Here is a 50,220-nt window from a genome sequence, read left to right on the forward strand (position 1 = left end):
CGGGGCGGGGTCGTGGCTACGGAGACGAGTTGCCGCTCAGCCGCCGGGCGCGGGACCGGCGAGAGCGAGCGGGGGCCGGGTGCGGGCGGAGGCGGGCCCGGCGGGAGCGGGCGCGGTCCCGGTGGGACACCCAGGCCACTGAGCGAGCTCACGCCGAGCCGACCGGCGAGCACCGGCACCTGATCCGGCTCGACCACGAAGATGATCTCGCGGGGGCGGATCGGGCGGAGCAGGACCAGCGCGGCGAGGGTGAGCAGCAGTATCCCGCCGGCCAGCGAGCCCCAGGTGAGCGGGGCGATCCACCCGGCCCGCAATTCGGCGCGCAGGTCCAGGCCCAGGTCGGGCCCGCCGTCGGGCCGCATCAGCACCAGGCTCAATCGGCGGCCGGCCAGGTCGGCGGGGCTCCACTCCAGCACGCCGGTGCCGGCGAGTACCCAGAAGGTCTGTGCGGCGGGGGCGGCCGGGACTGCCGGCGGCACGCCGGCCGCCGGGTTGACCTGCTCCAGCCGGACCGGCAGCGAGCCCCGGGCCAGCGCCATCCGCTGGACCACGGCGTACGGCGCCGCCGCCAACCATCGCTGCGCCTCGTCGGCCGGGGCCAGCCCGACAAAGGCCGGCCCGTCCGGCGTACGGGCGTCGAGCCGGAATCGGGCGGATCCGCCGCCGGCGAAGGGCACCTCCCGGCGTACCAGCGCGTCGAGATCGGTCACCACGACGGCGTGCCCTGGCGTCCGCATGCTCTCGATCCGCGCGGTGAACACCCCGTCGGGGGCGGCGCGGCCGGTCGTCAGGCCGAGCGCGGCAGCACCGACCAGCGCGGTCGTGCCGATGGCCAGCAGCACCATTCCGACCAGTGCCCACACGAAACGCATCCGCCCTGTCTCCCTCCGTAGCCAGATACCCGGCCGACCTTACCTACGACCCGGCGCTGAACTGCGGATATCCACGTCGAGAACAGGAAAAGCGGACGGGCCCGCCGGGGTGTCCCGGCGGGCCCGCGTGGCGGTGACTTCTCAGGCCGTCGTCGGCGCGGGATCGTCCCGGACCGCGGCGGCGCTGCGGTGACTTCTCAGGCCGTCGTCGGCGCGGGGTCGTCGTCGCGGACCGCGACGGCGCCTTCGCGGCGGGTACGCGCGAACGCGAGCCCGCCCAGCACCAGCCCGCCGAGCCCGGCGACCAGACCGGCGACGCCGAGCCCGATGGCCAGCCCGCTGTCGCCGTCGTCGCCTTCCTTGGCCGCATCGGCCTGCGCGGCCGGCGACTCGGCCGGCGCCGCCTCAGGCGCGGCGGCGGCGAGGGTGAGCACCGGCGCCGGGGTGGCCGGCTCCTCCTCGCCCGGCGCCGACGGTTCGTCGATCCAGCGCACCACGGCGCCGTCGGAGTAGGTCTGCAATGCCTTGAAGACCATCTGGTCCACCTCGGGCAGTGGGCCGAGGGAGACCGGGAACTCCTGGAAGGTGCCCGGGGCGATCGCCGCGTCCGCACCGGCCGTCCAGGTGATCTTGGATACCACCTCGGAGATCTCGGTGCCGTGCACCTTCACCGGCGGATCGCTCTTGCGCTTCTCCACCGCCACCGTCCAGCCCGGCACCGGCATCGTCGACACCGAGCCGACCGGGGCGTTCTCGGGCAGGAAGATCTCCACTTTGGTGGTCGACGCCGTGTCGCTCTCGTTGGGCACCCGGAACGCGAACCGGCCGTAGCCGCCCTGGGTCGCCTCTTTCGGGTTGACCGTGACGTGCGCGGACGCGGGCGCCACGAAGCCGAACACGGCCATGGCGACGGCGCCGAGCGTCAGGGCGGCAGCAGCGCCTGCGGTACGCCGGTGACGGATCATCGATGGGACCTCTCTATCGGATCGGCACGGTGGCGGTCACCGTGTCTTGGTCGATCTCGGTGGTGCGGGCGGTGATGTGCAGCTGCCACTCCCCCGCCGAGGGCAGGTTGATCTCCCCGGTGGCGTGGTTGTCGGTGAGCGCCAGCACCGGGACGTCGATCGGTTCGATCCCGGCTGACGGCAGCGCCACGGTTGCCTTCCACTCCAGCACCGGCTGCGGTCGGTTATCCGGCGTGTACGCGTAGAAGTGCAACGAGTTGTTGCCCCGCTCGGCCGGCGCCACTTCGACCTGGAGCGAGAACAGGGGGCTGGTGAGCGTGGTGGCGAAGTAGTCGGCCTCGGCGCCGGCCACGTTGGACGAGGCGGTGCGGGCGGGGGTGGTCTGCACCAGGGTCGCCGACACGCCGAGCACGATCGCGGTGATCGCCAACTCCACCCAGACCGCCCGGCGTAGCGACGCGGGACGGCTGGCCGCGAGCCGCTTGCGCACCAGGTGACGGGAGTACGCGGCCACCCCGATCACCAGCGCGAACAGCCCGATCTTGGCCAGCACCAGTTGCCCGTAGCGGGTGCCGAACAGGGCCGCCGGGGTGGCCACCTCGATCAGCGCCTGGACGATGCCGGCCAGCAGCAGCGCCGACACCGCCAGGGCGGCCCACCGCGACCAGATCGGCAGGATGGCGCCCAGTTCCCGCTCGTCCGCCCGAGGCAGCAGGAACACGGCGAGCATCACCAGCCCGCCCAGCCAGACCGCCATCCCGCCCAGGTGCACCGCGTCGACGAGCACCGACACGGCCGGGGCGGGCGAGGCCGCCGGGTGCCCGGACAACGGCCAGGTGAGCAGCGCGCCCGCGCCGAGCGCCCCGAGAACCACCAGGTCGGTGCGGCCCACCGGCCCGGCCAGCAGGGGCCGGAGCAGGACCGCCGCGGCGGCCAGGAGCCCCAGCCGGACCAGGTGCACGGCGCCGAAGACGCTGCCGAACACCAGGCTCAGCCCCGCACCGGTGATGTCGAACAATCCGCCACCGTTGGTGTACGGCACCTGCCACAGCATCATCGCGACCGTGGCGAGCGCCACCAGCCCGAGGCCGGCCCAGGCCAGCCGGGCCGGGCCGCGCCGGGAGAGCCGGCGCGGCCAGAGCAGGGCGAGCACCAGGGAGGAGCCGACCAGCAGCAGCAGCCCGGCGTAGCCGACGAACTTGGCGGCCTTGATCGCGTTGCTGACCGTCGGGTCGGCCCGGCCGTCGTCGCCGCTGTCCACCGGCGGCTCGGAGGGCGCGCCGACGGAGTAGGTGAACGCACCGGAGACCGGGTGGCTGTCGGCGGAGATCACCCGGTAGGTGACCAGGTAGGTGCCGTTGGGGCCGGACGGGTCGACCGGGATGTTGACCACGCTGTCGGCGAAGGTGGGCTCGCCCCGGTCCGCGCGGGAGCCGTCCGGCGCGATGACCCGGATCTTGTCCGGCACCTTGCGTACCGATTCGCTGAAGGTGAGCACCACCTCGGCGGGGGCGGTGGACACCACGGACGAGGCGGCGGGACTGCTGCTGTTCAGCACGGCGTGGGCGGTGGCCGGGCTGGCCGGGGCGAGCAGCAGGGCGGCGACGGTGACCAGTAAACCGGCGGCGGCAGCCAGCCGGGCGAAGCGGCGGCGAGGGGCGGCAGTCATGTCCGCCATGCTCTCCGAAAACCCACCCGCAAGGCGAGCCATCGGCGGCTGCGAATAAGAAAGATCGCCTCGACCGCGCGCGGACACGCGCGCAAGCACCTGGCGGGGGATCACGAGCGACTAGTCGGTCGGCACGGCGGAAAAGTTCCCGACGTGGCGCAGACCATGGAAGGGCCGAAGGACTCTGCTGCTCGGCGCGCTGCCGCGTAACCTGGCTTGTCGTGATCCCCGTGCCGCGCGACACCGCCGCCACCGCCGATCCCATGGACGGCGGCGGAGGCGTGCCGGAGTGCGCGAAGCCGGCCGGCAACGACGCCACCAGGTGGGCGTTGGCCGCCCGCGACGGCGATCCGACCGCACAGGCCGCGTTCGTCCGGGCCACCCAGGTCGAGGTGTGGCGGTTCGCGGCGGCCCTGGTCGATCCGGACAGCGCCGACGATCTCACCCAGGAGACGTACCTGCGGGCGTTCCGCGCGCTGCCCGCCTTCGAGGGGCGCTCCAGCGCGCGTACGTGGCTGCTCGGCATCGCCCGGCGGACCTGCGCCGACCACCTGCGTACGGTGGTTCGGCGACGGCGCCTCGACCAGCGGCTCACCGCCCAGGCGCACACCGACGTGCCGCACCCCGACCCGGCCGCGTCGCTCGGCGCGGCCGACCTGGTCCGCCGGCTGCCCGCCGAGCGGCGCGGGGCGTTCGTGCTGACCCAACTGCTGGGCCTGTCCTACGCCGAGGCCGCTGCCGTGGAGAAGGTGCCGGTGGGCACGATCCGATCCCGGGTGGCCCGTGCCCGCGCCGAACTGGTCGACTCGATCGGTGAGGCGCGAGCGGGGTGAACGGCAGGTGGCGCCGCTGGCTCGGGCTCGCCGTCCGGCTCGGACTGGCAGCCGTCTGGCTCTACGCCGGCGCCACCAAGGTCGGCGACCTGGCCGCTTCCGGCCGCTCCGTGCACGCGTACCAAATCATGCCGTACGACGTGGCGATGGTGGTCGGCGCGGCGCTGCCCTTCGTCGAGCTGGCGCTGGGCGTACTGCTGCTGCTCGGGCTGGCCACCCAGCTGGTCGCCGGGATCTCCGCGGCGCTGCTGCTGGTCTTCATCGCCGGCATCGTCTCGGCCTGGGCGCGCGGGTTGGCGATCGACTGCGGCTGTTTCGGCACGGGCGGCGAGCTGCCGGCCGGGCAGGACGCCAGCTATCTCCCGGAGATCCTCCGGGACCTGGGCTTCCTGGCGCTGGCCGGGTTCCTGCTGATCTGGCCCCGGACGGCCGTCTCGGTGGACGGCGCGCTGACGAGCGAACTGGTGGAGGACGAAAATGAGTAGTCGCAAGGGGCGCAAGGACGCGGCCCGCGTGGTCCGGGAACAGCTGGCCCGGGAGCGCCGCCGCAAGCGGATGCTGTGGATCTCGCTCGGCGCGGTGGTGGTGCTGGTCATCGCCGGTCTGATCGGCTGGAGCGTCTTTTCGGGCCAGCGCGGCGGAAAGTTCATCGCACCGCCGGGGGCCAACGACACCGGCACCGGCATCGTGGTCGGCTCCGGGCCGGTCACCGTCGACATCTACGAGGATTACCTCTGCCCCGCCTGCAAGCGGTTCGAGCAGACCAGCGGCGCCACCATCGACCAGCTGATCAGCGAGGGCAAGATCCGGGCGGTGTACCACCCGGTGGCCTACCTGAACCGCTTCTCCAGCACCGATTACTCGACCCGGTCCTCGGCCGCGTCCGGCTGCGCCGCCGAGGGCGGCAAGTTCACCGAGTTCGGCAAGGCGCTGTTCGAACGGCAGCCAGCCGAGAACGGTGCCGGGCTCAGCAACGACCAGTTGATCGACATCGGCGCCGAGGTCGGGTTGGACCGGGAGGCCTTCGGCGGCTGCGTCCGCGACGGGAAGTACCGGTCGTGGAGCGCCCACGTCACCGACGCGGCGAGCCGCGCCAACGTCACCGGCACGCCGACGGTCCGGGTCAACGGCGAGCCGGTGCGGGACTGGTCGCCGGCGAACATCATCGCGGCGGTGGAGGCGGCCGGGCGGTGACCCTGCTGACCCGGGTCGCGCTGCTGCTCGCCGGTGTGGTCGCGGCCCTGCTCGCCACCGCCGGCCCGGCCACGGCCCACGGCGCGGACGCGCCGAACGGCAGCGACTACCGCGCCGAGGTCACCGCCGTGACCCCGGCGCGGCCGGAGCTTCGGGTCCGGGTGGTCGAGGCGGGGGCTCGACTGGAGCTGACCAACACCGGCGGCGAACCGGTCGAGGTGATCGGCTACTCGGGCGAGCCGTACCTGCGGGTGGGCCCGGACGGCGTGTTCGAGAACATCCGCTCGCCCGCGACCTACCTGAACCGGACCATCGCCGGCGACACGGTACTGCCGGCCGAGGTCGACCCGGCCGCCGCGCCGGCCTGGCAGCGGGTCGACGACGGGCCGACCGTGCGCTGGCACGACCAGCGGGCGCTGTGGCGCGAGCCGGGACCGCCCGCCCAGGTCCGCGCCGCGCCCGACCGGGAGCATCGGGTACGCGACTGGGTGGTGCCGCTGCGCGCCACCGACGGGCCGTTGGAGATCCGGGGCACCCTGGACTGGGTGCCGCCGCCGGACGCGTACACCTGGTGGGTGCTGGTCACGCTCGGCGCGCTCGCGGTCGGCGCGGTCGGGTTGCTGCCGGCCGCCTCGGCGCCGGGTCGACGGGCGCTGGCCGGGCTCGGCGGGCTGCTGGTCTGCGGCGGGCTGGCCGCCGTGCTGCTCACTGTCGGGCGGGTACGCGACGACGGGGCCGAGGGGATCGGTGGGGTGCTGGGCGGCCTGCTGACCGGCCAGGTGTGGGCGCTGCTGGTCGGGCTCGGGGCGATCGTCGCCGGCTGGCGGGCGTTGATCGCCGGCTCGCCGGCGTCGGTGGCCGACGGTAACCGTCGGTCGAACGTCGACTTCGTGGTGGCCCTGGCCGGGGCGTGTCTGGCGTTGTTCGCCGGGGTGACCAACGCCGCCGTGTTCGCCCGGTCCGTGCCGCCGGTGCCGTGGCCGGCTACGGCGGCCCGGGTGCTGGTCGTGCTGGTCGTCGTCGCCGGGGCCGGGGCCCTGGCCGCCGCCGTCCTGCGCCTGCACGCCACCGGCCGCTCGGCGGTCACCGGCGTGGAGGCAGCGAAGCGCTGAACGGGTAGGGAAGTTCGAGGCGGTGCCGGGCGAGCAGGTCCTCGTCGCCGAGGAGCTCGGCGGTCGGCCCGTCGGCCACGATCCGGCCACCGTCGAGGATCACCGAACGGTCGCAGAGTTCGAAGGCGTACGGCAGGTCGTGGGTGACCATCAGCAGGGTCACCGGCAGGGACCGCAGGATGGCGGCGAGTTCCCGGCGGGCCGCCGGGTCGAGGTTCGACGAGGGTTCGTCGAGCACCAGGATCTCCGGGCGCATGGCGAGCACGGTGGCCACCGCCACCCGGCGGCGCTGCCCGAAGGACAGGTGGTGCGGTGCCCGGACCCGGTGCTCGGACATGCCCACCGCGACCAGTGCCTCGTCCACCCGGGCGGCGAGTTCCGCCCCGCGTAGCCCGAGGTTGGCCGGTCCGAACGCCACGTCCTCGGCGACGGTGGGCAGGAAGAGCTGGTCGTCGGGATCCTGGAAGACGATGCCCACCCGTCGGCGGATCTCCGCCAGGGTGGCCCGGTCGGGGCTGACCGGCAGGCCACCGACGGCGATGCTGCCCTCGGTGGCGGTGAGGATGCCGTTGAGGTGCAACACCAGGGTGGTCTTGCCGGCGCCGTTCGGGCCGAGCAGGGCCACCCGCTCGCCCCGGGCCACCGTCAGGTCGACCCCGTGCAGCGCGAGGTGACCGTCCGGATAGGCGTATCGGACGCCACGGACATCCAGGCTGGGGGCCATCGGCGGCACACCGGGAATCATGTCAGCACGGCGGCGGTGGCGGCGACGGCACCCGCCAGGACCGGCACGGTGGCGCCGACCAGCCACTGCCCGGCCGTCGCCGCGCCCGCGCCCGGCCACACCGCGGGCATCCGGCCGGTGTAGCCGCGCGACAGCATCGCCAGGTAGACCCGCTCGCCGCGCTCGAAGGCGCGCAGGAACAGCGACCCGACGCCGGCGGCGAAGCCGCGCAGCTGCCACAGGAACCGCGGGTCGTCGCCCCGGGACAATCGGGCGATCCGCATCCGGCGGGCTTCGCCGACCAGCACGTCCAGATATCGCAGCATGAAGATGGCGATCTGGGTGAGGATCTGCGGGCAGCGCAGCCGGTCCAGCCCGACGATCAGATCCCGGGTGGTGGTGGTCGCGGCCAGCAGCAGCGACGCCCAGACGCCCAGGGTGCCCTTGGCGAGGATGTTCCACGCGCCGTAGAGGCCCTCGGCGGAGAGGCTCAAGCCGAGCAGGTCCACCCGCTCGCCCGCGCCGAGGAACGGCAACGCGAAGGCGAAGAGCACGAACGGCAGCTCGATCGTCGACCGGACCAGCAGCCAGCGGGCACTCACCCGGGCCAGCCCCGCCACGACTGCGACCAGCAGGGCGTACGCGCCGAAGGCCCAGAGCGCCTCGCGCGCGGTGGCGACCACGGCGACGGTGAACGCCACCATCGCGACGATCTTCACCTCGGGCGGCAGCCGGTGGACCGGCGAGTCGGACTCCCGGTACAGCACGTGCGCGTGGCCGGCCCCCACCGGTGCTATCCCTGGCTCGTGGCGGACGTGCCCGGCTGATCCGCGTCCCGCGGCCCGCCCGCCTTCGGCGCGTACCCGGCCTCACGGCGGCGGACCAGCCAGAACGCACCGCCGGCCACGGCGAAGGTCAGCAGTACGCCCAACACGCCGGCAAGCCCGGTGGAGAGGAACTCGTTGTCCAGACCCGCGATGCCGTAGTCGGTCAGCGGACCACCGATCTCGTGCTCCTGCTCCTGCTGGGCGGGGCAACTGCCGCCGGTGATCTCGCCGCGGGTGTCGAGGGTGCAGCCCTCCAACAGCGACGAGTCCAGCCCGTCGGGGTGCGGCGAGGCGAAGTTGCTCACCACGCCGGCCAGCAGCACGGCGACGAGCAGACCACCGACGATGAAGCTCCACTTCCTCATCGGACACCTCCGACGGTCGCGATGGTCGCCGATGCAGCCGGCTTGCGCAGCGCGTACACCAGGTCGGGTCGGACCTTCGCCACGGTGACCACCGTGGTGGCGGTGATCAGGCCCTCGCCGATGCCGATGAACAGGTGGGACGCGGCCATCGTCCCGGCCAGCCCGGCCAGGTTGCCGCCGAGGTCGGCGGTGCCGCCGAGCCAGTACTGCACCACGAAGCCCATCGCCGCGACGACCACGCTGACCGACGCGGCGACGAAGGCCGTCACGGCCAACCCGGTGGTGGTACGCGGCAGCACCCGCAGCAGCAGGGCGATCAGCAAATACGCCACCGCGACGGCGATCACGGCCATGTTGGTGATGCTCAGCCCGAGCATCGCCACGCCCCCGTCGCCGAAGACGAGCGCCTGCACGACCAGCACCACCGCGATGCAGAGCGCGCCGACCCAGGGGCCGACCAGCATGGCGGCGAGCGCACCGCCGAGCAGGTGACCGCTGACCCCGGCAGTGAAGATCGGAAAGTTGAGCATCTGCACCGCGAAGATGAACGCCGCGACCAGGCCGGCCATCGGTGCCAGCCGATCGTCCAGGTCCAGCCGGCCGCGCCGGACGCAGACCGTCAGCGCCGCCAGTGCGATCACCCCGAAGGCTGCGGCGACGGGACCGTTGATGATCCCGTTCGAGATGTGCATGGCCAGAGTTTCCACGTGACCTCCCACGTGACGGCGGGCCCGCGCTCGCCGGCAAGGGTGAGCCTATTTCCAATCATGTGCTGTTGCCAATACCTTGCAACAGCCAAGTGTTCGTCGCCGCCACCGCGCCCGTGGTCAAGTGGTGCGGCGACACGAGCCGGACCGGCACGGCGGCGCGGCGGGCCACCCCGGCACGACGGTAGGGTCGTGCCATGACCGCACCCGTTCGCCTCTCCCCCGGTGATCCGGCGCCCGAGTTCACCCTGCCCACCGACACCGGCGGGCAGCTCACCCTGGCCGACCTGCGCGGCCGCAAGGTCGTCCTGTACGCCTACCCGGCCGCGATGACTCCCGGCTGCACCAAGCAGGCCTGCGACTTCCGCGACTCGCTCGCCTCTCTGCAGGCCGCAGGCTACGAAGTGGTCGGCATCTCGCCGGACATGCCGGAGAAGCTGGCGAAATTCCGCGAGCGCGACGCGATCACCTTCCCGCTCGTCGCCGACACCGACAAGGCGGTGCTGACCGCCTACGGGGCATACGGCGAGAAGCAGTCCTACGGCCGTACGGTCACCGGAGTGATCCGCTCGACGTTCGTGATCGACGAGAACGGCAAGATCGAGCGGGCGCTCTACAACGTCAAGGCCACCGGCCACGTCGCCAAACTCCGTCGCGACCTCGGGTTGGACTAGGCCCGGTCGCAGGCGCAGTCGATCCTGACCATCGATGGTGCAGTGAGGGACGTGCCGGGCTTAACACGGTTACGAACCGACACTCTAGAATCATCGAGGTCGGCGGGAGTGGCGTAACGGCAGCCGCGGTAGGTTTAGGTCCTATTGTCCGAAAGGACGTGGGGGTTCGAATCCCCCCTCCCGCACCACAGCACCCTGTCGGGAGCATCACGATCACGGGCGGTCGGCTCAGCCTCCGGTAAGGATGAGCGCCGTGAGTCTGCGATTCATCCTCGATCCTGAGCTGACCCCGGAGCTGCGTACGGCGATCGTCGCGCTCTGGGTCGACGTCACCAACGCCGGCGGCGCGGTCGGCTTCGTGGCACCGGTCACCGCCGAGCAGGTACACACGATCGCCGACCCGACGCTGGCGGGCATCGCGGACGGCCCGGACCGGCTACTGCTCGGCTACGACGGCGACCGGCTCGTCGCCATGGCGATCTTCACCGACCCGCGCTTCCATCTGAAGCCGCACCTGCGGGTGCTCACCCGGGTCATGGTCCACCCCGACACGCAGGGGCGCGGCTTCGGCGAGGCGCTCATGCGCGAGGCCGAGCGGATCGCCCGCGACCTGGGGTTGGCGGCGTTGCACGTGACCGTACGGGACGGGCTGGGGCTGGACCGGTTCTACCGCCGCCTGGGCTACCGGGAGGTGGGGCGGTGGCCCGCTGCCCTGCGGGTCGCCCCCGGCGACGATCGCGACGAGATCCTCATGTGGCTCGACCTGACCGACGCCCGCCCCGACGCCGTCGGGGTGGCGCAGCACCGCGAAAGCTAAGAGTCGGTCAACTCCACCGGATCACCGAGCCGCACCCGGCCGTGCTCCGGCGGCAGCAGGTACAGCCCGAACAGGAGCTTGCGGCCGATGTTGCGGTGCCGCGCGAGGGCGCGCAGCGGCTCCCGTTCGCGTACGCCAGTCTCCTGGTCGATGGTGATGACCAGGCAGCGGGCCGACGGGCCGGCGGCGCGAAAGGCCAGGTCGCCGATCCGCAACGGCCGCCCCACCCAGTCGTCCTCGGCCCATGCGGGGGCGCCGTCCACCACCAGGTTGGGCCGGAAGCGGGCCATCGGCACCGGCCACCCGCCCGCGTCGCAGAGCGCGGCCAGCGAGGCGGTGCTGGTCAGCAGCACCGGGTACGCGTCGGCGAAGCTGACCTGGTCGCCGGGGTCGTGCTCCCGGTCGCCGCGCCTGATGTGCCGGGCCGGCCGGGCCAGCCGGACCAGTCGCACCGGCCGGCCCAGTACCGCGCCGAGCCAGGCGTCGGCGGCCGGGCCGGCGGGCAACGCCTCGACCCGCAGCGGGCGGCGGCGGAAGGTGCGCACCCGCACCGGGGCGACCCCGTCCGGTTCGGGCACCAGCAGGTCGCGGTGGCCGTCGGCCCGCAGCAGCAGACCGCCGGCAACCGGACGGGCATGCACCTTGACCAACGTGCCGGCCTCACGCTGGGTGACGCCGACCCCGTCGGCGTCGACCACCATCCAACGTCGGTCCCCGTCCAGCCCCCACGGCGCCACCGTGGCCGCGTCGTGGTCGAGCCCCCGACAACCCTTGATCGGGTACGTGTGGATCGCGCTCAGCCGCACCCGGCTACCATGCCACGCCGATGCCGTCGCCCGGGTACCAGTGGTTGGCCGGCGTCTCCCGGTAGGCGAGGAATCGGCGGCCGGTGCGCTCGGCGTGGTTGGCCAGCACGTTGGTGTGCATGACATTGTCGGTGAGGAGCATCGCCCCCCGGGCCAGCTTGGGCTCCACGGCCTCGAACTCGCGCCGCTCGTGGCCCCGGCTGTGGTCGCTGTCGTGCAGGAACAGGTCGACCGGTCGGTCCAGCACGCCGATCGACTCGACCGAGTCACCGATGATCAGATCGATCACCTCCGACCAGGGCGCGGTACGGGCCAGGTAGCCGGCCTCCGGGTTGATGTCGATGGAGCTGAGCCGGCCCGGGTGCCCCTCCGCGGCGTTGCGCAGCAGGGCGGCGGCCAGCACGCAGCTGCCCAGTCCCTTGTCCACACCGGTCTCCACGATGTGCCTCGGCCTGCGGGCGCGCACGATCGCGTACCAGCCGATGCGGCGGGCGTACCGGACCTGCTTGTCGGCCAGCCCGCGGCGCACCGCTGCCGCGGTGGCCGAGGCGATGTGCCGGCGCAGCTCGTCGTCCGACTCGATTTCGGTCAGGTATTCACGCACCTGTTTCACGGGCAGGTCGCAGACCACACTGACGAACCAGGCGAGGTGGCTGCGGCTGAGTTTGGTCAACTCGTACGTGTAGTTGTGATGTTCCCGCGAAGCGACCAACCATCGCGCCGAGACCCTCAGCACCTTGGCGTCGTGACGGGCGACGGTGGCCAGGCGTTTCGGAAAGGCGGCAACCCGGGCGAGGCGCGTACGGGCCAGCGCCCGACGCAGCTTGACGGCGTCCACGGCGAGGTTCTACCAGACCGAGGAGAACATGCGGGCAACAAGCGCGAGTTGTCCGATTTCCTCATTATCACAATTGTGCCTCGCGCCGTGCTCCGGCTCGGCGACGAAACGCAGTTGACGCCAAAGGGGAATGCGAACCGCGTGTCCAAATCAGTAGCATCCTCCACATGCGCCAACACCACGGGGACGGCGATCCCGACACCCTGCTCTTCGACAGACCTCCGGCAGAGCAGAAGGGCATCGACAAGCAGCCGACGGCAGAGTCGAGCACCGGGAGTCCACGACGGCGACGCCGGTGGAAGCGGATCGCCCTGATCAGTGCCCTGGTGCTGGTGCTCCTGGCCGGTGGTGGCGTACTTGCCGGCGGCCTCTACTACCGCTCGGTCGAGTCCAGCATCGAACGCGTCGACGCCTTCGAGGGGGTCCCCGAGGAGACCCGCCCGCAGGCCGTCGCGACGGGTGCCATGAACATCATGATCCTGGGCAGCGACACCCGCGATCCGGACAACACCTCCGGCTCCCGCACCGACACCATTATCCTGGCGCACCTGCCGAAGGACCGGTCGAGCGCCCAACTCATCTCCATCCCCCGGGACACCTGGGTGAGCGTGCCGAAGTCCCGCGAGGGCCGAGGCGGCCGGGACGCGAAAATCAACGCCGCGTACGCCTGGGGCGGCGTCCCGCTGATGGTGCAGACGGTGGAGAAGTTCACCGGCGTCCGCATCGACCACGTGACGATGGTCGACTTCTCCGGCTTCAAGGAGATCGTCGACGCCCTCGGCGGCATCGAAATCACCGTCGACAAGGGCTTCACCTCGCGGCACTCGCTGAATCCGGACGGCCGGCGTGAGTTCGTCGCGGGCAAGCAAACCATGGACGGGGCCGCCGCGCTGGACTACGCCCGTGAGCGGTACGCCTTCGCCGACGGCGACTTCACCCGCATCAAGCACCAGCAGCAGGTCATCAAGTCGATTCTGGACACCGCTGCTTCCGGCGGCACGTTGACCAGCCCCACCAAGCTGAACTCCTTCGTCCGGGCCACCGCCGACGCGGTGGCGGTCGACGAGTCGATGTCCCTGCTGGACCTCGGGATGGAGCTGCGTCACCTGCGTGGCGGCAACCTGACCTTTCTCACCTGCCCGACCAAGGGCACCGGCATGATCGGCAACGAAAGCGTGGTGCTGGCCGACAAGGCGAAAGCGGACGAGCTCTTCGACGCGGTCCGTCGGGACGCGGTGCCAGAAATTCTGGCTGCTGCGAAGTAGGAACTCGAACAGGCATGCTGACCAATGATGTCGGCTCCCGCCCGGCCGTGTCACGCGGTCGCCCTCAGTCATGTAGCGCGGCCGGGGGACTCACGGGGAGAGCGCCGACCATGCCGGCCCAACCGGCAGCCGGTCATACCGGAGCGCACCTCGGTGGGCTGGCACAGCAGGTGATTCCGCAACAGGAGGCCCGCACCGCGGTCGAGACGACCGCGGTTCTGCCGTACGCGAGATCCCGGGCCTCGTCGCGCACCCGCTGGGTCCGTGCCTGGATGATGACGCTCCCCATCGACGTCGCCGCGCTGACCACCCCGTTGCTGCTGACCCAGACGTACTGGCGCGGGATGCTGGCCTACGCCACGCTGGCGGTAGCCATCCTCTGGTCCGGCGGACACTACCGGCCACGCCGGCACGTGAGCATCCTCGACGAGCTGCCGAGCCTCGGGGGCCGGCTACTGGCCTCCGCGGCGGTGGTCGCCATCATCGCGGCACAGCGGCACTCCTCCGTGGAATACGTCAGCGAGTTCATGCGCGACGTCGCACTCTCGGCGGGGCTGATCATCGTCGGTCGCACGGTCAGTCGTACGCTCATCGTCTTCGTGCGCAAGCATCGATGGGTGGAGCACAACGCCGTCATCATCGGCAGCGGGCCGACCGGTCTCGAGTTGGCCCGGCTGTTGCGCCGTCATCCCCGGTACGGTCTGCGGTTCGTCGGTTGCGTGGACGCAGCGTCACGGCAGGAGACCGGGGCCCTGCCGCTGAGCGGTGGCCTCAACGACCTCGAACATCTCGTGCGACTCCTGGAGTGCGAGGTACTGATCATCGCCGATCCGGACTGCTCGGAGTCCGTCCTCATGGAGACGCTGCTGCGGCCCGGTAGCTCCCGATGCGACCTCTGGGCGGTGCCCGGCCTGTGGGGCTCACGTTCGCAGGGCGGCTATCCCGACCACATCGGGGCGATCCCGATCGTCAAGATCGACGATGTCACGTTTTCCGGGCCGAGGTGGGCCATCAAACGGGCCTCGGACATAGTCTTCGCCGCGGTCGCGCTGGTGGTGCTGAGTCCGGTGCTGCTGCTCTGCGCCATCGCCACCTTCCTCGACGGCGGCCGGGGCGTTTTGTTCCAGCAGGAGCGGGTCGGCCGGTACGGCAAGCCGTTCAAGGTCATCAAGTTCCGCTCGATGCGTCCACTCGACGAGCAGGAGTCACAGACCAGGTGGTCCATCGCGGACGACGAGCGGGTGAGCCCGATCGGCCGCTTCATGCGCCGCACCTCCCTGGACGAACTGCCCCAGTTGTGGAACATCCTGCGCGGTGACATGAGCGTGGTCGGTCCCCGGCCGGAGCGGCCACACTTCGTCGAGCAGTTCTCGGCGCGGTACCCGAACTACGCGGCACGGCATCGGGTGCCCGTCGGGCTCACCGGGCTCGCGCAGGTCAGCGGCCTACGCGGCGACACCCCGATCTCCGATCGGGCGCGGTTCGACAACTACTACATCGAGAACTGGTCGCTCTGGCTCGACATCAAGGTCATACTGCGGACTGTTGCGGAGGTGCTGCGGGCCGGTGGTCGCTGACGGCCGCCCCGGTAACCTCAGCCGGTGCTCAGCGGCAGCAGTCGCGGCTCGTACCCTTCGAAGTAGCGGCTCGGATCGGCCTGCAGCACCGATCCCACGATGCTGCCGAGGACGTCTCGGAAGTCGGTTGTGGCCTTGAGATCGCCGTGGTCCAGGTCCGTCAGGCTCGGCTGCTCGCCGTAGAAGCCACCCACTACCCGCTGACCCAGAACCAGGACCGGGCCGGCCGTACCGTGATCCGTGCCGTCCGACGCGTTGGCCCGCACCCGGCGACCGAACTCGCTGTAGACGACGACAGTGACCCGGCGGCCGGCTACGGACTGCGCCATCCGGTCCGCGAACGACGACAGTGCCGTATCGAGCTGACGCAGCAGTAATTCCTGTGTGGGCAGCTCATCGGCATGGGTGTCGAAACCACCCAGGCTGACCGAGTAGACCCGGGTCGGCACACCGACCTCCACGCAGCGAGCGACCAGGGCAAGCTGGGCAGAGAGGGCGCTCTCGCCACCGGTGCCGGTCGCCGGGACCGCCGGCTCCGCGACGGCCTTCGGCGAACCGGTCGCCTCGTCGACGCCTCCGATGACCCGCTGCAACTCGATCAGGTCGGTGTACGCCGAGGCAGCCCGGGCCGACATTTCCGGCTCTCCCGGCTCGGTACGACCGAGTTCCGCGACCAGCCCCGGATCGACCCAGGGCGGCATGTCCAGTCCTTGATAACTGATGCAGGAGCCGATGCGTCGGCGTCCCACCAGCAGCGGCGGAATGACCGGCTCGAAGCTGACCGCGGTGCCCACGGGTGCCTCGGTGTCATCCAGCCAGCGGCCGATCCAGCCGGTGGTTGCCGGGACATCGGGCACACCGGTCTGCCAGATGTCCATGGAGCGGAAGTGGCTCCGGTCGGGCCGGGGGTATCCGACGCCCAGGATGATTGCCAGTCGCTTGCCGTCCCACAGCCGCTTCAACCCCGTCAGCACCGGGTTCAGGCCAAGCTCGTCGTCCAGTGGCAGAACCCTCTCGCCCGGGTACGCGAGCTCCGGCCGGTTGGCGTGGTAGGCCGGGTCGGCGTAGGGGATGACCGTGTTGAGCCCGTCGTTACCGCCGTACAGGGTGACCAGGACGAGCGTGTCGGCGGGTGGTTCGGCTTCGCTAGCGGCGCCGCCCAACAGCCGAGAGAAGGCCAAAGCACCCCCGCCGGCGGCCAGCGTGGCCGCACCGGTCACGCCAGAGGCGAGCAGGAATCGACGTCGGGTAAGAGCATCCATCTACGTCACCGTGTACTCGGGGCTGACCAGGCCCAGGGTCAACAGCATGCGGGGATTGTCCACCTTCCGCAGGACCGCGTACGTCCGGTTGGTCCACCGATCCACGCAAAGGATGGCCGCCACGTTTTCCGGGGTGAGGCGGCCGGGTTCAAGCTGACTCGCCAGTTTGCCGGCCAGGCTGAGCTTCAGCCGCGCCGCAGCTGACGTGAGCCAGGCGGCTCCGGCCGGCCAGCCACCGACGCTCGGAGGCGCGAAGGGGCGCTGCCCCAGCCCGCCCAGCCCGTCGCAGAGTTGGGTCAGCGTGTCACGGGGAATGTTCGCCGGGCGAACGCCCAACTGGCGCATCGCACCGACCATCCACTCGATCGGCTGTTTGACCAACGTGCCGGCGGTGGCCTGGAAGGCGTCATCGGCGAAGAGCGCCCGCAGCATCGCCATCGGAGCGGGAAACGCCGCGACCATTCGATCCCGGGTCGCCGGCGGAATCGGCTCGGTGGACGAGGCGTAGCGGAACCAGAGCCGCCCGGCGATGAACTCGGCGCAGGCGGGCTGGCGGAGCAACAGATCGACCAGGCTCCGGGCGGTGAACTCGGCCTGTGCACCGAGGACCGTCTTGCTTCCGGTGTCGCGCGCGCTCGGGTCGAGAACAACACGCTCCGCCTTCAGGTCGAGCCGCCAACCGGTCAATGCCCGCCCAGCCTCCTTGACGTCAGTCTCGGTGTAATGCCCGTGACCAAGCATGAAGAGCTCGCAGAGCTCCCGAGCGAGGTTCTCGTTGGGAGCCTTTCGGGTGTTGAACTGCCCGTCGAGCCAGTGCACGAGTGCCGGGTCCACCACCATGCGACGGGCCATATCGGCGAAGTTCGGGGCAGAGCGAAGGGTGCGGTGCTGGGCCAGCATCAGCTGAGGGCTCTTGACCTTACGAATGGACGTAGCCCAATGCCCGTGCCAGAAGAAAATCAGCTTTTCCAACGCCTGGTGGTCGGCGACGGTCATCCGGTCCAGCCACCACCGCGTCAGTTGCTCGGCCTGCTCCTCTCGGGCCTTGTCAGCGGCAGCTCGTTGCTCAGTGCTCGGGTTCGGATTGGCCGCGTAGGCATCGGGCCCGAGTTGTGGGAGGGGAGCGCTGGTGGCACCGATGTCAGGCCCCGCCGGCGCGGTCACCGTCATGAGCGTGGCGGCGTAGCCGATCTTTGTCGCTGCCGCCAGCTCCGCCGCGGTCGGACCGAAGCCAGCGCGGCGGAGCAGCAGCGCGACGTCCCCGGTCATACGCCAACCATAGGCGACGTGAACGCGGTGACCGCCGCCGTCCTGTATGGATCCTGCGCGCCTTGCACACGCCGAGGTTGGCCGACGAGCCTCGGCGTCTTGTCCGTCCAGCTGGCGGCTCAGGCCCCAACCGGCCGCCGTACAGCCACCAGGTAGCCGTCGATCTCAGTCAACTCGAAGTGCTCTGAAGTGACCAAGCGGCTCGGGATCATGATCGTCCTGGCCTTCGTACCGAACGGAAAATCGTCGTCGTAGGTGCGATAGACCAAATTGTCCCCGTCCACCCGGAGCACGATGGCGTCGATCCGGTCGTGAGAGTTGTCGCCGGTCTTCGCGGCGAACTCAACCGGCGACACCGAACCCGCTGTCTCCTCGAGGAACTCCAGCCGGCGGTGGTACTGGGCGGTGGGGTGTGAGTAGTTGGCGTTCCACTGCACGAATCCGTAGTAGGGCTGGTAGGCGAAGAGGTGGGTTCGGTCCGAGAGGACCACCGGGTGACCGGCTCCCCGATAGGTGGCCTGGATCAGGGCGTCCACCCTGGTCGCCGCGGGGAGAGTGGGTTGCTTGTCGGTGTCGTGGAAGGGTGGCAGCGTGCCGTCCGGCAGTGTCTCGTTGTGCGCCGCGTGAATCCGCGGGTCATCGACCACCCGGTTGACGAATCCGTCGCCAACCAGGAGGGCGAGCAGGCCCGCGCCGACGGCGACGACCGGCCACATCGCGGGCACCGAGATCCGGCCGAGGATCCATCGCACACCCCGCACCAGCCCCAGCGCTGCCGCGCTCAGCAGCACCAACGGCACCAGCGCCTTCATCCGGAATGACATCAGCGGCACGTCCAGCGCGAGGAAGACGAAGCCCAGGGCGTGCCAGAGGTACAGCGCGACGAGCACGACCAGCAGCGACCGGGACAGCGCCTCCCGGGCGGTGAGGATGAGGTAACCAAGGCCGAGGAGGCAGAGCGCGCCGACCACGCTTGGCTCGAGCATGGGTAGCGCCAGATCACCGGAGTTCAGCGTGATCCACCGGTTGTTTAGCGACTCGAAATGTGGTGCCGTGAGAAAGTTCCAGGCCAGCGGCGCCCAGAAGACCGCCGAGCCCAGGGCGGCGATGCCGAGGACGAGCAGGCCTCGGCCCGCAGCCCGCCGATCCAACTCACCGCGCCGCCACTGCATGGCCAGAAACAGGGGGAAGACCAACACGAAAAGGAAAAAATAGTAGTAATAAACGCAGAACAGCACCGCCCCGATCAGTCCCAGCACGATGGGGTGCCGGCGACGCAGGCCCGACCGGGTCAATCCGTGGACGGCTTCCAGCCACCAGGGGATCACGGCCAACTGGACCAGCCAGCCATAGCTCTCGTACAGGTCCGGCACGATCAGTGGTATGGCCGAGATGAGCGCGGCGTGCCGCGGTGCCACGAGGCGCCGCCAGAACAGATAGGACACCGACGGTACGGCGAAGGCGACGGCGATCGCGCCGAACTTGAGGATGTGCCAAGGAGCCACGCCGGTCAGGTATGCGGCCCTGCCGAGCAGCCAGAAGTACCCCGGGGCGTAGTAGCCCGGCAGGTCGCGGTAGGTGTAGTCGACGAGCTGCCAGGTGTCCGCGAAACGGGTGACCATCGCGGTGCGGAAGGACTGGTCGCCCTGCACGCCGTAAGCGTCGAACGGAGTGCCGTGCAGCGCGGTGAGCATTGTCAGCCCGGCGAGCCCGGCAAACAGGGCAGGAAGCAGGTCGCTGTCCCACGTCCGACCGGTCCGCCGAGCCCACCACACCGCGCCAACTGCCAGCGCAGCGACGACCATGGCAGCGGTGTGCAGACCGTACTCCGTCCGCCCGGACCTCGGGTGCGCGCCGGCTCTGAGCGCGAGAACGTGGATCCCCAACACGACGAGACCCACCAGGCCGGCGAAGAAGAGCGGCCGGGCCGCCCCGAGCCACTGCCGGATCCCGGACCGGGGATGCACCTCGTGCGGTGTCTTATCGTCGGCTCGTCCCGGCGGTGGCAGTGCGACCCCCGCTTGGCGTGCGCTCGTCAGCACGGCATCCGATCCCTCGGCAGTGTCCTGCATGTACCCCTCGCCCCCGCCGCTCGGGCAGCAGCGTAGCGGATCCCCCGAGTGCCAGCGGTCCCGCGCACGGCGCCGACGTGCGCAGTTGCGGACCCCGGTGAGGACGGGAATCCGGTAGCATCACCGGCCGTCGGAATGCCGGTCGTGCGGGGATGGGTGGATCGTGCTGGTCGGTCGCTCGGTGGCACTCGTGCATGAGTGGTTCGGCGCCACCGGCGGATCGGAGCAGGTCTTCCGACAGATCGCCGACCTGGTCCCGCACGGCGAGCGTTTCGTGTTATGGAGGGACCGGGACGCCACCGAGCCCGGGCTCCGAGAATCGTGGCTGGCACGAACGCCGTTGCGGCACAGCAAGGCGGTTGCGCTGCCACTGATGCCGCTGGTCTGGCGGACACTCAGCCGTCAACGCTTCGACGTGGTCATCTCGTCGAGCCACGCCTTCGCGCACACCGTCAAGCTCGGTCCGCCTGAAACGACCACCCATCTCAGCTACGTACACGCCCCGGCTCGGTACATCTGGAGCCCGGCCTTCGACGGCCGCGGATCAAACCCGCTGCTGAGGGTGCCCCGGCGTGCGCTACAGAGCATCGACGTTCGCCTCAGCAAACACGTGCACGGGTATGCGGCGAACTCGCGGGAGGTGCAGGCCCGGATCCGGCAGTACTGGCAACGCGATGCAGTCGTCATCAACCCGCCGGTGGACGTCGACTGGTTCGCCTCTGCGCCGGCCAGCGATCGGGCACAGGCCCGTGACTATCTGCTCGGGGTGGGGCGCTGGATCCCGTACAAGAATTTCGACCTCATCATGGCGATCGCGGAAAAGGCTGGGTTACCCCTCGTGCTCGCGGGTTCCGGCCCTCAGGAGGCTCAGCTGCGTCGACTCGCGGCGCGGGCTACTGTGCCGATCACCTTCGAGGTTCGGCCCGACCGGGAGCGGCTGCGGCGACTCTACTGGGGCGCGCGGGCCCTGCTCTTCCCCGTCCACGAAGACTTCGGCATCATCCCGGTCGAGGCCCAGGCGTGCGGCACGCCAGTGATCGGGCTGCGCCGTGGCGGCCTCCTGGAAACAGTCATCGACGGCGAGACCGGGTTTCTGGTGGATTCCACGGAGCCGGCGGACCACGCGTGGTTCGTGCAACGGCTCAACGAGCTGTCCACCCAGCGGATCGCCGCCCATGCCACCGCCTTCTCCCCGATCCGCTTCGCGGCGGAGATGACGGCGTGGATCGACGATGAGTGCCGCTGATCAGGCCGACGGTGGCGCACCGCCGATGCGGGTACTGCACGTCAGTCACACCGGGCACGGAGGTGGGGCCGAACTGGCGCTGGCCCGGCTCCTCACCACCGATCCGCCCTGGACGGCCATGCTCTGCTGCCCACCAGGCGGCGATGCGTTCGGCGGGCTGGCCGGGCGCGGGGTCACCGTTGAACAGCGGCTGCCGAGGCTTCCGGTCGGTGGCACGCGCAGCCGCAGCCCGATGCTCGCGGCGCGGTACCTGGCGTCGCTGCGCGCTGCGGCCAGCACGCTTCGGCGCAGTCCGCTGTTCGGCGCGGCCGACCTGGTCCACGCCAACACCGCCGCCGCCGCGATCATCTGCGCTTTTGCCAGCAGGGGACGGCAAGTTCCTCTCGTAGTCCATCTCCGAGACCTGGTCACGCCCGAGAGCATGGGTCGATTCGGGTACGCAGCCTTCACCCGGCTGGCACTCCCGCGCGTCGACGGAGTGATCGCCAACTCGCGGACAACCCTTGCCTCAGCCGCCGACCGGCTGCCCACCCGCGTACGGCGGGCGGTACTGCAGAGCCCGAGCGGCCTGCGCCACCGGGTCACCGCGCCGCAGGTACGGTCCGAGGTCCGGGCGGTCGGCATGCTCGGTCGCCTGCAACGGTGGAAGGGTCAGCACGTCTTCCTGCGCGCCTTCGCCGACGCATTCCGCGGCACCGGCGTCCGGGCGTACCTGGCCGGTGCGCCGTTGTTCGAAGAGGCCGCGTACGAGCAGGAGCTGCGGGCGCTCGCCGTCGAGTTGGCCATCGCCGACCAGGTCACCTTCCTCGGGCACATTGACGATGTGCCCGCCTTCATCGACTCGATGGACGTGCTGGTACACGCGTCAGTGCGGCCGGAGCCGCTCGGCCAGACCGTGCTTCAGGCCATGGCTCGGGCCAAGCCGCTCATCGCGACGGAGGGCGGCGGACCGAGCGAGTGGATCCGCAGCGGATCCAACGGGCTGCTCGTGCAGCCCGACCGGCCGGAGGATCTCGCCACAGCGCTGCGCAAACTCGCCGGTTCGCCGGAGATGCGGCTGGCACTCGCCGCCGGCGCGGCCGGAACGCCTGGCATTCTCTCCGACGCCGAATGCACGACCGCCCATGCCGCCTTCTTCCAGGAATTCTCGTCGGCAGCCGGCTCGACCGAGAAGGGCAGGCGGTAGGCATGAGTCCTCCCGGCCATCCGCTACGCGTGGCGTACGTCCTCCTACGCGAACCGAGCTACAGCGAAACCTTCATCACCTCCGAGATCGACGCCGTCCGGTCGGCCGGTGCCGACGTCGAGGTCTTCGTGGCCAGCGACGGCGACCGGTTGGCCGAGCTTCGCCAGGTTGTCCGCACGGCGTTGGGGCACCCGCTGCGCACGCTGGCGGACGTGCGCGCGCTGGGGATGTCGTACCTGCCGCGGGCTGTCCTCGCGGCCGCCCACGCGGCCCGGCTGGCCGGCCCGATCGCGGCTTTCGGTCCGGACGTGGTGCACACGCACTTCGTCAACCTGCCGACCGCGATCGCCACGCTGGTCGGCCGGCGTAGCGGGATCCCGGTAACCGCGATGGCGCACGCAGCGGATTTCCTACTCGACCGCAACGGGGGTGCGCTGGATCGCCGGCTGCGGCTGCTCAGCCACCTCTTTGTCATCTCGAAGGCCGCCGCTGGGCAGTTGACCGAACGGGGCGTGTCCCTGTCGGCGATTCCCCACGGAGTGGTTCGGGCCGCGTTCGACGGCGAGATGGTGGAACCGCAGCCGCGACCGCCCGACGGGGTCACCCGTCTGGTCACGGTGGCGCGACTGGTCGAGAAGAAGGGCGTGGACACTGCGCTCGACGCGGTCGCCCGACTCATCCAGATCGGCGTATCGGTACGTTACGACGTGTACGGCGACGGGCCGCTCCGGGCGACACTGGAGGAACGGACCAGGGCATTGCGTCTGACCGACGTGGTCACCTTCCACGGCTCCGTGAGCCACCGGGCCGCCACGGCAGGGCTGGTCGGCGCAGACGCCGCGGTGCTGCCCTGCCGTCGCGCCGCCGACGGCGACCTCGACGGCATTCCCGTCTTCCTGATGGAAGCCGCCAGCAGAGGGGTGCCTGTCGTGACCACCATGGTGTCCGGCATCCCCGAGCTGATCGGCCCGTTCGGCGGCTGGCAGGTGCCACCGGACGATCCGGACGCACTGGCCGATGCAGTACATCAGCTGATCCACAGCCCAGGCGAGGGGCAGCGGCGGGCGCACAGGCTCGCCGCCCGGCTGCGCGACGAATTCTCTCCCGCGTTGCAGGCCCGGCGGCTGCTCGCTGAATGGAGTCGACTCGCCAGGGGTGGGGCATGGACCTGACAGTCGTCGTCACGTTCTTTCCACTCCCGCAGGATCGCGGGGACCCGATCCGCGTTCTGATGATGTTGCGTGCGTTGGCCCGGGTGCGCCCGTACACGCTGCTCGTGGTCCGCCGCTCGGAGACCACCGACGCCCAGGTGGCAGAGCTGCGCGCCCTACTTCCCGGTGTCACCGTGCGCGACTTCGCCGCGACGCCCTACCGGCTCAACCGGCTGGGCCCGCTGGGTCGTTACCAGGAATCGCTGCTCGACGGCATGCCGCCGTGGGTACGGACCCGGTACAGCCAGGAACTGCACGACGCGCTGCGCGCCCGGACGGGAGCGGGGCTGGCCATCGGCGAGGCGGCCGGGGCGTACATCCGGGACGTCCCGCTTCGATGGCACTGGGACAAAGCCAACGTGCTGGTCGCGAGCAGCCGACAGGACGTCGACGAGGCGCATGGCGTGGCGCACCGGCTTCGGGCCCAGTACCTCGCCAGAATTTCCGCAAGGTTCGAGGAGCGGGCACTGGCGAATTGCGCAACCGTCTCGGTGACCAGTGCCGAGGAGGCGACCCGCCTGGCCCGGGCGTACGGCCGCACTGCCGACTTCACCCTGCCCAGCTGTGTACCGCTGCCGGAGGGACACACACCCCGACCGCTCGCGCGCCGGCTGATCTGGCTCGGCAGCTTCTCCTACCGGTCCAACCTGCTCGGCCTGCACCGGTTCCTCGCGGAAGCCTGGCCGAAGCTGCACCGGGCCGGCTACGTCCTCGAACTCGTCGGATCAGGTCTCACGGTGCCGATCCGCAACGGGCTCGCCGGATACGACGGTCTGGCGGTGACCGGCTGGGCGCCGGATCTGCGTCCCGTCCTCGCCCGGGCCCGGGCCGCAGTGGTGCCCCTGTGGAGCGGCGCGGGGGTCAAGTTGAAGACCATGACACTGCTCGCGCACTCGGTTCCGGTGTTCAGCACACCGGTGGGCCTGGAGGGAGTCCCGCCGACGGAAGGAGCCTGCTCGGCCGACACCCCGGCGGGCCTCGCCGCAGCGATCCTGGCTGCCACACCGGATCAGCTCGATCGCATGGCAACGGAGGCGCTGCGCCTGGTCCGTGAGCGCTTCTCCGAAACGCATTTCGCTGACCGGCTGGTGGGCTCACTCGGCCGGCACGCGCTGTTGGGCGAGGCCGCACCACGAGAGGAACCGTGATGTCGACGCGGAAGCTGGTGTCGGCCTCCTTCGCGAATCTCCTGATTCCGATCAGCGGTCTGCTCGTCAGCCCGTTTCTCTCACGCGAATTGGGCCCCGAAGGACGCGGCGTGTACGCGGCACTGACCCTGCCCATCGTGGTGTGGGGTTGGATCGGCACGTACGGGTTGCAGGACGCGCTGAGCTACCACGTCAGGCAGGGGCGTCTATCGAGCAGGGCAGCGGCACGCTTCAGCCTGGTGGCCATGCTGCCGCTCAGCGTGCTCACGGTCGGCGCGTTGGCGGCGCTCGGTTTCTTTCTTTTCCCAGACACCGCCCAGTACCGCCAGTTCCTTATCCTGGTGGTGTTCGCGCCCTTGCACGTCCTGTCCAACCTGCTCATCGGCGCCCTGACCGGCAACGGGGACATCCGCGGGCTGAACCTGGTCAAGGTCGTGCCGGCGCTGGTCCGCACCGGTGTGGTGATCTTCGCCTGCCTGGCGTTCGACCTCAACGCGTATCAGGCCGGCCTGCTCTTCGTTGCCTCGGTGCTGGCGGGGCTGGCCTTCGGGCTGGTCCGGCTCTGGACCACGCCCGACCCGGCGGCACAGGATGCGACGCCGCCGGCACCGGGTACGGCGCCGGCGGCAGTCCCGACCGGCTCGCTCATCCGTTACGCCCTGGCCTGTCTGCCCGGCGTGCTGGCTGCCGTCTCCAGCGCCCGCCTGGCTCAGGTCATTGGTCTGCCGCTGATCGGTCCCCGAGAACTCGGCTACTACGCGGTGGCGGTGAGCGTCGCGGAGATTCCCATGGTGATTGCCACGGCGGCCAGATCGGTGTTGCTGGGACGCCAGGGCAGCGGTGACCCCCGAGCAGCAACCCAGGTTGCCCGGCTGGCGGTGCTGGCGTCGGTGATCGCGTGCGGCCTGCTGGCGCTCTCGGCCGGGTACGCCGTGCCATTGGTCTTCGGTGCCGATTTCGCGCCGGCCGTCATACCAACCATGATTCTCTGCGCTGCCACAGTTCTCTACGCGTGCATGATCATCTACACTGCGGCGCTACTCGCGCACAACCGTCCAGGGTGGTCATCGGGAGCGCTGGTGATCGGCTCCGTCGTCGGCGTCGTGGCACTACTGGTGTGCGCGCCGCTCGGCGCCATCGGTGCGGCCATCGCGAGCTTGGCCGGCTACGCCGCCACCATGACCATTGCGGCGGTCGGCGTCGGTCGGGTGCCCGCCCTACGGTCGGTGCGCATGCTGACCGTGCCGTACGGCGAGGACCTGGGTCTCATTCGCGACCGGACAGCTCGGATCGCGGCCATTCTCCGGAGGTCGGTGGTCCCGGTTGCCGCTCAGCACGAGAAGCCCGAGACGACGGGGACGAAGGAGAATGCTCCGATGCCGGCTTCCTTGATGGCCGATGTCGTGGCCGCCTGCCGCCGACTGGGTCCAGGCACCGTCGGCGTGGCCGCGCTGATCATCCTGGCATGGCTTCGGGTCGTGCCGTCCCAGGCGGTGCAGTTCCTCACCGTCGGGCGGCCCGTGTTCAACTCTCGCGAGGTCACCGGTTCGCACGTCGGCGACCTGATCGGGGACGGAATCACGCTGCTGTTCCTGCTGCTGGCCGTCGGGCTCACCGGGCACGGCCTCTGGCGACGGCGGCCCCCCGGGCGCCGGTGGGTTGCCGTCGCCCTCGCCGCGCTGCTGGCCATCGAACTCGCGGGGCTGCTGCGAGGACAGATGCCCGGCGCGGTCGCGGCGGCCTTCCCTCTGGCGGCGCTGGCAATCTGGGCGCAGCGTCCCCGGATGGAGGTGCTGGGCGTCATCGGAGTCCTGGGGGCGCTGACCGCTTCCGGCTCGATGCTCTTCGCCGCGATACGCCCCGAATTGGCGCTGCTCTCCGGGGCGGACGCCGGAGAGAAACAGGTTCTGCTCGGCGGCCTGCTCGCCGGGCCTTTCCTGCATTCGAATGCGCTCGGCCTGGCGCTGGCCCTCAGCCTCGCGTTCGTCTTCTATCTACGGCCCCCGGCCGTACGGTGGGCCTGCCTCGTGCTGATCCTCGGTGCGCTGGTCTGGACTGGTGCGCGCACCAGTCAACTCGCTGCCGGCGCCGTCCTGCTGGCGTACCTCCTTCTGCGTCTGTTCCGGAGTCGGAGTTGGCCAGCCTCCGCGGTCGCTGCGGCCGGCGGGTTGCTGGTGATCGTGATGCCGTTGATCACGACTGATCCGGAAAGTTTCAGCAAACGCGGCCAGATCTGGACGGCGCTGCTCGATCGGTGGTCCGACCGCCCGCTGTCCGGTTGGGGCCCGAAGATCTTCCAGGAGCCGGCCGTCGCTGCCGAGCTCGGCGGCCAGTTCAGCCACGGGCACAACATCATGGTTCAGCTGCTCGTCGTCGGCGGCCTGATGGCCATCGTGCCGTTCGCGCTGCTGTGTTTCGTGGCTTGGCGGCGCTCGGTCGCGCTCGCGACCGACGGTCACCCGGCGGCGCTGCTCTTCCTCGTCGCGTTCATGCATGTGTCGTGGCTTGAGGCGTCCCACCTGTCGGCGACCCTGACCGGCTACCTGGCCTGGTTGCCGTTGGTGGCGGTCGCCTTGGCCGCACCGGCGTCGCCACCCGCACGATCGGCACGCCCGCCCAGTCCATCGGCTCCGCCGGCTCCGCCAACGGAGTCGGCGCCCAAGCCCGCGCCCGTCGAGCAGCGCGCGTTCCTGCCTTAGCCGCGTTCGTCTGGCTTCACCCGCCCTCCGCGGTGGGCGGGTGAAGCCGGAGTCACCCTCAGAAGAGGAGCACGTCGCGGAGGTAGTTGGCGACCCGGCGCAGTCGACCGGCGCCGTCGACCGGCGCGGTCATGCGGAAGACCATCTGATGGTCGATCTCGCCGCTGCTTCCACCGCGCCAGTAGGCGACGAAGACCAGGCCGTACCGCTGTTCTCCGTCGATCTGCAGTTGGCTCGATTCGGCATAGGCGACGTGCTGCCCTGTCCGTGTCCACTGCAGGCCCCAGGCGTCCTCAGCCTGGCGCATGATGGTCTGCTGTCGCTCATCACAGGGCTGCGAGCAGTCCCGCACGATCAACTCGCCGCCCATCGCCTGGCTGCCCGACGCGGGCGTACCGCAGTTGTACCTGACGAACCCTTCAGCGCGGCCGGCCAGCGTGCACTCCCATTCGAGCGGAACCTTGACTGGAAAGTTCAGACCCTCGAGACCGGCGAGTGTGCTGACCTTGTCCAGGTCGGTGAAGCGCGGCCATTCGCCCGGCCACTCGCCCTGCTTGGGCGGCTCGATGCCGGGCGACTGCGGCGGTGACGTCGGCGCGGGCGGAGGCAGGACGGTGGCGCTGGCAAGCGGTGGCTGCGGCTCGTTCTCACCGTCTGATCCAGCCCAGACGACGACCGCACCAGCACCGGCGAGCATCACCAGAGCCAGTGCGGCCACCCCCACCCAGAGCCTGGTCCGGCGCCGCGGCGGCGCGGACGGTGCGATGCGCCGGACGGACGAGCCGAACGGGTCATCGGACGGGGTGTCGGTCGCGGGGTATGCGGCCGGCAGGTACGGGGAGGACGACAGTTGGGCGCCCGGTGCCGACGGCGAGGCCGGAGTGCCCGAGATCGGCTGCGCGTGCCCGGGAGTCGGTGCGCCGGAGGCGGGCGAGGCGGAGACGGGCGGACCGGAAGCCGGCGCCCCGGAGACAGGCACGCCCGAAGCCGGCGACCCGGAGACGGGTACGCCGGAGTCCGGGGCGGGGGTGTACTCCACTCCCAGCGCCTGGAAGAGCTTCTCGGCCGCCCGGCCCGCCTCGGCCGGGTACGCCACCCAGGGCTCGGCGGCGGAGAAGTCCGCGTACACGAAGGAAGGGCCCTCGGGCGTCTGCGAGAGGGAGTTCACGATCCCGGCGAACGCCTCCCGCCAGCCTTCGGTGGCCGCCACAGTGGCGTCCAGGACAGCCACCGTCACAAATCGGCCCTGCTGGTCGAGCGCCGCCCACGCTTTGCCGACCGGTGACCCGCCCAGCAGGTGGGTGTACCGGTAGGGGCCGTCCGGCTGCATGGCAAGACTCCTCTGCTCGACCGCCGTGCGGATCCTACCGAGCCACCGCACGTCACCCTGACCACCGACCCCCACACTTCGGCGAGCAGCCACGAATCCGCAGCTCGACAACGTTCCACTATGGATTCGCCTGACCTCTTGCCTGATGAAAGTTTTCATGCATAGAGTCAGAGGGTGAATGACGGAGCTGCGACCGAGCGGGTCATCGGCCTGTTCGACGGCGTGCGGCTCACCCCGACGCAGCGCCGCATCGCGCACTGCCTGGTGCAGCACGCCCCCGCCGTCGGCTACCTCTCCGCCGCCGAGGTCGCCGAGCTGGCCGGGGTCAGCCAGCCGTCGGTCACCCGGTTCGCGGTGGCGCTGGGCCACGACGGCTATCCCGCACTGCGTCGACGGCTGCGCGAGCTGACCGCCGCCGCACCGAACCCGGCCACCGTCGGCAACGAACTCCAGCAGGCGGTACGCGCCGAGATCGGCAACCTGGACCGACTGGCCGAGCAGCTCGCCGACCGGGACCGGATCGCCACCACCGGCCGGCTGCTGGCCGCCAGTCGCCCGCTGCCGGTGCTCGGCCTACGCGCCGCCGCGCCACTGGCCGGCTATTTCGCCTACTTCGCCGCCAAGGTGCACCCGGACGTACGGGTGCTCGACGACGGGGGGAGCCTGCTCACCGACCGCCTGGAGCAGGCCGCCGCGGCCGGGGCGCGGGCGCTGCTCGCCTTCGTGCTGCCCCGCTACCCACGGGAAACCCTGGACGCGTTGCGCGAGGCCCGCGACGCCGGGCTGACCGTGGTCGCGATCACCGACTCACCGGTCAGCCCGGCTACCGAGTACGCCGACCTGGTGCTGCCCGCCGCCGTCGGCGCGCAGCTCGTCTTCGACCTGCACACCGCCCCGATGACCCTGGCCATGGTGCTGCTCCAGGCGATCTGCGACGCCGCGCCGGCCGCGACCCAGCGACGGCTGGAGGCCTTCGAAGCCTCGGCCGCCCGTCGTCAGTTGTTCCTCGGTTAGGAGGAGACCCACCTTGACGCACACCGACCAGGCAGGCAGCGGCGCCGGGCCGATTCGGGCCCCGCGCGGCCCGCAACGCAGCGCCCGCGGCTGGCCGCAGGAGGCCGCGCTGCGGATGCTGATGAACAACCTCGACCCGGAGGTGGCCGAGCGCCCCGACGACCTGGTCGTCTACGGCGGCACCGGGAAGGCGGCCCGGGACTGGCCGTCGTACCACGCACTGGTGCGGACGCTGACCGACCTGCGCGACGACGAGACGTTGCTGGTGCAGTCGGGCCGACCGGTCGGGGTGATGCGCACCCACGAGTGGGCACCCCGGGTGCTGCTGGCCAACTCCAACCTGGTGGGCGACTGGGCGACCTGGCCGGAGTTCCGCCGCCTGGAGCAGCTCGGCCTGACCATGTACGGGCAGATGACCGCCGGTTCGTGGATCTACATCGGCACCCAGGGCATCCTCCAGGGCACCTACGAGACGTTCGCCGCGGTGGCCGCCAAGTGCTTCAACGACACCCTCGCCGGCACGCTGACGCTGACCGCCGGCTGTGGCGGGATGGGTGGGGCGCAACCCCTCGCGGTGACCATGAACGGCGGCGCCTGCCTGATCGTGGACGTGGACCGGTCCCGGCTGGAACGCCGGGTGCGCGACCGCTACCTGGACGAGATCGCCGACAGCCTGGACGACGCGGTCGAGCGGGTGCTCGCGGCGAAACGGGATCGTCGGGCGCTCAGCGTCGGCGTGGTGGGCAACGCCGCCACCGTCTTCCCCGAGCTGCTGCGTCGCGGCGTGCCGATCGACATCGTCACCGACCAGACCAGCGCCCACGACCCGCTGTCGTACCTGCCCGAGGGGGTGGAGCTGGCCGACGCCCGGGACTACGCGGCAGCCAAGCCGGCCGAGTTCACCGACCGGGCCCGGACGTCGATGGCGAAGCACGTCGAGGCGATGGTCGGATTCCTGGACGCCGGCGCGGAGGTCTTCGACTACGGCAACTCGATCCGGGGCGAGGCCCGCCTCGGCGGGTACCAGCGTGCTTTCGATTTTCCCGGTTTCGTGCCGGCGTACATCCGGCCGCTGTTCTGCGAGGGCAAGGGCCCGTTCCGGTGGGCGGCGCTCTCCGGCGACCCGGCCGACATCGCCGCCACCGACCGGGCGATCCTCGACCTGTTCCCGGAGAACGGGTCCCTGGCTCGCTGGATCCGGCTGGCCGGCGAGCGGGTCGCTTTCCAGGGCCTGCCGGCCCGCATCTGCTGGCTCGGCTACGGCGAGCGCGACAAGGCGGGCGTACGGTTCAACGAGATGGTCGCCTCTGGTGAGCTGAGCGCGCCGGTGGTGATCGGCCGGGACCATCTGGACTGCGGCAGCGTGGCCAGCCCCTACCGGGAGACCGAGGCGATGGCCGACGGCTCCGACGCGATCGCCGACTGGCCGCTGCTCAACGCGCTGGTCAACACCGCCAGCGGGGCATCCTGGGTGTCCATCCACCACGGCGGCGGGGTGGGCATCGGCCGGTCCATCCACGCCGGCCAGGTCTGCGTCGCCGACGGCACCCCGCTGGCCGGGCAGAAAATCGAGCGGGTGCTCACCAACGACCCGGCGATGGGCGTGATCCGGCACGTCGACGCCGGCTACGACGCGGCCGGCAAGGTCGCCGCCCGCACCGGCGTCCGCGTCCCCATGACCGAAGGAAGGGCCCCTTGTTAACGCATACGGTAGAGGAAGGGCCCCTTTTTAACAGGTTCCGCCAGCTCTGGGACGAGATCGCGCCGATCGGCCGCGACGAGCACAGCGGCGGCTACCTGCGGTACGCGTTGACCGAGCCGGAGCTGCGCCTGCGGGAGTGGTTCCGGGAGCAGGCCGACGCGCGGGGCATGCCGGTCACCGAGGACGGCAACGGCAACCTGTTCGCCTGGTGGGGCGACCCGGAGGCCGGCGGCGCGGTGCTGACCGGCAGCCACTTCGACTCGGTGCCGCACGGCGGGGCGTACGACGGGCCGCTGGGCATCGTCAGCGCCTGGCTGGCCGTCGACGAGCTGCGCGCCGCCGACGTGTCGCCGACCCGCCCGCTGGTCGTCGGCGCGTTCGTCGAGGAGGAGGGGGCCCGGTTCGGCGTACCGTGTCTGGGGTCGCGGCTGCTCACCGGGCAGCTCGACGCCACCCGCGCGGGCGCGCTGCGCGACGCGGCCGGGGTCAGCTTCGCCGAGGCGCTGGGCGCCCGGCCGGCGGGGGCGGACCCGGCGCTGATCGGCCGGATCGCCGCCTTCGTGGAGCTGCACGTGGAGCAGGGCCGCGCGCTGGTCGACCAGGCCGTGCCGGTCGGGGTGGCGAGCGCGATCTGGCCGCACGGACGTTGGCGCCTCGACTTCACCGGCGAGGGCAACCACGCCGGTACGACCCGGATGTCCGACCGCCGCGACCCCATGCTGACGTACGCGTTCACCGTGCTCGCCGCGAACAAGGAGGCCCGGCTGCGCGACGCCCACGCCACCGTCGGCCGGGTGGCCGTGGAACCGAACGCCACCAACGCGATCCCGTCGCGGGTGACCGGCTGGCTGGACGCCCGGGCCGCCGATCCGGAGACGCTGGCCGGGCTGGTCGAGGCGGTACGCGCCAAGGTCGTCGAGCGGGCCCGCCGCGACGGCACGCGGGTCACGCTGACCGAGGAGTCGGCGAGCCCGCTGGTGGCGTTCGACGGCGGGCTGGCCGACCGGCTGACGAGACTGCTGGAGGCACCGGTGCTGCCCACCGGGGCGGGGCACGACGCGGGGGTGCTCGCGGCACACGTACCCACGGCGATGCTCTTCGTCCGCAACCCGACCGGGGTGTCGCACTCCCCCGCCGAGTCGGCCACCGACGCCGACTGCGTCGCCGGGGTGACCGCTCTGGCGAAGGTGCTGGAGGAGCTGGCATGCCGCTGAGCGGGCCTGCCGGGCCGGGCGATGATCGGCTGATAGCGCAGACGGTTCAGCTCGACAGGGGACAGGTCCGATGACAACGACCCGCTGGCTCGCGGAGTACGCGTGGCTGCCCGAGCAGGCCGAGCCGACTCCGGACGTGCTGATCGAGACGGCCGAGGGCCGGATCAGCGCGGTCACCCCGCTGACGCCGTCCGGCCGTCCCGACGTCGGCGTCGACGTGCTCACCGACGCGGTCCGGTTGCCGGGGCTGACCCTGCCCGGACTGGCCAACGCCCATTCGCACGCTTTCCACCGGGCGCTGCGCGGGCGTACCCACGGCGGGCGCGGTGACTTCTGGAGCTGGCGAGAGCAGATGTACGCCGTCACCGCCCGGCTCGACCCGGACTCCTACCTGGCACTGGCGCGGGCGGTCTACGCCGAGATGGCCCTGGCCGGGATCACCTGCGTAGGGGAGTTCCACTACCTGCACCACGGCCCCGGCGGCACCCCGTACGACGACCCGAACGCGATGAGCGCAGCGCTGGTCGAGGCGGCGGCGCACGCCGGCATCCGGCTGACCCTGCTGGACACCTGCTACCTGACCGCCTCGGTGGACGGCCAGCCGTTGGCCGGGCCGCAGCGGCGCTTCGGCGACGGTGACGCGCTGCGCTGGGCCGATCGGGTCACCGCGTTCACCCCGGACGGCACGCACGCCCGCCTCGGCGCGGCGATCCACTCGGTGCGCGCGGTGCCCGCCGAGCAACTCGCCACGGTGGCCGGCTGGGCGGACCGACGACACGCCCCGCTGCACGTACACCTGTCGGAGCAGCCCGCCGAGAACGACGCCTGCCGGGCGGTGCACGGCCGCACCCCGACCGGCCTGCTCGCCGACCACGGGGTGCTGGGCCGGTCCACCACGGCGGTGCACGCCACCCACCCGACCAGCGCCGACCTGAACCTGCTCGGGGAGAGCCGGACGGGGGTCTGTCTCTGCCCCACCACTGAGCGGGACCTCGCCGACGGGATCGGACCGGCCCGGCGGATGGCCGACGCCGGCGTCCCGCTCAGCCTGGGCAGCGACAGCCACGCCGTGATCGACCCGTTCGAGGAGGCCCGCGCGGTCGAGCTGGACGAGCGGCTGCGGACCCGGCGGCGGGGCCACTTCACCCCGGCCGAGCTGTTCACGGCGGCGAGCACGACCGGGCACGCCGCGCTGGGCTGGGCCGACGCCGGCCGGATCGCGGCCGGTGACCGCGCCGACCTGGTCACGGTGCGGCTGGACAGCGTACGCACGGCCGGGGTGACCCCGGCGGGCGCCTGGTTCGCGGCGAGCGCGGCCGACGTCGTCCAGGTGCTGGTGGACGGCCGGATGGTGGTACGCGACGGCCGTCACCTGACCGTTGACGTACCGCAGGAACTTGCCACGTCGATCGCGGAGGTGACCGGTGTCTAGTCTGCTGGTGGACAACATCGGTGAGCTGGTCACCAATGTGCCCGGCACGGGTGAGGGCGGGCCGCTGGGCATCCGCCGGCGGGCCGCGCTGCTCGTCGAGGAGGGCGAGGTGGTCTGGGTCGGTCCGGCCGCCGACGCGCCGGCCGCCGACCGGCGGATCGACGCCGACGGCGCGGCGGTGCTCCCCGGGTTCGTGGACAGCCACGCCCACCTGGTATTCGCCGGGGACCGCGCCGCCGAGTTCGCCGCCCGGATGGCCGGGCAGCCATACACCGGCGGCGGCATCCGGACCACGGTCGGCGCCACCCGCGCCGCCTCCGATGAGGAACTGCGCGCCACCGTGCGCCGGCTGCGTGTCGAGGCGTTGCGGCAGGGCACCACCACGATCGAGATCAAGAGTGGGTACGGCCTCACCGTCGCCGACGAGGCCCGCTCGCTGCGGATCGCCGCCGAGGTCAGCGAGGAGACCACCTTCCTCGGCGCGCACGTGGTGCCGGCCGAGTACGCCGACCGCCCCGACGACTACGTCTCGCTGGTCTGCGGACCGATGCTGGCCGCCGCCGCGCCGCACGCCCGGTGGATCGACGTGTTCTGCGAGCGGGGCGCCTTCGACGCCGACCACGCCCGGGCGATCCTGGCCTGCGGGCAGGCCGTGGGCCTGGGCGTGCGGGTGCACGCCAACCAGCTCGGCCCCGGCCCGGGGGTGCGACTCGGGGTGGAGCTGGGTGCGGCCAGTGTGGACCACTGCACCCACCTGACCGACGCCGACATCGACGCGCTGGCTTCGACCGTCGTCGACGCACCGTCGGGTCCACAGACGAGCACCGTCGCGACCCTGCTGCCCGGCGCCGAGTTCTCCACCCGGTCGCCCTACCCGGACGCCCGCCGGCTACTCGACGCCGGAGTCACCGTGGCGCTGGCCACCGACTGCAACCCCGGCTCGTCGTACACCTCGTCGATGCCGTTCTGCGTCGCACTCGCCGTACGCGAGATGCGGATGACCCCGGCGGAGGCGGTGTGGGCCGCGACCGCCGGTGGTGCGCGGGCGTTGCGCCGCACCGACATCGGGGTGCTGCGGCCGGGTGCCCGGGCCGACCTGGTCATCCTCGACGCACCGTCCCATCTGCACCTGGCCTACCGGCCCGGGGTGCCCCTGATTCGCCAGGTCCTGCAGAACGGAGTACCGCGATGACCGTGACCATTCTGCCCACCGGGGTCTCCCCCGCCGACGTGCTCGCCGTGGCGCGCGGCACCGCCAAGATCGTCCTCGACCCGGCCGCCGTCGACGCCATGGCGACCAGCCGGTCCATCGTGGACGACATCGAGGCCGCCGGCCGCCCGGTGTACGGCGTCTCCACCGGTTTCGGTGCCCTCGCCAACACCTTCGTCGCCCCCGAGCGGCGGGCGGAACTCCAGCACGCGCTGATCCGCTCGCACGCCGCCGGAGTCGGTGCGCCGATGCCGCGGGAGGTGGTCCGCGCGATGATGCTGCTGCGGGTCCGTTCGCTGGCCCTCGGCCGTTCCGGGGTGCGTCCGCTGGTCGCCGAGGCTCTGGTGGATCTGCTCAACCGCGACGTCACCCCGTGGGTGCCGGAACACGGCTCGCTGGGCGCCTCCGGTGACCTGGCGCCGCTGGCGCACTGCGCGCTGGTGCTGCTCGGCGAAGGCTGGGTGCTCGGCCCCGACGGCGAGCGGGTGCCGGCCGCCGACGCGCTGCGCCGGGCCGGTCTGCCCCCGATCGAGCTGGCCGCCAAGGAAGGGCTGGCGCTGATCAACGGCACCGACGGCATGCTCGCCATGCTGCTGCTGGCCATCCACGACGCGGCGCATCTGTTCACCATGGCCGACGTGACCGCCGCGCTGGCCATCGAGGCGATGCTCGGCTCGGAGCGACCGTTCCTGCCGGAGCTGCACGCCATCCGCCCGCACCCCGGGCAGGGTGTCTCGGCGGCGAACATCCACCGGCTGTTGCAGGACTCCCGCGTGATGGACTCGCACCGCGACGACCTGGCGCACGCGGTGCAGGACGCCTACTCGATGCGCTGCGCGCCGCAGGTGGCCGGCGCGGCCCGGGACACCCTGGACTTCGTCCGCACGGTGGCCGGGCGGGAGCTGGTGTCGGTGGTGGACAACCCGGTGGTGCTGCCCGACGGCCGGGTCGAGTCCACCGGCAACTTCCACGGCGCGCCGTTGGGCTTCGCCGCCGACTTCCTGGCCATCGCCGCCGCCGAGGTGGGCGCGATCGCCGAGCGCCGGGTCGACCGGTTGCTCGACGTCACCCGCTCCCGGGACCTGCCGGCCTTCCTCTCCCCGGACGCGGGAGTCAACTCGGGGCTGATGATCGCCCAGTACACGGCGGCCGGCATCGTGGCGGAGAACCGCCGGCTGGCCGCGCCCGCCTCCGTGGACTCGCTGCCCACCAGCGGCATGCAGGAGGACCACGTCTCGATGGGCTGGGCCTCCACAAAGAAGCTGCGCAGCGTCCTGGACAACCTGACCAGCCTGCTCGCGGTGGAGCTGCTGGCGGGCGTACGTGGTCTGCAGCTGCGGGCCCCGCTGACCCCGTCCCCGGCCGGCCGGGCGGCGATCGCGGCGCTCGGCGGAGTCGCCGGCGAGCCCGGTCCCGACGTCTTCCTCGCTCCGGTGATGGAGGCCGCCCGAGCGGTGGTGGGCGGGCCGGAGCTGCGCGCCGCCATCGAACAGGAGATCGGCCCGCTCGGCTAGCGCGCGTTGGCGGTGCCGCGGCGGGTGGCTCAGGACCCGGCAGGACCCGGTCAGGTCGTGGCGGGGAGGACCTTGGCGACCAGGGCGGCCAGTTCGCGCAGGGCCTTGCCGCGGTGGCTGATCGCGTCCTTCTCCTGCGGGGTCAGCTCCGCGTTGGTGCGGTCCTGGCCGTCGCCGAGGAAGATCGGATCGTAGCCGAAGCCGCCGTCGCCGCGTGGGGCGCGCAGCAGCCGGCCCGCCTGCCTGCCGTCGACCAGGTGTTCCTTGCCACCGGGCAGCACCAGCGCGATGGTGCAGACGAAGGAGGCACCCCGGTGCTCGTCCGGCACGTCGGCGACCTGGTCGAGCACCAGCTGGAGGTTGGCGTGGTCGTCGCCGTGCCGGCCGGCCCAGCGGGCGCTGAACACCCCCGGCATCCCGTTGAGCGCGTCGACAGCCAGCCCGGAGTCGTCGGCGATCGTCGGCAGCCCGGTGCGCCGGCAGCCCTCCCGCGCCTTGATCAGCGCGTTCTCGCCGAAGGTCAGCCCGGTCTCCGGCAGCTCCGGGTACGCCTCGACGTCGTCCAGCCCGATCAGGGCGATCCGGTGCGCGCCGAGCACCCCGTCGAGGATGCGCTGCAACTCGATGAGCTTCTTGCGGTTCCGGGTGGCGAGCAGCACCTTGTTCATACTGAGTAACCTTTCGTTCGCGTCTGCGGGCTCACCCGGAGAGAGCCTTCCGCTGGGCTTCGGCCAGGTCCAGACAACCGACGACGGCCAGGTCGAGCAGGGCGTCCAACTGCTCGCGGGCGAACACCCCGGCCTCGCCGGTGCCCTGCACCTCGACGAAGTCGCCGGTGCCGGTGCAGACCACGTTCATGTCGACCTCGGCAGCCACGTCTTCGTCGTAGCACAGGTCCAGGCGCGGCTCGCCGTTGATCACGCCAACGCTGACCGCGGCCACCGACCGGTGCATCACGTTCTCCGGCTTGCCGGCCAGGGCCTTGCGCGCGGCGAGCCAGGTCACCGCGTCGTGCAGGGCGACGTACGCGCCGGTGATCGCCGCGGTCCGGGTGCCGCCGTCGGCCTGAAGGACGTCGCAGTCGAGCACGATCGAGTTCTCGCCGAGCGCCTTGAGGTCGATCGCGGCACGCAGGCTCCGGCCGATCAGCCGGGAGATCTCATGGGTACGCCCACCCACCCGGCCCTTGACGCTCTCCCGGTCCGATCGGGTGTTGGTGGCCCGGGGCAGCATCGCGTACTCGGCGGTGACCCAGCCCAGCCCGGAGCCCCGGCGCCAGCGGGGCACGCCCTCGGTGACGCTCGCCGTGCAGAGCACCCGGGTGCCGCCGAACTCCACCAGCACCGAGCCCTCCGGATGGGTGCTCCAGCCTCGGGTCAGGGTCACCGGTCGGAGTTGGTCGGGCCGCCGCCCGTCAGGTCGCGCCATGCCCTGCACCCTATGTGGTGCCGTGATCGCACCGTCCCCCGGTGCCCCGGCCGGTGGAACGCCACGCCGGCCGCCGGGCGGGTCAGATGTCGTAGCTGGCGCCGGGCCGGACCACTTCCAGCGGGCCGGCGTACGCGGCGGCGGCGGAGGCCACGGTCTGCGCCTCGCTGCCCCAGGCGTCCACCAGATGGGTCAGCAGGAGCCGCCCGACGTGGGCCTTGGCCGCCGCCTCGCCGGCCTCGCGGCCGGTGAGATGCAGGTCCGGCGGATTGTCCACCCCGTCGAGGTAGCTGGCCTCGCAGAGGAAGACGTCGGCGTTCTGGGCCAGCCGCAGCAGCGCCTCGCAGGGGGCGGTGTCCGAGGAGTAGCAGAGCACCCGGCCGCCGTGCTCCAGCCGGACGCCGTACGTCTCCACCGGGTGCAGCACCCGGTCGACGGTCACGGTGAACGGGCCGATCGGGAAGGTGCCGGGTTGCAGCGCGTAGAACTGGTACACGTCCTCGACGGTGCTGTCCTCCTGCCCGTAAACCGCGGCGATCCGGTCCGGTGCGCCCGCCGGCGCGTAGACCGGCAGCGGCGGATAGGGGCCGTCGGGGGCGTACCGCCGGACCACGACGTACGACGCGGCGTCGAGGAAATGGTCGCAGTGCAGATGGGTCAGGAGGATCGCGTCCGGGGCGTGCAGCCCGGCGTAACGCTGGAGGGTGCTCAGCGAGCCCGGTCCGAAGTCGACCAGGAGCCGGAAGTCCTCGGCCTCGACCAGGTACGCCGAGCAGGGGGACTCGGGTCCGGGAAAGCTGCCCGCACAGCCCAGGACAGTCAGTCGCATCGAGTTGTCTCGCTGTCACGGTAGGTGGTGGTCTTGCCGGCCGCCGCTCCGGCGATGATCACTACCGACGCGTACGCCACGCTGGGAGCCTACGCCCGCCCGCGCAAGGGCAAGAATGATCTGCTGGAAGTTGTCATCAACGTGACACCGGCTCCGCCCGTCCGATCGACGCCGTGCTGGCTGAGTGGCCACTCAGGGCGGCCCGACGTGACAAGGGCCACCGGCCGATCGCCGATGGCCCTTGCGAATGTCACTCTCCCCAGGTCAGGCCCAGAGCTGCCCCTCCAGGGCCTCCTCAGCCTCGGCGAGGGTCCCGCCGTACGCGCCGGTGCTGAGGTACTTCCAGCCGCCGTCGCTGACCACGAAGGCCACGTCGGCGCGGCGGCCGTCGCGGACCGCCTCGTGCGCCACCGCCAGCGCCGCGTGCAGCACCGCCCCGGTGGAGAAGCCGACGAACAGCCCCTCCACCTCCACCAGTTGCCGGGTACGCAGCACCGCGTCCCGGGTGCCCACCGAGAACCGCCGGCTGAGCACGGTGGCGTCGTACAGCTCCGGGACGTACCCCTCGTCGATGTTGCGCAGGCCGTAGACCAGCTCGCCGTACCGCGGCTCGGCGGCGACGATCTGGATGCCCTCGACCTTCTCGCGCAGGTACCGCCCGGTGCCCATCAGAGTGCCGGTGGTGCCCAGCCCTGCCACGAAGTGGGTGATCGTCGGCAGGTCGTGCAGCAGCTCGGGGCCGGTCGTCTCGTAGTGCGCCCGGGCGTTCGCCTCGTTGCCGTACTGGAAGAGCATCACCCAGTCCGGATGTTCGGTGGCGATCTGCTTGGCGGTGGCGACGGCCTGGTTGGAGCCGCCGGCCGCCGGCGAAAAAATGATTTCCGCGCCGTACATCCGGAGCAGTTGCACCCGCTCGGTCGAGACGTTCTCCGGCATCACGCAGACCAGCCGGTAGCCACGCAGCTTGGCCACCATGGCCAGGGAAATGCCGGTGTTGCCGCTGGTCGGCTCCAGGATCGTGTCCCCCGGCCGCAGTCTGCCGGCCGCCTCGGCAGCCCGGACCATGAACAGGGCCGCCCGGTCCTTGATGCTGCCGGTCGGGTTACGGTCCTCGAGCTTCGCCCAGAGCCGCACCGGCGGCGCCCCGTCGGGCACCGTCGGCGACAGTCGGGGCAGCCCCACCAGGGGCGTGCCGCCGCAGGCGTCCAGCAGGCTGTCGTACCGCGCCATCGCGGCCGCCTCAGCCGGCGGTGGCCGGCGACCGACGCCCGGCGTTGTGCTGCGCGATCGCCCCTGCGGCGGCGCTGTGCCGGCTGATCGCCGCAGCGGCCGCGAAGCCGAGCGCGCCGCCGGCCACCGCGGGCAGGATGGTGACGCTGTCACCGTCGGAGAGCTTGGCGTCCAGCGCGCCGAGGAAACGCACGTCCTCGTCGTTGACGTAGACGTTGACGAAGCGGTGCAGCGCGCCGGCCTCGGTGACCAGCCGCGCACGCAGCCCGCCGTGCCGGGAGTCAAGGTCGGTGAGCAGGTCGTTCAGCGTGTCGCCGCTGCCCTCGACGACCTTCGCGCCGCCGGTGTAGCTGCGCAGAATGGTGGGGATACGAACCTCGATAGCCATGTGTACTCCTCGATCGGGTGTGCTCGGTGACGGAAAAGGTGTGCCGGGGCTGAGCAGTCAGCTGCCCGAACACTCGTAGTCGACCGTCGCCGGGCTCTGCCCGAACATGTAGGACTGCACGGCGTGCGGATCCACCCCGGCGTCGAGGATCCGCACCGGCTCCTCGGTGACCACCCCGTCGACGATCCGGAAGGAGCGGATCTCCTCCGTGTCGGGCTCGCGGGTGGAGACGAGCAGATAGTGCGCACCCGGCTCACCGGCGAAGGCGATGTCCGTACGCGACGGGTACGCCTCCGTGGCGGTGTGCGAGTGGTAGATGACGATGGGCTCTTCGTCCCGGTCGTCCATTTCCCGCCACAGTCGCAACTGCTCCATCGAGTCGAACTCGTAGAACGTCATCGAGCGGGCGGCGTTCTGCATCGGGATGTGCCGGGTCGGCTTGTCGCTGCCGACGGGACCGGCGACCACACCGCAGGCCTCGTCGGGGTGATCCCGACGAGCGTGGGCAACGATCGCGTCAACGATCGACCGGTCGATACTCAGCACGCCGACAAGCCTAGCGCCGGCACTGACAGACCGCGAGGCGGTGCCGGTCACAGTCACTCGATCAAAGCGTTGAGCAGGGATTCCTGGAGGTAACCCAGGTAGGCGTAGACCGAAAGCTGGAACACTCGGCTGGAGGAAGGGTCCGCGGCGACGGCGTCGTCGAGCTCGGCACCCAGGTCCGTCCCGTCCTTGATCTCCAGGCGTACGCCCATCGCCAGCCGGGCGTCGTTGAGCGCCCGCAACCACGCCTCGGCCGCCTCGGCGTCCAGGCGTACCTCCCCGCCGCCGTCGTCGGGCAGCGCGGCCAGAATCGCCCCGGCCTGGTCGATCTTCGCGGTCTTCAGGTCACCCTCGGTGTACCGGCGGAACTCCGCGGTCCCCGCCGCATCCTCCGGGTACACCTCGGGAAAGAGCCGGCACACCACCGGGTCGGAATGGTCGAAACCGTCGGTGAGCAGGCCGACGACCTCGGAGGCGACCTTGCGCAGCACACGCACCTCGTCGATGGCCAGGCTGGCGACGTACCGGTCACCCCGGCGGCGGAACATGCTCACGACCGATCCACCGTCGCCCAGAGGCCGTAGGCGTGCAGTTGGGAGGCGTCGTGTTCCATCCGCTCCCGGGCGCCGCTGGAGACCACGGCCTTGCCCTTGTGATGCACGTCCAGCATGAGCTGCTCGGCCCTCTCCCGGCTGTAGCCGAAAAGCTTCTGGAACACCCAGGTCACGTACGTCATCAGGTTGACCGGGTCGTCCCACACGATCGTCACCCACGGCCGGTCGGGAGCCGGCACCTCATCGGTGTCCGGAGTCTCGACCGGTGCAACCTGTGGAGCCGCCATGCCCCCCATCGTGCCACCGGATCGGCGGAACCGAGGAACCGGAACGCCGGACCGGCCCGGAACGCCATGACAGTCCGCCACACCGTGACCACGCCCGGCCCCACCCGGCGGCCCGACCTCGCCGGTGGCCGGACGGTCAGGCGCGCAGAGTGCCACGTTCGGCGGCATCGGAGAGCACCGTGCCGAGCGAGAGACGAACCACCTCGAACCGGCGGGCCACCTCCCGCGACAACTCCAGGTCGATCTCCCGCAGCACCCGCTGGACCCAGGCGCGCGCGTCGTTCGTGTCGTTCCGGCCCGGCGTACGCCAGTGCTGCCAGCAGCCGCCGGAGAGGGCCACCGCCACCGGCGGGAGCACCTCCGTACGGGCCGACGCGGGATACCCGGACAACGCGTCGAGGGCGGCGCCGCCGGTCATCCCCGTCACGTCCGCACCGCTGGTGACCAGCAGCAGCCGGTCCAGCTCCGGCCCGGCCGTGTGGTGGGTCAGGCTCCAGCTGACCGCCTCGTTGATGCGTCGGCGCACGCCCTCGGACAGAGGCGTGCCGAACAGCTGCCCGGCGACATCGTCGATGATCGCCCGGACGCTGTGATCGCACTGCGCGGTGGCCAGCAGCGACAACGCCTCCAGCTCCCGGTCGAGCATCTGGGGCAGGCCGGCGCAGCCGACGCCGAAAAGGATCTCCTGCACCACCCGCAGGTGCAGGTCAGCCAGCTCCAGCGCCAGATGCTGGCGGATCCGCCGGCCCGCCGCGCGGATCTGCCGGTCGAGCCGTTCGGACCATTCCCCCGGCTCCGCCAGCACCGGCACCCGGCCGCGTGCGCCGGGCAGCTCCGGCGGCTCCGAGCTGGCCCGGCGCAGCCCTTCGTCGCACGCCCAGTCGACCAGCGCCTGCCGCAACTCGCCCGCCTTCCCGTCCGCGATCGGGAACCATCGGGCGTCGGCCAGCCCCGGCACCGCGGCGAGCAACGCAGCCCGGTGCGCCGAGACGATGACCCCTGCCGGGTCCACCGCCGGGTCGCCGGACTTCCCCGAGCCCTGCGCCGCCGCCGCGCTCTCCGGGACCGCCCAACCGTCGGCGGCCGGCGTCACCGCGAAGAAGACCCGTACCGCCGTCCCGGCGACTTCGGCGAGCAGGTTCAACTCGTCGCCGCTGAACGACTGATCCGCCGCGATCACGAACAGCAGCGCGCCGGCCCGACCCACCGCGTCGAGCAGCACGCCGGCGCCGGACCGCCCGAGCAGCCCGTTGTCGGGCGTGTCGACCAGGGCGAAATGCCTCAGCAACGGCTGGGGCAGACTCAGCTCGACCCGGCGCGGCGGCCGGGCCAACGCCGGCCCGACGGACGGCAGATCCGCGCGGTACGAGTAGGGCGTCCGGTAGCCGGGCACGTACGCGACCCGGGTCGCCACCGCCGCGTCGCGTACCACGAGCCAGCTGCCGGCCGGCACGCTGAGTATCTCGTCATCGAGTTCCAGCACGGCGGCGAGTACGCCGACACGGCCCGCGCCGGCGGGCCCCACGGCGACCACCGCAAGCGGCTCATCCGGGCCGGTACGGCCCACGCCGAGCAGGTGTGGGAAGGGGCCGGGACCGGGCGGCCGCGCGGCATCGTCGGGCGTACCGAGGTCGGGCAGCGGACCCGGCTTCATCAGACGGCGTCCTCCAGGACAGGCGGCCGGCGGCGCCGGTCGCGATGAACATCCGGTTACCGCATCCGGATTCCGGAAGAGTACGGCGCATCGGCGCCGGAGAAGGAAAAATTCAGATACTCAGTGGTACGTCTCCGGCTACTCAACTTCTCCCGCCCGGGCTACCAGCCCGATAACAGCTCCGTCGATATGCTGCGGGAATGGGTCGGTGGAGGTTTGTGGGCCGCCGGGCGGAACTCGACCGTCTGTACAGGGCGGTGACCGGGACGCTCGGGCGTGGCATCTTTTTCACCGGCAGCGCGGGCATCGGCAAGAGCCGGTTGTTACGGGAGGGAGTGGACGCTCTCCCCGGAGACCAGTACGCGGTCGGATGGATCGCGGCCAGCGCCACCACCGCGGCGGTGCCGTTCGGCGGCCTGGTGCAGGTACTTCCGGTCGAACAGCCGCAAGGGCTGTCGCCGGCGGGCATCCTCCGGTGGGCCGTCGACCTGTTGCAGCAGCAGGCCGCCGGGCGGCGGATCGTGCTCGCCGTGGACGACGCGCACCTGCTGGACTCACCCACGGCCGCACTGGTGCACCTGGTGGCCCGGGCGGAGAACGCCTGTGTGGTGGGCACCCTGCGCGACGGCGAGCAGGTCCCGCTACCGATTCGTGCACTGTGGACCGACGATCTGGTCGAGCACGCCGAGCTGAGTCCGCTGCCGCCCACCGATACCGCCGGTCTGCTCGCCGCCATCCTGGAAGGTCCGGTCGAACACCGCACGGCGGACCGGCTGGGCAAACTGAGCGCTGGCAACCCGCTGCTGCTGCGCGAGCTGGTGCACGCCGTGCAGGGCAGCAAGGAACTCACCGAGCAGTACGGGCTCTGGACCTGGACCGGCCGGCTGGAGCTGGCACCCAGCCTGACCGAGCTGGTCGACATTCGGATCGGCCGCCTCAGCCCCGGCGTACGGACGGTGGTCGAGTTGGTCGCCTTCGGCGAGCCGCTGGGCCTGCGACTGCTCGACACGGTCGTGGAGGAGGCCGACGTGGAGACCGCCGAGGAGCGCGGGTTGATCATGATGGTCAACTCCGACCGGCGGCTCGACGTCCGGCTGGGCCATCCGCTCTACGGCGAGGTGGTCCGCCGGCAGTGCCCGGTCAGCCGGACCCGCCGGTTGCAGGCGCACCTGGCCGAACTGCTGGAGGGGGTGGGCAAGCGACGGCGGGAGGACCTGCTGCGGGTGGCGGTCTGGCGGCTGGACTCCGGCACCGCGCAGGATCCCGCGATGCTGATCGCCGCGGCCGGGCAGGCGTTCGCGCGCTACGACGTACCGCTGGCGACCCGGCTGGCCCGCGCGGCGCTCGACGCCGGCGGCGGGTTCGACGCGGCCGAACTGCTGGCCACCATCCTGATGTTCGCCGACCGGCCGGCCGAGGCGCTCGGGGTGCTCGACGCGGTCGCCACCGACACGGGCGACGAGGAGCGGCTCAGCCGATGGCTGACGGTCCGGGGCATGGTCAGTTACTGGGGGCTGAGCCAGGAATCCACGGTGGAGGAAATCGCCCGGCGCGGTACGGAGCTGAATGATCTCGCGGCCCAGGCCAGGGTGTCCGCCTTCGAGTCGATCATGCGCCTGCACCGGCTGGACGCCCCGACCGCGCTTCGGCTCGCCCAGGGCGTGCTGGACCGGCCGGCAGCCAGCGTGGCCGCCCGCGAACTGGCCCGCTGCACCATCGCCCACCTACAGGCTGTGCAGGGGCAGCTGCGCCGCAGCGCCATGGCGGTGGACCTCGTCCAGGCGAAGGCGGCCAGTTGGCGGGTGGACATGCCGTATCTGCAACTGGCGGTGGAGCTGGCCCGGGGCACCCGACTGGTGATCTCCGGCGACCTGGCCGGCATCGACACCCTGGTCGCCGACGAGTTCGCCGACCTGGCCGACGCGGGAGACTTCCGGCTCGGCAGCGGCTACCTGGCCATCCTGCGGGCGTACGCGGCGCGACTGCGCGGGCGCAGCGACACCGCGATGCAGGCGGCCCTCGGCGCCTGCGCGATCCTGGCGACCAGCCGGGTCTACGCCGGGCTGGCCCAGGCGGAGCGCGCCCAGGCCGCGGCGCTGCGCGGTGACGCCCGGCAGGCAGCCGAGGCGATGGCCGAGGCCGACAACAGCCACGCGCGGAGCATGGCGGTGCTGTACCCGTGGCTGGAACAGGCCCGGGCGGCCACGCTCGCCGCCGGCGGCGACCTGCCCGGCGCGGTGACGCACCTGCACGGGCTGGTCGGGCGGCTGCGTGCCGACGGCTTCGCCGGATACGAGACGCTGGTGCTGCACGACCTGGTGCGCCTGGGCCAGGCCACCGCGCCGACCGGGCCGACCTGCTCCGACGGCAGCTGCCGTACGGTCGCGCAGCGGTTGACGGAGCTGTCGGAGCAGGTCGACGGCGAGTTGCCTCCGCTGCTGGCCCGGCACGCCCGGGCGGCGGCCGACGGCTCGCCCGAGCAACTGATGTCCGTCGCCGACGGCTTCATGGAGCTCGGGCTGGCACTGCCCGCCGCCGAGGCCGCGGCAGTCGCGTTGCACCTGTTGCGTCGGGACCGCTCCCCGGACATCGCGGCAGCCAGCGAACGGCTCGCCGTCCTGCTCGGCTGCTGTGACATCGTGCACACTCCGGCCCTGCGGACGGCCACGCCGACGCTGACCGATCGGGAGTGGCAGGTGGCCCGGCGCGCGGCGGACGGCGAGACCAGCCGGGCCATCGCCGAGCAGCTCTTTCTCTCGACCCGGACGGTGGAGAACCACCTGCAACGGATCTACAGCAAGCTCGGGGTGACCGGGCGGGCGGAGCTGCGGGCGGCGTTGCGGACGATCCCGGGCCATGACGACACGGCGGCGACGTGAACCCTAGGCTGAGGATGTGCACACCCTCAGTCCCGCACTGCTGACCGATCACTACGAGCTGACCATGATCAGCGCCGCCCTGCGGGACGGCACCGCGCATCGCCACTGCGTGTTCGAGGTGTTCACCCGCCGGCTGCCCGCCGGCCGCCGCTACGGCGTGGTCGCCGGCACCGCCCGGCTGATCGACCTGATCCGCGAGTTCCGCTTCGGCCCGGCCGACATCGACTTCCTGCGCCGCAGCGGTGTGGTCGACGAGCAGGCCGCCGCCTGGCTGGCCGACTACCGGTTCACCGGCGACATCGACGGGTACGCCGAGGGTGAGCTGTTCTTTCCCGGCTCGCCGATCCTGACCGTTTCCGGCACCTTCGCCGAGTGCGTGGTGCTGGAGACACTGGTGCTCTCAGTGCTCAACCACGACTGCGCGGTGGCCGCCGCGGCGGCCCGGATGGTGACCGCGGCCCGGGGCCGGACCCTGATCGAGATGGGGGCACGGCGGACGCACGAGGAGGCGGCGGTCGCCGCCGCCCGCGCGGCGTACCTGGCCGGGTTCCGGTTCACCTCCAACCTGGCCGCCGGCCAGCGGTACGGCATCCCCACCGCGGGGACCGCCGCGCACGCCTTCACCCTGCTGCAGGACGACGAGCGGGCCGCGTTCGCCTCGCAGGTCGCCACGCTGGGCAAGGAGACCACGCTGCTGGTGGACACGTACGACATCAGCGAGGGCATTCGCAACGCGATCGACGTTGCCGGGCCCGAGCTGCGGGCCGTCCGGATCGACTCCGGCGACCTGGCCGTGATCGCTCAACAGTCCCGTCAGTTGCTGGACTCGCTCGGCGCCACCGAGACCAAGATCATCGTTTCTGGTGATCTCGACGAGTACGCCATCGCCGCGCTGGCCGCCGAACCCGTGGACATGTACGGTGCGGGCACCGCCGTGGTCACCGGCTCCGGAGCACCGACGGCGGGCCTGGTCTACAAGCTGGTCGAGGTGGAGGGCTACGCAGTGGTCAAGCGCTCCGAGCAGAAAGCCACCATCGGCGGGCGCAAGGTGGCCGTCCGGCGACACAAACCCACCGGCACCGCCACCGAGGAAATCATCGTCCCGCAGGGCGTGCCGGACCGCCGCCCCAACGACCGGCTGCTGCAACAGTCGTACGTGGTGGACGGTGAGCCAATGGCGCTGCCGACGCTGGACGAGTCGCGGGAGCACCTGCGGCAGTGCCTGATCTCCATTCCGTGGGAGGGCCTGAAGCTTTCCGCGGGCGACCCGGCGATCCCGGTCACCGTGGTACCCGCCGATTGAAAGGAGCGAGTTCGGTGAGCAACGCGCTGATCATCATCGACGTGCAGAACGACTTCTGCGAGGGCGGATCGCTGGCCGTGGCGGGGGGTGCGGCCGTGGCCGCCGGCATCTCCCGGCTGTTGGCCGCCGAGCCGGACCGCTGGGACCACGTGGTGGCGACCAAGGATTTCCACATCGATCCCGGCCTGCACTTCGGCGACCCGCCGGACTACGTGAGCACCTGGCCCCGGCACTGCGTGGTCGGCACGCCCGGCTCGGAGTTCCACCCGGAACTGGCCACCGACCGGATCGAGGCGATCTTCCACAAGGGTGAGTACTCTGCCGCGTACTCCGGCTTCGAGGGGCGCGCCGAGAACGACGAGGGTCTGGCCGACTGGCTGCGCCGGCACGGGGTGGACCGGGTCGACGTGGTCGGCATCGCCACCGACCACTGCGTCCGGGCCACCGCCCTGGACGCGGCCCGGGAGGGCTTCGCCACCACCGTGCTGCTGGACCTGACCGCGGCCGTCGCACCGGACACCACCGACGTCGCGTTGCGCGCCTTCGACGGTGCCGGGATCACCATGCACGGCGCCCCTGTGATCAGAGCCGCATGATCCGGTAATACATTGGCGAGGGGTCCTGCCTTCCGTCGAGGATGTCCGACGGAGGTACGGACCGTTGTGAACATGAAGCCTTACCGGGCGGCGCTCGCCCTGCCCGGCCTGAGGTCGTTGCTGTTGGTGGCGGTACTGGCCCGCCTCCCGATGACCGCGATCGGCGTGACGCTGACGTTCTATGTCGTGCAGGATCTCGGGCGCGGCTACGGGGCGGCCGGCCTGGTCGGCGCGGCGATCACCGTCGGCGCGGCGATCGGCAGCCCGCTGCTCGGCCGGCTGGTGGACCATCGCGGCTTGCGTCCGGTGCTGGTCCTCACCACCGTTGCCGAGGCGATCTTCTGGTCCACCGCGCCGATGCTCTCCTACCCGCTGCTGCTGCCCGCCGCCTTCCTGGCCGGCCTGCTGGCGTTGCCGGTCTTCTCGGTGATCCGGCAGTCCATCGCCGCGCTGGTCCCACCGGAGCAGCGTCGACCGGCGTACGCGCTGGACTCGATGTCCGTCGAGCTGTCGTTCATGATCGGCCCCGCCCTCGCCACGGTCGGTGTGACCACCATCTCGGCCCGCCTCACGCTCCACCTGGTCGGCGCCGGCATCGTCGCCGCCGGCATCGTGCTGTGGCTGCTCAACCCGCCGGTGCGCAGCGCCGGCGAGGCGACCGGGCCACAGCCGAGGATCCCCCGCCGGCAGTGGCTCACCTCGCGGATGGTCGCCGTGTTCGCGGTGAGCACCGCGGCCACCCTGGTGCTCGGCGGCACCGACGTTGCGGTCATCGCCATGCTGCGGGAGAACGGCGATGCCGCCTTCACCGGCGCCGTACTCTCCGTGTGGGCGGTCGCGTCGCTGGTGGGTGGCTTCGCGTACGGCGCGATCCACCGCACGTTCCCCCCGGTCGTGCTGATGGGCGCGTTGAGCCTGTGCACCATCCCGGTCGGGCTGGGCGGCTCGCACTGGTGGCTGCTCTGCCTGGCGCTGATCCCCGCCGGCATGCTCTGCGCACCCACCCTCGCGGCCACCTCCGACACGGTCAGCCATCTCGCTCCGGCCAGCGTCCGGGGCGAGGCGATGGGGCTGCACGGCTCGGCGGTCACCGTCGGCATCGCCGTCGGCGCCCCGCTGGCCGGAGCCGTGATCGACGCCTCGGCGCCGCTGTGGGGCTTTGCCGCCACCGGCGTGATCGGCGCCGTGGTCGCGCTAGCGGTGCTGCCGACCGCGCTACGCCGCCCCCGCCCCACCACCCCGGGCGCCGAACCCGCACCCGCACCCGCACCCGCCAACATGCCCGCCACCCCCACCGGAACCGCCTGATCCACCCACCCCCACCGGAACCATCTGATCCACCCACCCCCCACCCCAACACCGCACACCGAGTCGACGCTCGGATTGCCGGCCCTGCTCGGATTGCCGGCCCTCCCCTCTACTGCCCCGTACACCCCCTGGCAGGCAATCTTGGACACTTTCTGCCCCCAGAGGGGCCTTCCGAGTCCAAGATCCACCACACTGGGGGGGGTGACTTTCAGGACATATCGGGGCGAGGTGATTCTGCGCACCGGTCAGTTCGCCGCCTCCCGAGGACATCTCGACGTCGCTGCATTGGCGCACTCCTCAGGTCCGCCTGATGCGGCACGCGCCGAGGCCCGCGATCTTGCACTTTTGGTCGCCCATTCGCGGCTTTTGACCCAGTATCGAGCGACCGAAAGTGCAAGATCGCGGAGGGGTGAGGCGCGGAGAAGGGGCGGGGTGGGGCGGGGTGGGGCGGGGCAGGGCGGGGT

44 protein-coding genes, 1 tRNA gene and 1 pseudogene are annotated in these 50,220 nt (G+C 71.5%); 24 read left to right on the top strand and 22 right to left on the bottom strand.

All coding sequences use genetic code 11. The features are described from left to right. The 3 genes and pseudogenes from Vqi01_RS30945 to Vqi01_RS21935 form a co-directional block, all read right to left on the bottom strand. Positions 1 to 347, bottom strand: a pseudogene (locus Vqi01_RS30945) (hypothetical protein); the annotation flags it as partial. A 722-nt stretch (positions 348 to 1,069) separates the two neighbouring features. Further along, complete coding sequence (locus Vqi01_RS21930) at positions 1,070 to 1,837, bottom strand: YcnI family copper-binding membrane protein (RefSeq protein WP_204036715.1); 768 nt, start codon at positions 1,835 to 1,837, stop codon at positions 1,070 to 1,072. 13 nt (positions 1,838 to 1,850) lie between these two features. Beyond that, the gene (locus Vqi01_RS21935; RefSeq protein ID WP_204036716.1) at positions 1,851 to 3,515 is read right to left on the bottom strand and encodes a copper resistance CopC/CopD family protein; all 1,665 of its coding nucleotides are present in this window, start codon (positions 3,513 to 3,515) and stop codon (positions 1,851 to 1,853) included. 212 nt (positions 3,516 to 3,727) lie between these two features. Between Vqi01_RS21935 and Vqi01_RS21940 the strand changes: the two genes are divergently transcribed. From Vqi01_RS21940 to Vqi01_RS21955, 4 genes are read left to right on the top strand one after another with little or no spacing between them, the layout of a single operon-like run. Continuing rightward, positions 3,728 to 4,339 carry a sigma-70 family RNA polymerase sigma factor gene (locus Vqi01_RS21940; RefSeq protein ID WP_372444400.1) on the top strand — a complete coding sequence of 204 codons (612 nt, stop codon included), beginning with the start codon at positions 3,728 to 3,730 and terminating at the stop codon, positions 4,337 to 4,339. Next, positions 4,336 to 4,824 carry a MauE/DoxX family redox-associated membrane protein gene (locus Vqi01_RS21945; RefSeq protein WP_204036717.1) on the top strand — a complete coding sequence of 163 codons (489 nt, stop codon included), beginning with the start codon at positions 4,336 to 4,338 and terminating at the stop codon, positions 4,822 to 4,824. Before Vqi01_RS21940 ends, Vqi01_RS21945 begins: the two co-directional genes overlap by 4 nt. Further along, the gene (locus Vqi01_RS21950) at positions 4,817 to 5,533 is read left to right on the top strand and encodes a DsbA family protein (protein ID WP_204036718.1); all 717 of its coding nucleotides are present in this window, start codon (positions 4,817 to 4,819) and stop codon (positions 5,531 to 5,533) included. The genes Vqi01_RS21945 and Vqi01_RS21950 overlap by 8 nt, the downstream gene beginning before the upstream one ends. Next, entirely contained in the window at positions 5,530 to 6,645 is a 1,116-nt protein-coding gene (locus Vqi01_RS21955; RefSeq protein WP_204036719.1) for a hypothetical protein, read from the top strand. The genes Vqi01_RS21950 and Vqi01_RS21955 overlap by 4 nt, the downstream gene beginning before the upstream one ends. Here Vqi01_RS21955 and Vqi01_RS21960 read toward each other — a convergent pair. From Vqi01_RS21960 to Vqi01_RS21975, 4 genes are read right to left on the bottom strand one after another with little or no spacing between them, the layout of a single operon-like run. Next, on the bottom strand, positions 6,617 to 7,390 hold the full coding sequence (locus Vqi01_RS21960) for an energy-coupling factor ABC transporter ATP-binding protein (RefSeq protein ID WP_204036720.1): 774 nt from the start codon (positions 7,388 to 7,390) through the stop codon (positions 6,617 to 6,619). The genes Vqi01_RS21955 and Vqi01_RS21960 overlap by 29 nt on opposite strands. Further along, positions 7,387 to 8,157, bottom strand: a complete 771-nt coding sequence (cbiQ, locus tag Vqi01_RS21965) for a cobalt ECF transporter T component CbiQ (RefSeq protein WP_204036721.1) — start codon at positions 8,155 to 8,157, stop codon at positions 7,387 to 7,389. The genes Vqi01_RS21960 and cbiQ overlap by 4 nt, the downstream gene beginning before the upstream one ends. Positions 8,158 to 8,162: 5 nt before the next feature. Further along, positions 8,163 to 8,561, bottom strand: a complete 399-nt coding sequence (locus Vqi01_RS21970; RefSeq protein WP_204036722.1) for a PDGLE domain-containing protein — start codon at positions 8,559 to 8,561, stop codon at positions 8,163 to 8,165. Continuing rightward, positions 8,558 to 9,268 carry an energy-coupling factor ABC transporter permease gene (locus Vqi01_RS21975; protein ID WP_204036723.1) on the bottom strand — a complete coding sequence of 237 codons (711 nt, stop codon included), beginning with the start codon at positions 9,266 to 9,268 and terminating at the stop codon, positions 8,558 to 8,560. Before Vqi01_RS21975 ends, Vqi01_RS21970 begins: the two co-directional genes overlap by 4 nt. 197 nt (positions 9,269 to 9,465) lie before the next feature. Here Vqi01_RS21975 and bcp point away from each other — a divergent pair, with 197 nt between their 5' ends. The 3 genes from bcp to Vqi01_RS21990 all read left to right on the top strand — a co-directional run bounded on the left by bcp (position 9,466) and on the right by Vqi01_RS21990 (position 10,759). Then, positions 9,466 to 9,942 (top strand): thioredoxin-dependent thiol peroxidase, encoded by a 477-nt coding sequence (gene bcp, locus Vqi01_RS21980; RefSeq protein ID WP_204036724.1) that lies wholly within the window; start codon positions 9,466 to 9,468, stop codon positions 9,940 to 9,942. Between the two features lie 102 nt (positions 9,943 to 10,044). Continuing rightward, a tRNA-Leu gene (locus Vqi01_RS21985) sits at positions 10,045 to 10,130 on the top strand. A 65-nt stretch (positions 10,131 to 10,195) separates the two neighbouring features. Further along, complete coding sequence (locus tag Vqi01_RS21990; RefSeq protein ID WP_204036725.1) at positions 10,196 to 10,759, top strand: GNAT family N-acetyltransferase; 564 nt, start codon at positions 10,196 to 10,198, stop codon at positions 10,757 to 10,759. On the opposite strand, the gene Vqi01_RS21995 is transcribed toward Vqi01_RS21990, so the two are convergent. Both Vqi01_RS21995 and Vqi01_RS22000 read right to left on the bottom strand, forming a co-directional pair. Then, a complete protein-coding gene (locus Vqi01_RS21995; protein ID WP_204036726.1) occupies positions 10,756 to 11,565 on the bottom strand; it encodes an MOSC domain-containing protein in 810 nt (269 codons plus the stop codon). The two genes, Vqi01_RS21990 and Vqi01_RS21995, sit on opposite strands and share 4 nt — an antisense overlap. Before the next feature lie 4 nt (positions 11,566 to 11,569). Further along, positions 11,570 to 12,403 carry an O-methyltransferase gene (locus Vqi01_RS22000; RefSeq protein WP_204036727.1) on the bottom strand — a complete coding sequence of 278 codons (834 nt, stop codon included), beginning with the start codon at positions 12,401 to 12,403 and terminating at the stop codon, positions 11,570 to 11,572. A gap of 167 nt (positions 12,404 to 12,570) precedes the next feature. Here Vqi01_RS22000 and Vqi01_RS22005 point away from each other — a divergent pair, with 167 nt between their 5' ends. Both Vqi01_RS22005 and Vqi01_RS22010 read left to right on the top strand, forming a co-directional pair. Further along, positions 12,571 to 13,668 carry an LCP family protein gene (locus tag Vqi01_RS22005; protein ID WP_204036728.1) on the top strand — a complete coding sequence of 366 codons (1,098 nt, stop codon included), beginning with the start codon at positions 12,571 to 12,573 and terminating at the stop codon, positions 13,666 to 13,668. 110 nt (positions 13,669 to 13,778) lie between these two features. Further along, on the top strand, positions 13,779 to 15,245 hold the full coding sequence (locus Vqi01_RS22010; protein ID WP_239098574.1) for a sugar transferase: 1,467 nt from the start codon (positions 13,779 to 13,781) through the stop codon (positions 15,243 to 15,245). Positions 15,246 to 15,262: 17 nt separating this feature from the next. Here the strand turns inward: Vqi01_RS22010 and Vqi01_RS22015 are convergent, their stop codons facing one another. From Vqi01_RS22015 to Vqi01_RS22025, 3 genes are all read right to left on the bottom strand, one after another. Next, positions 15,263 to 16,507, bottom strand: coding sequence for a DUF1501 domain-containing protein (locus Vqi01_RS22015; RefSeq protein ID WP_204036729.1), 1,245 nt, complete (start codon positions 16,505 to 16,507; stop codon positions 15,263 to 15,265). Continuing rightward, positions 16,508 to 17,776 carry a DUF1800 domain-containing protein gene (locus Vqi01_RS22020; protein WP_204036730.1) on the bottom strand — a complete coding sequence of 423 codons (1,269 nt, stop codon included), beginning with the start codon at positions 17,774 to 17,776 and terminating at the stop codon, positions 16,508 to 16,510. A 119-nt stretch (positions 17,777 to 17,895) separates the two neighbouring features. Then, positions 17,896 to 19,743: an arabinofuranosyltransferase gene (locus Vqi01_RS22025; protein ID WP_204036731.1), complete on the bottom strand. Its 1,848-nt coding sequence runs from the start codon at positions 19,741 to 19,743 to the stop codon at positions 17,896 to 17,898. Positions 19,744 to 20,029: 286 nt separating this feature from the next. Here Vqi01_RS22025 and Vqi01_RS22030 point away from each other — a divergent pair, with 286 nt between their 5' ends. From Vqi01_RS22030 to Vqi01_RS22050, 5 genes are read left to right on the top strand one after another with little or no spacing between them, the layout of a single operon-like run. Next, positions 20,030 to 21,094, top strand: coding sequence for a glycosyltransferase (locus Vqi01_RS22030; RefSeq protein WP_239098575.1), 1,065 nt, complete (start codon positions 20,030 to 20,032; stop codon positions 21,092 to 21,094). After that, on the top strand, positions 21,081 to 22,280 hold the full coding sequence (locus Vqi01_RS22035; protein ID WP_204036732.1) for a glycosyltransferase family 4 protein: 1,200 nt from the start codon (positions 21,081 to 21,083) through the stop codon (positions 22,278 to 22,280). Before Vqi01_RS22030 ends, Vqi01_RS22035 begins: the two co-directional genes overlap by 14 nt. A 2-nt stretch (positions 22,281 to 22,282) precedes the next feature. Then, positions 22,283 to 23,452, top strand: a complete 1,170-nt coding sequence (locus Vqi01_RS22040; RefSeq protein ID WP_204036733.1) for a glycosyltransferase — start codon at positions 22,283 to 22,285, stop codon at positions 23,450 to 23,452. Further along, entirely contained in the window at positions 23,443 to 24,639 is a 1,197-nt protein-coding gene (locus Vqi01_RS22045) for a glycosyltransferase (protein WP_204036734.1), read from the top strand. The genes Vqi01_RS22040 and Vqi01_RS22045 overlap by 10 nt, the downstream gene beginning before the upstream one ends. After that, positions 24,639 to 27,338 carry an O-antigen ligase family protein gene (locus tag Vqi01_RS22050; RefSeq protein ID WP_204036735.1) on the top strand — a complete coding sequence of 900 codons (2,700 nt, stop codon included), beginning with the start codon at positions 24,639 to 24,641 and terminating at the stop codon, positions 27,336 to 27,338. Before Vqi01_RS22045 ends, Vqi01_RS22050 begins: the two co-directional genes overlap by 1 nt. 58 nt (positions 27,339 to 27,396) lie before the next feature. On the opposite strand, the gene Vqi01_RS22055 is transcribed toward Vqi01_RS22050, so the two are convergent. Beyond that, positions 27,397 to 28,668 (bottom strand): hypothetical protein, encoded by a 1,272-nt coding sequence (locus tag Vqi01_RS22055; protein ID WP_204036736.1) that lies wholly within the window; start codon positions 28,666 to 28,668, stop codon positions 27,397 to 27,399. A 174-nt stretch (positions 28,669 to 28,842) separates the two neighbouring features. On the opposite strand from Vqi01_RS22055, the gene Vqi01_RS22060 reads away from it, so the two are divergent. From Vqi01_RS22060 to hutH, 6 genes are all read left to right on the top strand, one after another. Continuing rightward, complete coding sequence (locus tag Vqi01_RS22060; protein WP_204036737.1) at positions 28,843 to 29,682, top strand: MurR/RpiR family transcriptional regulator; 840 nt, start codon at positions 28,843 to 28,845, stop codon at positions 29,680 to 29,682. Between the two features lie 13 nt (positions 29,683 to 29,695). After that, positions 29,696 to 31,384 carry a urocanate hydratase gene (gene hutU / locus Vqi01_RS22065; protein WP_204036738.1) on the top strand — a complete coding sequence of 563 codons (1,689 nt, stop codon included), beginning with the start codon at positions 29,696 to 29,698 and terminating at the stop codon, positions 31,382 to 31,384. Then, positions 31,378 to 32,598, top strand: coding sequence for an allantoate amidohydrolase (locus Vqi01_RS22070; protein ID WP_204036739.1), 1,221 nt, complete (start codon positions 31,378 to 31,380; stop codon positions 32,596 to 32,598). Before hutU ends, Vqi01_RS22070 begins: the two co-directional genes overlap by 7 nt. 70 nt (positions 32,599 to 32,668) lie before the next feature. Beyond that, positions 32,669 to 34,030: a formimidoylglutamate deiminase gene (locus tag Vqi01_RS22075; protein ID WP_204036740.1), complete on the top strand. Its 1,362-nt coding sequence runs from the start codon at positions 32,669 to 32,671 to the stop codon at positions 34,028 to 34,030. Continuing rightward, entirely contained in the window at positions 34,023 to 35,222 is a 1,200-nt protein-coding gene (gene hutI / locus Vqi01_RS22080) for an imidazolonepropionase (protein WP_204036741.1), read from the top strand. The genes Vqi01_RS22075 and hutI overlap by 8 nt, the downstream gene beginning before the upstream one ends. Further along, positions 35,219 to 36,754 carry a histidine ammonia-lyase gene (gene hutH, locus Vqi01_RS22085; protein ID WP_204036742.1) on the top strand — a complete coding sequence of 512 codons (1,536 nt, stop codon included), beginning with the start codon at positions 35,219 to 35,221 and terminating at the stop codon, positions 36,752 to 36,754. Before hutI ends, hutH begins: the two co-directional genes overlap by 4 nt. A gap of 50 nt (positions 36,755 to 36,804) precedes the next feature. Here the strand turns inward: hutH and rdgB are convergent, their stop codons facing one another. From rdgB to Vqi01_RS22130, 9 genes are all read right to left on the bottom strand, one after another. Beyond that, positions 36,805 to 37,422, bottom strand: a complete 618-nt coding sequence (rdgB, locus tag Vqi01_RS22090) for an RdgB/HAM1 family non-canonical purine NTP pyrophosphatase (protein WP_204036743.1) — start codon at positions 37,420 to 37,422, stop codon at positions 36,805 to 36,807. A gap of 31 nt (positions 37,423 to 37,453) precedes the next feature. Continuing rightward, positions 37,454 to 38,182 (bottom strand): ribonuclease PH, encoded by a 729-nt coding sequence (gene rph, locus Vqi01_RS22095; protein ID WP_204036744.1) that lies wholly within the window; start codon positions 38,180 to 38,182, stop codon positions 37,454 to 37,456. Positions 38,183 to 38,264: 82 nt separating this feature from the next. Beyond that, positions 38,265 to 39,011 carry an MBL fold metallo-hydrolase gene (locus Vqi01_RS22100; RefSeq protein WP_204036745.1) on the bottom strand — a complete coding sequence of 249 codons (747 nt, stop codon included), beginning with the start codon at positions 39,009 to 39,011 and terminating at the stop codon, positions 38,265 to 38,267. Positions 39,012 to 39,275: 264 nt separating this feature from the next. Beyond that, positions 39,276 to 40,241 (bottom strand): PLP-dependent cysteine synthase family protein, encoded by a 966-nt coding sequence (locus tag Vqi01_RS22105; RefSeq protein WP_204036746.1) that lies wholly within the window; start codon positions 40,239 to 40,241, stop codon positions 39,276 to 39,278. A gap of 10 nt (positions 40,242 to 40,251) precedes the next feature. Continuing rightward, positions 40,252 to 40,629 (bottom strand): MoaD family protein, encoded by a 378-nt coding sequence (locus Vqi01_RS22110; RefSeq protein WP_204036747.1) that lies wholly within the window; start codon positions 40,627 to 40,629, stop codon positions 40,252 to 40,254. Positions 40,630 to 40,686: 57 nt separating this feature from the next. Then, on the bottom strand, positions 40,687 to 41,175 hold the full coding sequence (locus Vqi01_RS22115; RefSeq protein WP_204036748.1) for a M67 family metallopeptidase: 489 nt from the start codon (positions 41,173 to 41,175) through the stop codon (positions 40,687 to 40,689). Positions 41,176 to 41,228: 53 nt separating this feature from the next. Beyond that, entirely contained in the window at positions 41,229 to 41,723 is a 495-nt protein-coding gene (locus Vqi01_RS22120) for a DUF2017 domain-containing protein (RefSeq protein ID WP_204036758.1), read from the bottom strand. A 2-nt stretch (positions 41,724 to 41,725) separates the two neighbouring features. Further along, positions 41,726 to 42,016 (bottom strand): ATP-dependent Clp protease adapter ClpS, encoded by a 291-nt coding sequence (gene clpS, locus Vqi01_RS22125; RefSeq protein WP_204036749.1) that lies wholly within the window; start codon positions 42,014 to 42,016, stop codon positions 41,726 to 41,728. A gap of 136 nt (positions 42,017 to 42,152) precedes the next feature. Next, on the bottom strand, positions 42,153 to 43,670 hold the full coding sequence (locus Vqi01_RS22130; protein WP_204036750.1) for a P-loop NTPase family protein: 1,518 nt from the start codon (positions 43,668 to 43,670) through the stop codon (positions 42,153 to 42,155). A gap of 257 nt (positions 43,671 to 43,927) precedes the next feature. Here Vqi01_RS22130 and Vqi01_RS22135 point away from each other — a divergent pair, with 257 nt between their 5' ends. The 4 genes from Vqi01_RS22135 to Vqi01_RS22150 all read left to right on the top strand — a co-directional run bounded on the left by Vqi01_RS22135 (position 43,928) and on the right by Vqi01_RS22150 (position 49,756). Beyond that, complete coding sequence (locus Vqi01_RS22135; RefSeq protein WP_239098576.1) at positions 43,928 to 46,549, top strand: LuxR C-terminal-related transcriptional regulator; 2,622 nt, start codon at positions 43,928 to 43,930, stop codon at positions 46,547 to 46,549. Between the two features lie 16 nt (positions 46,550 to 46,565). Further along, entirely contained in the window at positions 46,566 to 47,852 is a 1,287-nt protein-coding gene (locus Vqi01_RS22140) for a nicotinate phosphoribosyltransferase (RefSeq protein ID WP_204036752.1), read from the top strand. A 14-nt stretch (positions 47,853 to 47,866) separates the two neighbouring features. Next, entirely contained in the window at positions 47,867 to 48,448 is a 582-nt protein-coding gene (locus Vqi01_RS22145) for an isochorismatase family protein (protein WP_204036753.1), read from the top strand. Between the two features lie 72 nt (positions 48,449 to 48,520). Continuing rightward, entirely contained in the window at positions 48,521 to 49,756 is a 1,236-nt protein-coding gene (locus Vqi01_RS22150; protein WP_204036754.1) for an MFS transporter, read from the top strand. Positions 49,757 to 50,220: the final 464 nt, after the last annotated feature.

Origin of the sequence: Micromonospora qiuiae (assembly GCF_016863555.1) — a bacterium.
Taxonomy (GTDB): Bacteria; Actinomycetota; Actinomycetes; order Mycobacteriales; family Micromonosporaceae; genus Micromonospora; species Micromonospora qiuiae.

Excerpts from the sequence above, each read along its gene's own strand:
- Vqi01_RS22055 (WP_204036736.1), bottom strand. The coding sequence starts at position 28,668 with ATGCAGCCGGACGGCCCCTACCGGTACACCCACCTGCTGGGCGGGTCA.
- Vqi01_RS22110 (WP_204036747.1), bottom strand. The coding sequence starts at position 40,629 with ATGGCTATCGAGGTTCGTATCCCCACCATTCTGCGCAGCTACACCGGC.
- Vqi01_RS22040 (WP_204036733.1), top strand. The coding sequence starts at position 22,283 with ATGAGTCCTCCCGGCCATCCGCTACGCGTGGCGTACGTCCTCCTACGC.
- Vqi01_RS22050 (WP_204036735.1), top strand. The coding sequence starts at position 24,639 with ATGTCGACGCGGAAGCTGGTGTCGGCCTCCTTCGCGAATCTCCTGATT.
- Vqi01_RS21935 (WP_204036716.1), bottom strand. The coding sequence starts at position 3,515 with ATGGCGGACATGACTGCCGCCCCTCGCCGCCGCTTCGCCCGGCTGGCT.
- Vqi01_RS22105 (WP_204036746.1), bottom strand. The coding sequence starts at position 40,241 with ATGGCGCGGTACGACAGCCTGCTGGACGCCTGCGGCGGCACGCCCCTG.
- Vqi01_RS22130 (WP_204036750.1), bottom strand. The coding sequence starts at position 43,670 with ATGAAGCCGGGTCCGCTGCCCGACCTCGGTACGCCCGACGATGCCGCG.
- Vqi01_RS22010 (WP_239098574.1), top strand. The coding sequence starts at position 13,779 with ATGCCGGCCCAACCGGCAGCCGGTCATACCGGAGCGCACCTCGGTGGG.
- rdgB (WP_204036743.1), bottom strand. The coding sequence starts at position 37,422 with ATGAACAAGGTGCTGCTCGCCACCCGGAACCGCAAGAAGCTCATCGAG.
- Vqi01_RS21950 (WP_204036718.1), top strand. The coding sequence starts at position 4,817 with ATGAGTAGTCGCAAGGGGCGCAAGGACGCGGCCCGCGTGGTCCGGGAA.
- Vqi01_RS22015 (WP_204036729.1), bottom strand. The coding sequence starts at position 16,507 with ATGGATGCTCTTACCCGACGTCGATTCCTGCTCGCCTCTGGCGTGACC.
- Vqi01_RS22005 (WP_204036728.1), top strand. The coding sequence starts at position 12,571 with ATGCGCCAACACCACGGGGACGGCGATCCCGACACCCTGCTCTTCGAC.
- bcp (WP_204036724.1), top strand. The coding sequence starts at position 9,466 with ATGACCGCACCCGTTCGCCTCTCCCCCGGTGATCCGGCGCCCGAGTTC.
- Vqi01_RS22120 (WP_204036758.1), bottom strand. The coding sequence starts at position 41,723 with ATGTTCCGCCGCCGGGGTGACCGGTACGTCGCCAGCCTGGCCATCGAC.
- Vqi01_RS21960 (WP_204036720.1), bottom strand. The coding sequence starts at position 7,390 with ATGATTCCCGGTGTGCCGCCGATGGCCCCCAGCCTGGATGTCCGTGGC.
- rph (WP_204036744.1), bottom strand. The coding sequence starts at position 38,182 with ATGGCGCGACCTGACGGGCGGCGGCCCGACCAACTCCGACCGGTGACC.
- Vqi01_RS22100 (WP_204036745.1), bottom strand. The coding sequence starts at position 39,011 with ATGCGACTGACTGTCCTGGGCTGTGCGGGCAGCTTTCCCGGACCCGAG.
- Vqi01_RS21930 (WP_204036715.1), bottom strand. The coding sequence starts at position 1,837 with ATGATCCGTCACCGGCGTACCGCAGGCGCTGCTGCCGCCCTGACGCTC.
- Vqi01_RS22020 (WP_204036730.1), bottom strand. The coding sequence starts at position 17,776 with ATGACCGGGGACGTCGCGCTGCTGCTCCGCCGCGCTGGCTTCGGTCCG.
- Vqi01_RS22150 (WP_204036754.1), top strand. The coding sequence starts at position 48,521 with ATGAAGCCTTACCGGGCGGCGCTCGCCCTGCCCGGCCTGAGGTCGTTG.
- Vqi01_RS22035 (WP_204036732.1), top strand. The coding sequence starts at position 21,081 with ATGAGTGCCGCTGATCAGGCCGACGGTGGCGCACCGCCGATGCGGGTA.
- hutH (WP_204036742.1), top strand. The coding sequence starts at position 35,219 with ATGACCGTGACCATTCTGCCCACCGGGGTCTCCCCCGCCGACGTGCTC.
- Vqi01_RS22045 (WP_204036734.1), top strand. The coding sequence starts at position 23,443 with ATGGACCTGACAGTCGTCGTCACGTTCTTTCCACTCCCGCAGGATCGC.
- Vqi01_RS21970 (WP_204036722.1), bottom strand. The coding sequence starts at position 8,561 with ATGAGGAAGTGGAGCTTCATCGTCGGTGGTCTGCTCGTCGCCGTGCTG.
- clpS (WP_204036749.1), bottom strand. The coding sequence starts at position 42,016 with ATGGCGGCTCCACAGGTTGCACCGGTCGAGACTCCGGACACCGATGAG.
- Vqi01_RS22075 (WP_204036740.1), top strand. The coding sequence starts at position 32,669 with ATGACAACGACCCGCTGGCTCGCGGAGTACGCGTGGCTGCCCGAGCAG.